46 protein-coding genes (2 of these 46 cut by a window edge) are annotated in these 57671 nt (G+C 62.0%); 25 read left to right on the top strand and 21 right to left on the bottom strand.

Translation table 11 applies throughout. The features are described 5' to 3' along the window. The 4 genes in view from AC1DVV_RS14965 to AC1DVV_RS14950 are tightly spaced (at most 33 nt apart) and all read left to right on the top strand, a layout consistent with a single transcriptional unit that may run on beyond the window. Positions 1 to 949, top strand: the 3' portion of a protein-coding gene (locus tag AC1DVV_RS14965; protein ID WP_457281295.1) for a carbohydrate ABC transporter permease. The gene continues 41 nt to the left of window position 1, outside the view; 949 of the gene's 990 nt are visible here — the last part of the coding sequence; the start codon falls outside the window, past its left edge; it ends in the stop codon at positions 947 to 949. Positions 950 to 958: 9 nt separating this feature from the next. After that, on the top strand, positions 959 to 2014 hold the full coding sequence (locus AC1DVV_RS14960) for a carbohydrate ABC transporter permease (RefSeq protein WP_457281294.1): 1056 nt from the start codon (positions 959 to 961) through the stop codon (positions 2012 to 2014). 14 nt (positions 2015 to 2028) lie between these two features. Next, positions 2029 to 3030 carry an ABC transporter ATP-binding protein gene (locus tag AC1DVV_RS14955; protein WP_457281293.1) on the top strand — a complete coding sequence of 334 codons (1002 nt, stop codon included), beginning with the start codon at positions 2029 to 2031 and terminating at the stop codon, positions 3028 to 3030. 33 nt (positions 3031 to 3063) lie between these two features. Then, the gene (locus tag AC1DVV_RS14950; protein ID WP_457281292.1) at positions 3064 to 5478 is read left to right on the top strand and encodes a glycoside hydrolase family 31 protein; all 2415 of its coding nucleotides are present in this window, start codon (positions 3064 to 3066) and stop codon (positions 5476 to 5478) included. A 556-nt stretch (positions 5479 to 6034) separates the two neighbouring features. On the opposite strand, the gene AC1DVV_RS14945 is transcribed toward AC1DVV_RS14950, so the two are convergent. Further along, positions 6035 to 6940 carry a LysR substrate-binding domain-containing protein gene (locus tag AC1DVV_RS14945; RefSeq protein ID WP_457281291.1) on the bottom strand — a complete coding sequence of 302 codons (906 nt, stop codon included), beginning with the start codon at positions 6938 to 6940 and terminating at the stop codon, positions 6035 to 6037. Positions 6941 to 7116: 176 nt separating this feature from the next. On the opposite strand from AC1DVV_RS14945, the gene AC1DVV_RS14940 reads away from it, so the two are divergent. The 3 genes from AC1DVV_RS14940 to AC1DVV_RS14930 all read left to right on the top strand — a co-directional run bounded on the left by AC1DVV_RS14940 (position 7117) and on the right by AC1DVV_RS14930 (position 10945). After that, a complete protein-coding gene (locus tag AC1DVV_RS14940) occupies positions 7117 to 8091 on the top strand; it encodes a Bug family tripartite tricarboxylate transporter substrate binding protein (RefSeq protein WP_457281290.1) in 975 nt (324 codons plus the stop codon). A 110-nt stretch (positions 8092 to 8201) separates the two neighbouring features. Beyond that, positions 8202 to 9602, top strand: a complete 1401-nt coding sequence (locus AC1DVV_RS14935) for an MmgE/PrpD family protein (protein ID WP_457281289.1) — start codon at positions 8202 to 8204, stop codon at positions 9600 to 9602. 194 nt (positions 9603 to 9796) lie between these two features. Beyond that, positions 9797 to 10945, top strand: a complete 1149-nt coding sequence (locus tag AC1DVV_RS14930; protein ID WP_457281288.1) for an ABC transporter substrate-binding protein — start codon at positions 9797 to 9799, stop codon at positions 10943 to 10945. Positions 10946 to 10983: 38 nt separating this feature from the next. Here the strand turns inward: AC1DVV_RS14930 and AC1DVV_RS14925 are convergent, their stop codons facing one another. Further along, positions 10984 to 11133: a hypothetical protein gene (locus tag AC1DVV_RS14925; protein WP_457281664.1), complete on the bottom strand. Its 150-nt coding sequence runs from the start codon at positions 11131 to 11133 to the stop codon at positions 10984 to 10986. Between AC1DVV_RS14925 and AC1DVV_RS14920 the strand changes: the two genes are divergently transcribed. Then, positions 11117 to 11311: a hypothetical protein gene (locus AC1DVV_RS14920; RefSeq protein WP_457281287.1), complete on the top strand. Its 195-nt coding sequence runs from the start codon at positions 11117 to 11119 to the stop codon at positions 11309 to 11311. The genes AC1DVV_RS14925 and AC1DVV_RS14920 overlap by 17 nt on opposite strands. 18 nt (positions 11312 to 11329) lie before the next feature. On the opposite strand, the gene AC1DVV_RS14915 is transcribed toward AC1DVV_RS14920, so the two are convergent. Both AC1DVV_RS14915 and AC1DVV_RS14910 read right to left on the bottom strand, forming a co-directional pair. Continuing rightward, positions 11330 to 11683, bottom strand: coding sequence for a hypothetical protein (locus tag AC1DVV_RS14915; protein WP_457281286.1), 354 nt, complete (start codon positions 11681 to 11683; stop codon positions 11330 to 11332). Between the two features lie 27 nt (positions 11684 to 11710). Continuing rightward, positions 11711 to 12505, bottom strand: a complete 795-nt coding sequence (locus AC1DVV_RS14910; protein ID WP_477666512.1) for an IclR family transcriptional regulator — start codon at positions 12503 to 12505, stop codon at positions 11711 to 11713. 95 nt (positions 12506 to 12600) lie between these two features. Here AC1DVV_RS14910 and AC1DVV_RS14905 point away from each other — a divergent pair, with 95 nt between their 5' ends. The 7 genes from AC1DVV_RS14905 to AC1DVV_RS14875 all read left to right on the top strand — a co-directional run bounded on the left by AC1DVV_RS14905 (position 12601) and on the right by AC1DVV_RS14875 (position 26817). Beyond that, entirely contained in the window at positions 12601 to 13047 is a 447-nt protein-coding gene (locus AC1DVV_RS14905) for a type II 3-dehydroquinate dehydratase (protein ID WP_477666513.1), read from the top strand. Between the two features lie 80 nt (positions 13048 to 13127). Beyond that, positions 13128 to 14129 (top strand): TRAP transporter substrate-binding protein DctP, encoded by a 1002-nt coding sequence (dctP, locus tag AC1DVV_RS14900; protein ID WP_477666514.1) that lies wholly within the window; start codon positions 13128 to 13130, stop codon positions 14127 to 14129. Between the two features lie 10 nt (positions 14130 to 14139). Next, on the top strand, positions 14140 to 14640 hold the full coding sequence (locus tag AC1DVV_RS14895; RefSeq protein ID WP_477666515.1) for a TRAP transporter small permease: 501 nt from the start codon (positions 14140 to 14142) through the stop codon (positions 14638 to 14640). Further along, entirely contained in the window at positions 14637 to 15938 is a 1302-nt protein-coding gene (locus AC1DVV_RS14890) for a TRAP transporter large permease (protein WP_477666516.1), read from the top strand. The genes AC1DVV_RS14895 and AC1DVV_RS14890 overlap by 4 nt, the downstream gene beginning before the upstream one ends. A gap of 604 nt (positions 15939 to 16542) precedes the next feature. Further along, positions 16543 to 18213: a ShlB/FhaC/HecB family hemolysin secretion/activation protein gene (locus tag AC1DVV_RS14885; RefSeq protein ID WP_477707219.1), complete on the top strand. Its 1671-nt coding sequence runs from the start codon at positions 16543 to 16545 to the stop codon at positions 18211 to 18213. Positions 18214 to 18250: 37 nt separating this feature from the next. Beyond that, the gene (locus tag AC1DVV_RS14880) at positions 18251 to 26002 is read left to right on the top strand and encodes a hemagglutinin repeat-containing protein (RefSeq protein WP_477666517.1); all 7752 of its coding nucleotides are present in this window, start codon (positions 18251 to 18253) and stop codon (positions 26000 to 26002) included. An 8-nt stretch (positions 26003 to 26010) separates the two neighbouring features. Then, positions 26011 to 26817, top strand: coding sequence for an immunity 49 family protein (locus AC1DVV_RS14875; protein WP_477701672.1), 807 nt, complete (start codon positions 26011 to 26013; stop codon positions 26815 to 26817). 440 nt (positions 26818 to 27257) lie between these two features. On the opposite strand, the gene icmF is transcribed toward AC1DVV_RS14875, so the two are convergent. The 5 genes from icmF to AC1DVV_RS14850 form a co-directional block, all read right to left on the bottom strand. Further along, on the bottom strand, positions 27258 to 30581 hold the full coding sequence (gene icmF, locus AC1DVV_RS14870; protein ID WP_477666519.1) for a fused isobutyryl-CoA mutase/GTPase IcmF: 3324 nt from the start codon (positions 30579 to 30581) through the stop codon (positions 27258 to 27260). A gap of 187 nt (positions 30582 to 30768) precedes the next feature. Then, on the bottom strand, positions 30769 to 32700 hold the full coding sequence (locus AC1DVV_RS14865) for a TRAP transporter large permease (RefSeq protein ID WP_477689579.1): 1932 nt from the start codon (positions 32698 to 32700) through the stop codon (positions 30769 to 30771). Between the two features lie 64 nt (positions 32701 to 32764). Beyond that, the gene (locus AC1DVV_RS14860) at positions 32765 to 33391 is read right to left on the bottom strand and encodes a TRAP transporter small permease subunit (RefSeq protein ID WP_457281277.1); all 627 of its coding nucleotides are present in this window, start codon (positions 33389 to 33391) and stop codon (positions 32765 to 32767) included. A 77-nt stretch (positions 33392 to 33468) separates the two neighbouring features. Beyond that, positions 33469 to 34578: a TRAP transporter substrate-binding protein gene (locus AC1DVV_RS14855; RefSeq protein WP_477666521.1), complete on the bottom strand. Its 1110-nt coding sequence runs from the start codon at positions 34576 to 34578 to the stop codon at positions 33469 to 33471. Between the two features lie 152 nt (positions 34579 to 34730). Further along, the gene (locus AC1DVV_RS14850; RefSeq protein ID WP_477666522.1) at positions 34731 to 35618 is read right to left on the bottom strand and encodes a PPK2 family polyphosphate kinase; all 888 of its coding nucleotides are present in this window, start codon (positions 35616 to 35618) and stop codon (positions 34731 to 34733) included. Positions 35619 to 35818: 200 nt separating this feature from the next. Here AC1DVV_RS14850 and AC1DVV_RS14845 point away from each other — a divergent pair, with 200 nt between their 5' ends. Both AC1DVV_RS14845 and cqsA read left to right on the top strand, forming a co-directional pair. Then, on the top strand, positions 35819 to 36262 hold the full coding sequence (locus AC1DVV_RS14845; RefSeq protein ID WP_477666523.1) for a rhodanese-like domain-containing protein: 444 nt from the start codon (positions 35819 to 35821) through the stop codon (positions 36260 to 36262). Between the two features lie 224 nt (positions 36263 to 36486). Then, the gene (gene cqsA / locus AC1DVV_RS14840; protein WP_457281273.1) at positions 36487 to 37737 is read left to right on the top strand and encodes an alpha-hydroxyketone-type quorum-sensing autoinducer synthase; all 1251 of its coding nucleotides are present in this window, start codon (positions 36487 to 36489) and stop codon (positions 37735 to 37737) included. 8 nt (positions 37738 to 37745) lie between these two features. Here cqsA and AC1DVV_RS14835 read toward each other — a convergent pair whose 3' ends face one another. Next, positions 37746 to 38732, bottom strand: a complete 987-nt coding sequence (locus AC1DVV_RS14835) for a response regulator (protein WP_457281272.1) — start codon at positions 38730 to 38732, stop codon at positions 37746 to 37748. A 47-nt stretch (positions 38733 to 38779) separates the two neighbouring features. Further along, positions 38780 to 39988, bottom strand: a complete 1209-nt coding sequence (locus tag AC1DVV_RS14830) for a sensor histidine kinase (RefSeq protein ID WP_457281271.1) — start codon at positions 39986 to 39988, stop codon at positions 38780 to 38782. 183 nt (positions 39989 to 40171) lie between these two features. On the opposite strand from AC1DVV_RS14830, the gene AC1DVV_RS14825 reads away from it, so the two are divergent. Together AC1DVV_RS14825 and AC1DVV_RS14820 are read left to right on the top strand one after the other, a co-directional pair. Further along, positions 40172 to 40840 (top strand): helix-turn-helix transcriptional regulator, encoded by a 669-nt coding sequence (locus tag AC1DVV_RS14825; RefSeq protein WP_477666524.1) that lies wholly within the window; start codon positions 40172 to 40174, stop codon positions 40838 to 40840. Positions 40841 to 40919: 79 nt separating this feature from the next. Further along, positions 40920 to 41687 carry a type III pantothenate kinase gene (locus AC1DVV_RS14820; RefSeq protein ID WP_457281269.1) on the top strand — a complete coding sequence of 256 codons (768 nt, stop codon included), beginning with the start codon at positions 40920 to 40922 and terminating at the stop codon, positions 41685 to 41687. Positions 41688 to 41828: 141 nt separating this feature from the next. Here the strand turns inward: AC1DVV_RS14820 and AC1DVV_RS14815 are convergent, their stop codons facing one another. Continuing rightward, the gene (locus tag AC1DVV_RS14815) at positions 41829 to 43361 is read right to left on the bottom strand and encodes a wax ester/triacylglycerol synthase family O-acyltransferase (protein WP_477666525.1); all 1533 of its coding nucleotides are present in this window, start codon (positions 43359 to 43361) and stop codon (positions 41829 to 41831) included. A 144-nt stretch (positions 43362 to 43505) separates the two neighbouring features. Between AC1DVV_RS14815 and AC1DVV_RS14810 the strand changes: the two genes are divergently transcribed. Beyond that, positions 43506 to 43760, top strand: a complete 255-nt coding sequence (locus AC1DVV_RS14810) for an acyl-CoA-binding protein (RefSeq protein WP_457281267.1) — start codon at positions 43506 to 43508, stop codon at positions 43758 to 43760. A gap of 82 nt (positions 43761 to 43842) precedes the next feature. On the opposite strand, the gene AC1DVV_RS14805 is transcribed toward AC1DVV_RS14810, so the two are convergent. From AC1DVV_RS14805 to AC1DVV_RS14775, 7 genes are all read right to left on the bottom strand, one after another. Then, positions 43843 to 44817 (bottom strand): Bug family tripartite tricarboxylate transporter substrate binding protein, encoded by a 975-nt coding sequence (locus tag AC1DVV_RS14805; protein ID WP_457281266.1) that lies wholly within the window; start codon positions 44815 to 44817, stop codon positions 43843 to 43845. An 84-nt stretch (positions 44818 to 44901) separates the two neighbouring features. Further along, a complete protein-coding gene (locus tag AC1DVV_RS14800; RefSeq protein WP_477701668.1) occupies positions 44902 to 45885 on the bottom strand; it encodes a Bug family tripartite tricarboxylate transporter substrate binding protein in 984 nt (327 codons plus the stop codon). 35 nt (positions 45886 to 45920) lie between these two features. Beyond that, entirely contained in the window at positions 45921 to 46313 is a 393-nt protein-coding gene (locus tag AC1DVV_RS14795; protein ID WP_457281264.1) for a VOC family protein, read from the bottom strand. Further along, positions 46310 to 47260, bottom strand: coding sequence for a hydroxymethylglutaryl-CoA lyase (locus AC1DVV_RS14790; protein ID WP_457281650.1), 951 nt, complete (start codon positions 47258 to 47260; stop codon positions 46310 to 46312). Before AC1DVV_RS14790 ends, AC1DVV_RS14795 begins: the two co-directional genes overlap by 4 nt. A gap of 89 nt (positions 47261 to 47349) precedes the next feature. Then, entirely contained in the window at positions 47350 to 48603 is a 1254-nt protein-coding gene (locus tag AC1DVV_RS14785) for a CaiB/BaiF CoA transferase family protein (protein ID WP_457281263.1), read from the bottom strand. Positions 48604 to 48636: 33 nt separating this feature from the next. Then, the gene (locus AC1DVV_RS14780) at positions 48637 to 49569 is read right to left on the bottom strand and encodes a LysR family transcriptional regulator (protein ID WP_477701667.1); all 933 of its coding nucleotides are present in this window, start codon (positions 49567 to 49569) and stop codon (positions 48637 to 48639) included. A gap of 20 nt (positions 49570 to 49589) precedes the next feature. After that, positions 49590 to 49922, bottom strand: coding sequence for a polyhydroxyalkanoic acid system family protein (locus AC1DVV_RS14775; protein ID WP_457281261.1), 333 nt, complete (start codon positions 49920 to 49922; stop codon positions 49590 to 49592). A 394-nt stretch (positions 49923 to 50316) separates the two neighbouring features. Here AC1DVV_RS14775 and AC1DVV_RS14770 point away from each other — a divergent pair, with 394 nt between their 5' ends. The 3 genes from AC1DVV_RS14770 to AC1DVV_RS14760 all read left to right on the top strand — a co-directional run bounded on the left by AC1DVV_RS14770 (position 50317) and on the right by AC1DVV_RS14760 (position 52740). Further along, positions 50317 to 51231 (top strand): alpha/beta fold hydrolase, encoded by a 915-nt coding sequence (locus AC1DVV_RS14770; RefSeq protein ID WP_477701666.1) that lies wholly within the window; start codon positions 50317 to 50319, stop codon positions 51229 to 51231. Between the two features lie 235 nt (positions 51232 to 51466). Next, positions 51467 to 52273: a class I SAM-dependent methyltransferase gene (locus tag AC1DVV_RS14765; RefSeq protein WP_457281260.1), complete on the top strand. Its 807-nt coding sequence runs from the start codon at positions 51467 to 51469 to the stop codon at positions 52271 to 52273. Then, positions 52270 to 52740, top strand: coding sequence for a GNAT family N-acetyltransferase (locus AC1DVV_RS14760; protein WP_457281259.1), 471 nt, complete (start codon positions 52270 to 52272; stop codon positions 52738 to 52740). The genes AC1DVV_RS14765 and AC1DVV_RS14760 overlap by 4 nt, the downstream gene beginning before the upstream one ends. A gap of 51 nt (positions 52741 to 52791) precedes the next feature. On the opposite strand, the gene AC1DVV_RS14755 is transcribed toward AC1DVV_RS14760, so the two are convergent. Further along, entirely contained in the window at positions 52792 to 53931 is a 1140-nt protein-coding gene (locus AC1DVV_RS14755; protein WP_457281258.1) for an aminopeptidase, read from the bottom strand. A 6-nt stretch (positions 53932 to 53937) separates the two neighbouring features. Beyond that, positions 53938 to 56067: a molybdopterin-containing oxidoreductase family protein gene (locus AC1DVV_RS14750; protein ID WP_477707210.1), complete on the bottom strand. Its 2130-nt coding sequence runs from the start codon at positions 56065 to 56067 to the stop codon at positions 53938 to 53940. A 52-nt stretch (positions 56068 to 56119) separates the two neighbouring features. Here AC1DVV_RS14750 and AC1DVV_RS14745 point away from each other — a divergent pair, with 52 nt between their 5' ends. Both AC1DVV_RS14745 and AC1DVV_RS14740 read left to right on the top strand, forming a co-directional pair. Then, positions 56120 to 57271, top strand: coding sequence for an ABC transporter substrate-binding protein (locus AC1DVV_RS14745; protein ID WP_457281256.1), 1152 nt, complete (start codon positions 56120 to 56122; stop codon positions 57269 to 57271). Positions 57272 to 57445: 174 nt separating this feature from the next. Next, a protein-coding gene (locus AC1DVV_RS14740) for an ABC transporter substrate-binding protein (protein ID WP_477701664.1) crosses the window boundary here: on the top strand, positions 57446 to 57671 show its start. 905 nt of this gene lie beyond the right edge of the window; 226 of the gene's 1131 nt are visible here — the first part of the coding sequence; the start codon lies at positions 57446 to 57448; its stop codon lies off the right edge, out of view.

The raw sequence follows: 57671 nt of genomic DNA, 5'->3' as shown, positions 1-57671 counted from the left end.
GTTCGAGCCGGTCTTCCGGCTGGGCCAGAAATGGCTGGGCGCCTCGCGCATAGGCTGGCTCTTTGTCGGCCCCAACCTGGTGGTGATCAGCATCTTCACCTTTTTACCTATCGTGGTGAACCTGGTGTATGCGGTGACCGGCGGGGTAAATCTACTGCCCATGCAGCGGCCTTTCACGGGGCTGGAAAATTTCGCCATCCTGCTTGAATGCCGCGACTACACCGACCTGCAGACCTGCCGCACCGACATCTTCTGGCGTTCCATCGCCAACACGGTGAAGTTCAGCCTGATCCAGGTGGCCTTGATGGTGTTCTTCTCGCTGGTGACGGCCCTGGTGCTGAACCGCAAGATCATAGGCCGCGGCTTCTGGCGCGGTGTGTTCTTCTACCCGGTGCTGCTGTCGCCGGTGGTGGTGGCGCTGATCTGGAAATGGCTGTTGCAAAGCCAGGGCGTGTTCAATGCCGGCCTGGTGGCCATGGGCGGCTCGCCGATGGACTGGCTGCTTGACCGGCACTGGGCATTCTTCTGGGTGGTGGTGGTGTCGATCTGGGCTCACATGGGTTTTTACACACTCATTCTGCTGGCCGGCCTGCAGGCCATTCCGAAAGACGTCTACGAAGCCGCCGAGATGGACGCTGCACCGCCGTTTCGCGTGCTGAGGCGCATCACGCTGCCCCTGCTCATGCCCAACCTGATCGTGGTGCTGGTGTTGGTGATGATCCGCGCGGTGCAGAGCTTTGACGAAGTGTTTGTGCTCACCGGCGGCGGCCCGGGCTCGGCCACTACCTTCATCGTGCAATACATCTACCAGACCGGTTTCGCCGAACAGATCCACCTCTACGGCCTGGCCGCCGCGGCCTCGCTGATCCTGGCCGCCGGCCTGATGGCCCTGACGCTCGCGCAACTGCGGCTGTCCAAAGCCGGTGAGGCCGGAAAAATCAAGAAGTAAGGAAAAGCCATGGCCAATTTCCTCACCCGCACCAAGGGCTACAAATACGGTGGCACCAGCCTGCATTGGACCGACTGGGTCTCCTATGCCTACCTGCTGGCCGGCCTCATCGTGATGTTCGGCCCGGTGCTGTGGCTCGTGATGTCGTCCTTCAAGACCGAAAGCGCGCTGAGCCAGTTCCCGCCGACCTTTCTGCCCTACAGCCAGAAGGAAGCGGTGGTGGCCGGATACGACAAACCCCTGCCGCTGTTCCGTGCCAAGGACGAACAGGGCAATATCCGCGAACTGGCCCAGGTGCGCCGCATCGGCCTGGTCGCCACCATGGTCGATCCCGCGGCGCCGCAGACCGAACTGCGCGTGAACATCAATGACCGCAAACCGGTGAATGAACTCAAATTCGCCGGCGGCAACTACACCGAGCTGTTCGGCAAGTTCGCCTTCGGCACCTATCTATGGAACAGCGTGTTCATCACCGTGGTGGCGACCATCCTCACGCTGCTGTTCAATTCGATGGCGGCCTTCGCGCTGTCCAAGTACCAGTTCACCGGGCAGAAGACGGTGTTTGTGCTGATCATCGCCACGCTGATGATTCCGCCCACCATCATCCTGGTGCCGGCTTTCCTGGTGATCTCGGAGCTGAACCTCTTGAACAACCTCTGGGGCGTGATCCTGCCCGCGGTGGCCACGCCGACGGGCGTGTTCCTGCTGCGCCAGTACATGCTGACCATTCCCGACGAATTGCTGGAGGCCGCGCGCATGGACAACGCCAGCGAGTGGCGCATCTACTGGAAGATCATCCTGCCGCTGGCCGCTCCGGCGATGGCGGTGCTGGCCATTTTCTCGTTCATGTGGCGCTGGAACGACTTTCTCTGGCCGTTGATCGTGCTGTCCAAGTCGGAGCACTTCACCTTGCAGCTCGCGCTCAATGCCTTCCAGGGTGAACTCAACACGCAGTGGCACTACCTGCTGGCGATGACCGTGATCACCTTGATTCCGATCACCCTGGTCTTTGCCTTCCTGCAGAAATACATCGCCACTGGCATCGCCAGTGCCGGCGTCAAATAACCAAGGACTTTCCCGTGGCCACTCTTGAACTCGCCAACGTCGTCAAAACCTTCGACAAAGCCACCATCATCCATGGCGTGGACCTGACCGTTTCCGATGGTGAATTTGTGGTCTTCGTCGGTCCCTCAGGCTGCGGAAAATCCACGCTGCTACGCATCATCTCGGGGCTGGAGCCCGCCAGCAGCGGCGACATCCGCATCGACGGCCAGCGTGTCAATGACGTGAGCGCCGCGCACCGCGGCTGCTCGATGGTGTTCCAGTCATACGCGCTCTACCCGCACATGAGCGTCTACGACAACATGGCTTTCGGCCTGGAAAACCTGGGCGTGGCCAAAGCCGTGATCGAGAGCAAGGTCAATGCCGCCGCCACCATGCTGCAGCTCGCGCCGCTGCTGCAGCGCAGGCCCACCCAGCTCTCCGGCGGCCAGCGTCAGCGCGTAGCCATAGGCCGCTCCATCGTGCGCGAACCCAAGCTCTTCCTGTTCGACGAACCGCTGTCTAACCTCGATGCCGAGCTGCGCGTTTCGATGCGCGCCGAGATCCGCGACCTGCATGCCCGGCTTGGCGCGACCATGATTTACGTGACACACGACCAGGTCGAGGCCATGACCATGGCCGACAAGATCGTGGTGCTGCGCGCCGGCCGCATCGAGCAGGTCGGCTCGCCGCTGGAGCTGTATAACCGGCCCTGCAACCAGTTCGTGGCCGGCTTCATCGGCAGCCCGCGCATGAACTTCGTGCCGGTGGCTCAGATGCCTGGCGCCAAGCCTGGAACAAGCACGGTGGGCATCCGGCCCGAGCATGCGCAGCTCACCAACGACGGTCCGCTGGAGATGAAGGTGTCGCAGGTCGAGCAACTCGGCAGCACCAGCATCTTGCATGGCAACGTGGTGCCCGATGCGCCTTTTGAAATCATCCTGAGCGGGCAGACCAACATCCAGCGCGGCGACACCGTCAAGGTGACCGCACCCGCAGAGCACCTGCATTTCTTCGACCAGAACGGCTTGCGTCTTTGAACCTGCGCCACCCGAAACATTGACCAGCCGACCATGCGCCTTGACCAAGCTCCCACTTTCGCCCTGCAATCGCGCAGCGGCAACCACCTCGTCCTGAACAGCACCAGTGGTGCCACGGCCCACATCTGGGTGCTCGAAGAAGACATCGTTCGTGTGCTGGTGCTGCCGCAAGGACGGCTGCAGATGCCGCGCAGCTGGACCGTGGCGCCTGGACTTGAAAACTTGCCCGTTGAAGGCCGCGACCGCTTCGACGTGAGCGGCTTTTCGCTGCCCGCATTCGAACTCAAGGAAGAGGGCTCGCAACTACAGATCACCACAGGCGCCGTGCGCCTGACCATCGCGCTCGAAGGCTTCTTTTGCCGCTGGGAAAGCCGGCAACAGGGCCGCTGGCAGGCCACAGCCTCCGACCGCACCACGCAGAGCTACAACTTTGGATGGTGGGACGAAAAGGTCTACCACTACCTGCAGCGCGAACGCGGCGAAGCCTACTTCGGCCTGGGCGAGCGCGCCGGCGACGCCAACCGTGCCGGCCAGCGCTACCGCATGTGCAACCTCGACCCCATGGGCTACAACGCACGCAGCACCGACCCGCTGTACAAGCACATCCCGTTCTACATCACGCGCAAAGGTGGTGAAAAAGACGCCGGCCTGTGTTTCGGTTTGTTCTACGACACCTTGTCCGATTGCAGCTTCGACATGGGCCGCGAGATGGACAACTACCACGGCCACTACCGTTACTTCGTAGCCGATCACGGCGACCTCGACCTGTATTACATCGCCGGCGCCGACCAGGCCGCCATCACGCGCCGCTACACCTGGCTCACGGGCAGGCCCATCTTCCCGCCGCGCTACGCGCTGGGCTATTCCGGCTCGACCATGAGCTACACAGACGCACCGAATGCGCAAGAGCGCATGGGCGAGTTCCTCGAACGCTGTGAAGAGCACGACATTCCCTGCGACTCGTTCCACCTGTCGTCGGGCTACACCTCCATTGGCCCGGGCCGTTACGTCTTCAACTGGAACCGCGAGAAGTTTCCCGACCCCGCAGCGTTTGTGCAGAGTTACCTGGAATGCGGCGTACGCCTGGTGCCCAACATCAAGCCCGCGCTGCTCAGCAACCACCCGCGCTTCGAAGAGGTCAGGCAGGTCGGCTTGCTGGTGCAAGACCCGGACGGCCAACCCACGGCCATACAGTTCTGGGACGGCACCGGTGCGTACCTCGACTTCACCAACCCCAAGACCATCGCTTGGTGGAAGAGGCAGGTGACTGAGCAGCTGCTCGAATACGGCATCCCCGCCACCTGGAATGACAACAACGAATACGAGATCTGGAGCGACAAGGCGCTGGCCCACGGCTTCGGCGCGCCCCGTCCCGCGCGCGAGGTGCGCCCGCTGCAGACCTTGCTGATGATGCAGGCGTCGCATGCCGCGCAGACCGAGTTCGCGCCCGCGGAGCGGCCCTACCTGGTGTCGCGCTCAGGCGCCGCGGGCATGCAGCGCTATGTGCAGACCTGGTCGGGCGACAACTACACGGCCTGGGAAACGCTGCGCTACAACATCCGCATGGGCCTGGGCCTGGCGATGTCGGGCGTGTCCAACACCGGGCACGATATAGGCGGTTTTTCCGGTCCTGCGCCGGGGCCCGAGTTGCTGCTGCGCTGGGTGCAGCACGGCATCTTCCTGCCGCGCTTCAGCATCCATTCGTGGAACGACGACAAAACCGTCAATGAACCCTGGATGTACCCCGAGGTGACGCCCCAGGTGCGCGAGCTGATCCGCCTGCGCTACCGGCTCATGCCTTACCTGTACGACCTGGTATGGCGTTACCACAGCGCCTACGAACCCATCATCCGGCCGACGTACCACGACTTCCCGGAAGACACGCACTGCCTGGAAGAAAACGACGACATGCTGCTGGGCGCCCATTTGCTGGTGGCCTCGGTGGTCGAGCCCGGTCAGACCGAGCGCCGCGTGTGGCTGCCCGGCACCGGCGGTTGGTACGAGGCGCACACCGCGCGGTACGTGAAAGCCGGCCAGTGGATCACGCTGGATGCGCCGCTGGATGGCCCGCCCCCATTGCTGGCACGCGAAGGCTGTGCCGTACCGCTGAACCTCGGAGAGATCCATTTCGCAAAGGTCCAAGACCTGCGCGGCTTCCAGGTATTTCCCTTCAAGGGGGATGGCAGTTTCGAAGCCAGCTGTTTTGAAGACGACGGCCATAGCCAGGCCTGGCGCAGCGGCGCTTATGGGCAGTGGCGCCTGCGCGTTGATTGCACCGCGCGAGGCCTGCACATCGCGGTGTTCCGTGAGGGCGCACAGCCACCTGTGCAAGACAACCTGGTCTTGCTGTTGCCGGCAACAGAGCAACGCCCGCTTAGCTTTGACGGCGGGGCGCTGGTGCAGGATCAGCTCGAAGGCGCCTGGAGGCGGCTGACGCTGAAGCTTTGACCCTATATGAGGGAAATGTGTCCTGGGCCGCTGCGATCCCGGGCAGCGGATCACCAGCCTTGGCGGTAAGCCGTGACGGTGCAACACGATGGCTGGAGTTCTGGCACGTCCTTTGCATGCTGTCCTGCGGTGACGACAATTCACTACGGGAGGCTTCAAATGTTGGTCCTGATCTTGCGACCCCTTGCATCTGTCGGCCTGGCGGCCGCTTTCACCACAACCGGCCTACACGCCTCAGACGTTGCCGCCGGCCGCCCGGTCAGCCCAGCCAGCCAAACGCAAACCCTGAGTGTGCCGGACCACAGTGTCAAACCGGTCAACGCGGCCAAAACCAGGGCCGCGGCAAAACGCACGCTGGGTACGAACCCGGCGATGCCGCTTTGGGAAGGCCCCTGGGGTCCTCACCATTGAGGTGGACTTCGACGGAAGTTGTGACTTGGCCCATTGCACTCTCCGGCGTCTCTGGTGTGATTGGCCTGGAGCGGCAACTTCGCGCGTTGATCAGTCTCCTGGACCACGCCGCCTCTGCCTCATTCAGCTGGCCACCGCCGGAGCCTCAAGGGGCAGGCGGCGACTGGCTCGTCAACCACTGGCGCAGTGATTGGATTACGGGCGCCTTGGCGCGCTCGTTCGTCGTCACCAGAAAGTAACTGCGCGGCGAAATAAAGGGCTTGTCATTCAGCTTGACCAGGCGCCCGGTCTGCAGCGCCGATGCGCTCACATAGTCCGGCGCCAGTGCGATGCCAAGTCCGGCCTCCGCTGCCGTCAATGCAAGCGACAGCAGACCGTAGTGGGCGCCCGGCATCGGGACTTCTACAGACGCGCCCAGCTGCCGCAGGTAGGCCGGCCATGAGTTGGGCACCATGCTCTGGTGCAGCAAGGGCAGCGCTGCCATTTGCGTGCCCGTCAGCGGCGCCGCCAGCCGGCTCAGCGTGGGCGCCGCAAGAGGAAAGGAGTGCAGGGGGTGTAGCAGGTCGGCCACGCAGCCGGGCTCCGGCCCTTCGCAGTAGACGATAGCCGCGTCCAGCCCCGAGTCGCGCATGCTGATGGGCCCGGTATGCGTGGCCACGTCCAGCTGGATTTGCCGGTGCGCGATGGCGAAGGCGCACAGCCGAGGCATGGCCCACAGCGTGCCAAAGGTGGTGGGCACAGACAGCCGCAGTATCTTGCCTGGCATGGAGCCCATGGACGCGGCGATGGTCGCTGACTCCAACTCGTCCAGCAGGGTGCGCACCCGTCGCAGGTAGCTGGCACCGTCAACCGTCAGCTCCATCCCGCTAGTTGTGCGCCGGCACAGTGCAACGCCGACAAAGCCCTCCAGGTCCGACAGCTGGCGGCTCACCGCGCTTTGCGTCAGACCCAGTTCATCGGCTGCGGCAGTGATGCTCAGGCGCCGTGCAATCACCTCGAAGGTGTTGAGGTTGACGATGGAGGGCAGGTGGCGCTGCGTCGGATATTTCATGGCGGTTACGGCCATTATTGGCATGGCATCCGTTCGCCCGCAATGAAAAAGGCTATGCGGGCATGAAATAAATGCAGGGGGGTATGCGTTTATTCCGTTGGACAGGCCGGCGCGCATGTCAGATATTCGGGGCGCCGCAGTGGGCGGCCCCTCAAGAACAGAAGTTGGAGTCACAGATGTCGAAATTTCAAGCGCGCCTTGTACTGCTGCTGGTGGCGGCCACGCTGGCTGGCACCGCCCTGGCGGCGGATTGGCCCGCCACCCAGCCTATCAAACTGATCGTGCCCTCGGCCGCCGGCGGCACGCCCGACCAGACCAGCCGAAAACTGGCCTACTACCTTCAGGACAAGCTCAAACAAGCGGTGATCGTCGAGAACCGCCCCGGCGCGGCAGGCACCATTGCCATGCAGGCGGTGGCCACCGCCAAACCCGACGGCTATACGCTGGGCTTCGGCAATATCGTGACCATGGCCATCAACCGCAGCCTGATTTCCAAGATGCCCTACAACCCCGATAAAGACCTGGCGCCGGTGGCCGTGCTCTCGCAGGTGCCCAATGTGCTGGTGGTCCGCCATGGCCTGCCCATCGCCTCGGTTCGCGAATTGGTCATCTATGCCAAGAGCCACCCGGGCAATCTGACCATGGGTTCCGGCGGCAACGGCACCACCAGTCACCTCAGCGGCGAAATCCTCAAGGAAAAAGCCGGCATCAGCTTCAGCCACATTCCCTACCGCGGGGCTCCGCAGGCGCAGACCGACCTGATCGGCGGGCAGATCGACTTCATGTTTGACAACCTGCCGTCCATGGTGGGCGCGATCCAGTCGGGCAAGGTGCGTCCGCTCGCGGTTACCAGTAAACGTCGCTCGGCGCTGCTGCCCAACGTGCCGACCATGGAAGAGGCGGGCATTGCAGGCTTCGAGGTGGTGGCCTGGGGCGGCATTGTGGCACCGACGGGCACGCCTCGGTCGGTGATCCTGCGCCTGAACCGTGAGATCAACAACTGGCTGCAGGCACCTGCGACCAAAGCCGAATTCGCACAAGTGGGGCAGGTCGCGCTTGGGGGAACGCCCGAGTTTTTCAAGACACATATTGACAGCGAGGCGAAAAAATGGGGTGACGTGATCCGCAACGCCGGAGTAAAGCTTGACTGAATGTGCCTGGCCTTTCGCGTAGGCCTGCTGTTGCGTTTCGGCTATTCGCTTCACACAAGGATGCGCTGACAGGCGCAACCACATACCAAAAACAGACCCCAAGGACAAGCATGTTCAGTTCCCCCGTCCCCGCTACCCAGGTTCTCGCGCACTGGGCTGCCACGGTCCCCAGTCAATGGGGTGAATCCACCCTGCGCACGGCGGAGCACTCCCTGGAGGACACCATCGTCGCCATGGTGGCGGGTGCTGGGGATCCGGTTTGCGCCTCGGTACGTGCGGGATTGCGTGTCGCGGGACCGGTCCCGGTGGTGGGTAGCAACACCGGGACTTGTGCCGCCTTCAGTGCATTGGCCAACGGCACGGCCGCCCATGCGCGGGAGTTGGATGAGATGTTTTTCGTCGCCGGTGGCCATTTTGGCTGCGCTGTGATCCCAGCCATCCTGGCGCAAGCGCACGAGATTGATGCCACGCTCGATGCGGTGCTGGATGCACTGATCGTCGGAAGCGAGGTGATGGCCCGCGTCGGGATGGCGATGGACCGGTCCCATGCCGAAAAAGGCTGGCATGGTACTCAAACCATTGGTGTAATTGCTGCCGCAGCCGCTTGCGCCAGACTGCTTGGGCTGGGCGTCGGCGGTATGACACACGCCCTCAGCCTGGCTGTTTCCATGGCAGCTGGACCCAAGGTCCAGTTCGGCACCGACACGAAACCCGTGCATGCCGGACTGGCGGCTCAAGGCGGTGTGCTGGCCGCATCGCTTGCGGCCTCAGGCGTCACCGGCAGCGATAAAGCCCTGGAAGGCCCGCATGGGTTTGGCGCACTCTATGCTGGGGGCTTGGCGGCCGACTGGCGGTCCATGACTGCAGTCAACGATGGCCCGCTGGCGATCGACAGCCACGGCCTGGGATTCAAGCTGTATCCCAACTGTGCGTCCACACACCGCTGTCTGGACGCGTTGCAAGCCCTGGCCACGGAACACCGATTCGGCATGGAGGACGTGGAGCGTGTCGAAACATTGGTCGGGCGCGTCAACCTGGTGAATCTCAAATACCCGGAGCCGAGGGATCCCCGCGAGGCCATGTTTTCCATGCCCTACGCGGTGGCAACGATGCTCCGTTATGGCACGGTCACGTTGGCCGACTTCACGCCGCAAGCGGTGCAAGACGACGTGACCCGGCGCCTCATGCCACGCGTCGAAATGCGCCTGGATTCGACACGCGTGGAAACCGCAACGCAGCTGCTCCCCCACACCACAGTCGTAACCTTGAAGGACGGACGACGCCTGGAGCGTGTGGTTCACCACGCCAAAGGGTCATTCCTGAATCCGTTTTCGCCGTTGGAGCGGCAAATCAAATTCGAACAATGCACCATGGGCATCCTTCCGGAAGAGCGTTTGGCACCGCTTCGCGACAACCTGGCTCGACCGCAAGGCGTCAAGGTCCGCCAAGTGCTCGCTCTGCTGCAGTTCGAAGCCCGGGTTGATGATGGCGCGCGTTTCGGCCGTCCATGAGGAGGCGGGTCGGGCCCCCTTCCTTGATCCATGGAATCCAGCTTGCTCAGGCGGGCCCGAACCCGACGGTTCCCCCGCGCGGATCACAGCCGAAGCGGCGCTGGCAACGGAGAGTCCGCGACCGTGTTGCAGCAGGTTGACCACTGATCGATATCCAAGTCCGTCAGATTCGCGGCACAAAGGAAACTCTCATCATGCACAACCGTTGTTTATCGTCGGCTTTCGCCGAGGCCCTGATGGCACTGGCCGTGGGGGCCCTTGTGACGGGAGCCGGTCCGGTACTCGCCGCAGAGATCATAGTAGGCCAAGTCGCCCCCATGTCAGGGCCGGAGGCCGGTCAGGGCCGCGCTTACGCCGCCGGCATGCAATTGCATTTCAACGCCATGAACAAGGCCGGTGGCATTAACGGTCATAAGTTCACACTCTTGCGCAAGGATGATGGCGGGAGGCCCGACGACACGGTCACGTTGACCAAGCAGATGATTGCTGAAGATAAGCCACTGGTTCTGGCCGGTTACTTTGGCGGCAAGAATGTTGCAGACTTGGTGTCTGCGGGAATTTTGGCAAAAGAAAAGATCGCTCTGGTGGGCTACCGTACTTCGGAGATTCAGCCGGACACCCCCTACCTGTATAGCGTGCGGGCAGGCCTGCGCGACGAGATTTCCAAACTCATTGAGCATTTGGCCACCATCGGGATTAAGCGCCTGGGGCTTTTCCATGAGGCTGGGCCGGGCTCAACTGCGGTAATCGCCGCGGCCGAGGAGTCAGCTAGGAAAGTCAGAGCGACGATCGAAGGACGCGCCTCCTACGTCGCCAACACGGTCAACGTCACCGACGCCGTGGACACTTTCATGAACATGCAGCCGCAAGCGATCATCATGGTTTCCAGCGGGTCTGCTGCGGCTGGCTTCATTGAGAAGTACCGTATCGCAGGTGGCGCGGCTCAACTGCTTTCGCATTCGGGCGCCGACATCGAGCAACTCTCGAAACGACTGTCTCCGGAGCAGATGCAAGGTGTGGCTATCGCCCAAGTGACGCCAAGTCCGTACAAGGTCTCCAGTCAGCTAGTCAAGGAATTTACTGAGACCGCTGCCAAGACACCCAACCTGGAAGTGCCTGTGAGCTACGCCATGATGGAGGGCTATATTGCCGCTCGCGTCATTTCTGAAGCGATACGCCGCCAAGGCAGCAGGCCCAGCCGCGAGGGGACCGTTCTAGCCTTGGACGGCATGAGTAATTTTGACCTGGGTGGTTACTTGATCAGCTTTAAACCGGGACAGCACTCTGGCTCCAGCTTCGTCGAGTTATCCATCGTCACCAGTGCTGGCAGGATTCGTCAATAGTGCCATTGATCAGTTGGGTAATAGCAGCCCCCGGCGATTTACATATTCCTCCGGTACTGCCCACCCACCTCGAGCAGCGCATTGGTGATCTGCCCCAACGAACAGACGCGCACCGCCTCCATCAACACCTCGAACACATTGAGGTTTTCGATCACGGCCTGCTCCAGGCGCTTGAGCGTCGAATCCACCGCGCAAGGCCTGCACATCGCGGTTCACCGTGAGGGCGCGCAGCCGCTTGTGCAAGACAGTCTCATCCTGCTGATGCCGGCGGCTGAGCGGCGAACGCTGGATTTTACTGGTGCAACGTTGGTGCAGGACCAACTGGAAGAGGCAGGCGCCTGGAGGCGGCTGACCCTGAAGCTCTAGCGAGGCAAGGACGAAGTCCTAGCCCGCATGGCTCTGGGCCTTGTAGACCAGCCAGGAGCCCGACTTCTGCTTGCGCAGGTAGAAGCGAACCGAACAATCAAAAAAATCCACGCTGACCTCCACCGGGTCAGGGTCTTGGTTGCCGGCCAGCCGGCGAAGGCGGTTGCCGTTGGTCTGGAACGGTGTAAACCCGGTCGGTTTGACGCAGCGGCGCAGGCGGGCTTTCCAGCCGGCGTCAGTGTCCACCCCTTCGATGTACGCGTGGGTCGCTGCGATGGCCTCCGCCGGCCTGTGTTCGCACTTGATCCAGAAGGCGAACAGAGCCGCGCCGGCGAAAGGCGCGGCGAGAATGGAAATCAGGATCTTTCGCATCAGGCTGAGTCGCTCATGTTCGCCTGCTCAGCCCTTGCCCAGCGGCGGCTTGCCGAACAGAGTCGATGCGTTGCTGATAGGCCCCAGCTCCGCGCTCGCCGCTTGCAGCGCCGGCGCCAGTTCATGCGTGCGCTCGCCGGTGAGGCGCGTGCGCGGCCCCGCGATGCTGATGACGCCGATGGCCGCCTTGCGGTGGAACACCGGCACGGCCATGGCCGACATGCCCGGTGCAAACACTTCGTCGATCATCGCGTAGCCGCGTACCCGCGCCGCGTGCAGGAAGCCGAGCAGCGCCTTGATGGTGGTGGGCGCCTTGGGCCCGTATTGCGCCGGTGTGCCGAAGCCCTGTTTGCTGACGAGTTCCAGCGCGCGCTCATCGCTCAGCGTCATCAGCCACGCATGCCCGGACGAGGTGCATGACAGGCGCACGTCCATGCCCATGTCCGGGTCGTAGCGCAAGCCCGACTGCCGCTGGCCCTGCGCCTTGGCCACAAAGGTGAGGCGGTCTTCGTCGACGATGGACAGGCGCACCAGCTCGCCTGATGTTTGCGCCAGCCGTTCCAGCAGCGGCTCAGCGATGTTGACGATGCCGGCGCTGCTAAGGAAGCCCAATCCCAGCGACACCACTTTGGTCGTGAGCACGTACTCGCCCTGCTTGCGGGCCTGGCGCACATAGCCCAGGCGCTGCAGGTCCGCCAGCACGCGGTGGCAAGCGCTCAGCGGTAGGTTCAGCTCCGTCGCGATCAGCGACAGCGGCGAGCCTTGCGGGTAGTGCGCAAGGTGCTCCAGCACGGTGAAGCCGCGGTCCAGGGCATTGCTCATATCGTCATATGAAAAAAGTTTCCAGTTTGGAAAGATTGTGGCACGACGGGGCAAGAATCGGTTCGCGTCCATGAAAGGTCTCCGTGAGGAATCCCATGCAATCGAAAGTGATTTACGTCCTGAACGGGCCCAACCTCAACCTGCTAGGCGTGCGTGAGCCGCATCTCTACGGCTCCACGACGCTGGCGCAGGTAGAACAACTATGCCGCCGTGTCGCGGACGAGCTGGGTTTTACGTGCGAGTTCCGCCAGACCAACCATGAGGGCATGATGGTCGACTGGGTGCAGGAAGCCCGCGAGAAGGCCGCCGCCCTTGTCATTAACCCGGCCGGGCTGTCGTTCCGTTCCATCCCGGTGCTGGACGCTCTCAAGACGCTGGACCAGCCGATTGCCGAAGTGCATGTCACCAACATCCACCGGCGCGATGCGCTGTACCAGAACTCGCTTGTGTCGCTGGTGGCCACGGGCGTCATCTGCGGCTTTGGCCCGTTCGGCTACGAGTTGGCGCTGCGGGCGCTCGCGCAGCGCCTGACCTTTGCATAGAGCCACGTAGAGCCCGATTGCCCCACCCGGAATTTCCACGCAATTTTCATTTCATCCAAATACATCAAAGGAGACAAGCCATGAACCATTCCATCCAACTTCCGATAGCCCGGCGTACGCTGCTTGGCGCGGGCGCCACCCTGGCCGCCACCGCCGCACTGCGGGCCTGGGCCCAGACTCCCGCCACCATTCGCTTCGCTGCCGTGTTCTCCGACAAAGACATTCGCGCCGAGATGATGAACCAGTTCGCCAAGGATGTCGCCGCCGACTTCAAGGTCGAAATGCACCTGAACTCCACGCTTTTCCGCCAAGGCACCGAGCTGGTCGCGCTGCAGCGCGACAACCTGGAGGTGGGCAACATCGCGCCGCAGGACATCTCAAAGCAGGTGCCGGCCTGGTCCATCCTGACCTCGGCCTACCTGTTCCGCGACGCCAACCACCTCAACACCTTTTTCGCCAGCGAGCAGGGTGCACAGATGAAGAAGATGGTGGAAGACCAGCTGAAGGTGAAAATCCTCGGCCCGACCTTTTTCGGCACGCGACACGTCGGCCTGAAGGGCAAGAAGAAGATCAACACGCCCGCCGACCTGGCCGGTGTGAAGCTGCGCATGCCTCCCGGCGACGCCTGGCAACTGCTGGGCCGCTCGCTCGGCGCCAACCCCACGCCCATGGCCTACGCGGAGACCTACACCGGCTTGCAAACCGGCGCCATCGACGGCCAGGACAATCCCTTGCCCAACGTGCAGAACATGAAGTTCAACGAAGTGCTGGGCCAGCTGGTGCTGACCTCGCACCTGGTGGGCTTTGACGTGCTCACCGTCAACCTCAAGACCTGGGCCGGCATGTCGCCGGCAAAGCAGCGCGCCTTCCAGGCCGCGGCCGACAAGGCCATCGCCTGGAGCACGGCCGAGCACCAGAAGCGCGAGGCCGAGCTGGCGGAGAGCTTCCGCAAGGGCGGGCTCGACGTCTACGTTCCCAACATCGCCGCCTTCCGCGAGTATGCGCAGAAGGTCTACCTGGCGTCCGACGAAGCCAAGGCCTGGCCTGCCGGCATGTTGGCGCAGATCAACGCCATGAAGTGACCCGCGGCCCATGCTGACCCGAGTGTTGAAAACGCTGCACCGCTTCGCCGAAGCGGTGGCCGCCGGCCTGCTGGCCGTGATCTTCGTCGCCTTCCTGGTGCAGATCGTCATGCGCTACCTGTTCAATTGGCCGGTGGGCTGGACCGCCGAGCTGTCGCTGGTGTGCTGGCTGTGGCTGGTGCTGTGGGGCGCGGCCTTTGTGCTGAAGGACGACGAGGAGATCCGCATCGACATGATCAGCTCGCGCGGGAGTTATCGCACGCGCCGGGTGGTCGGCGGTGTCGTGGCCATCGCCATCATCGTGCTGTTCGGCATGTCGCTGCCCGGCGCGTGGAGCTATGTCACCTTCATGAAGGTCGAGAAGAGTTCCTACCTCGGCGTCCGCATGGACGTCACCTATTCCATCTACATTGTCTTCGTCGTGGCGGTCATCCTCCGCGCGGTGCGCCAGCTGATACACGGGCCCGACAAAACCACTCGCGACATGCCGTCCTCAGCGTCCGCCCTATGAACCTCACAAGTCCCTTTTCGCTGGCGATCATCGCCATCGTCGGCCTGAGCCTGCTCGGCGCGCCCATCGGCCTGGCCATGATTGCCGGCTCTGTGCTCTACCTCTACATGAAAGGCATGGACGTGGGCGCCGCCGCCGAGCAACTGCTCAACGGCACCTATTCCAGCTTCCTGCTGCTGGCTATTCCGCTGTTCATCCTGGCTGCTACGTTCATGAGTACGGGCAGCGTGATGGACAGGTTGCTGCGCTTTTGTAACGCCATCGTCGGCCGCTTCCCGGGCGGCCTGGCGCAGGTCAACGTGCTGCAGAGCGTGGTCTTCGCCAGCATGTCGGGTTCGGCCCTGGCGGACGCCGCCGGCTCGGGCAAGGTCATGCAGGTGATGATGACGCGCGAGGGCAAGTACACGCCGGGCTTCGCCGCGGCGCTGAGCGCCGTGTCGTCGGTGATAGGGCCGATACTGCCGCCATCCATCCCCATGGTGCTGTATGCGCTGGTGTCAGGCACCTCCATCGGTTACCTGTTCATCGGCGGCGTGCTGCCCGGCCTGCTGCTGGGCGTGGTGCAAATGGTGCTGATCTGGTTCCAGGCCAAGCGGCGCGGTTTCCCGGTGGAAGAGAGGGTGCCGCTGTCCGAGATGCCGCGCATCACCAAGGAGGCCTTTCCCGCGCTGATGCTGCCGGTGATCCTGCTGGGTTGCCTGTACAGCGGCATCACCACGCCGACCGAGGCGGCGGGTGTCGCGGCCGCCTACGCGCTGCTGATCTCCGCCGGCCTGTACCGCAGCATGGGCTGGCCTGACATCTACGATTCGCTGCTGTCCAGCGCGAAGATGAGCATCTCCATCGGCATGCTGATCGCCGGCGCGCTGGTGTTCAACTACGTCATCACCTCGGAGAACATCCCCACCCACCTGAGCGGCATGCTCAAAGGCATGGAAATGACACCTCTCACCTTCCTGCTACTTGTCAATGTCATCCTGCTGTTGCTGGGGGCCTTTCTGGAAGGCTCGACCATCATTCTGATCATCCTGCCGGTGCTGCTGCCCACCGCGGTGGCACTGGGCATTGACCCGGTGCACTTCGGCGTCATGGCCGTGCTCAACATCATGATCGGGCTGGTAACGCCACCGTATGGGCTGCTGCTGTTCATGATGATGAAGATCGCCGACGTCTCCTTCTCCGAACTGATGGCGGAGGTCTGGCCCTACCTGCTCGTCATGCTCGGCGCATTGGCGCTGGTGACCTTCTGGCCGGGCATGGTGCTGTGGTTGCCGCGTATGGCGGGCTATACGGGGTGAGTCGGCGCCCAAATTGAGGCTTCAGCGCGGCTCAACACGTTTGGCCTCACGCCACGCCAGAGAAAACCAGGAACTTATCCACACCGTGAGCACCTTCTGCTCACAAAGAGTGTGAGTCCATATTCGATGGAAAACTCGGGTCAGACTTCAGTGCAATTCAACAGTGGCATCTATTGTCCGTCGCTTGTTTTCGACGATTCGGCTTCCTCAGAAACCGTTTTTGGGTAAAGCCGCCCTTAAGGTGTCTCTTCGACGACACGTTTGGGCAGAGCTTCCAAAATCTCGCTTGGCGCCACGTTTCCGCCGATCTCCCCCGTAAAGCCGATCTTTATATTAATAAGTACTCTTATTTTGTTTTTTAAGATGTGAAAGGATACAAGTAACAATCGGCAGAAGTTACAGTTTTCTTACTTCCGAGCCCCTAAGATCGCTCTCCATGCAGGGTTGCTACTCACTTTTGAGTGGAAATAGTTATTAAAAACAAGTACTTGGGAGTGGGAGCATTTTTAGCGCAGCTTCGTCAGACCGGTCGACTTCGTCGCTGGTGCTGCATCCAATCATCCGTTCGGGGTTTTCCCTGGACCGACTCGCTGTCGCGGTTGGCTTGTGGGCGCTTACCGCCGGTATTCATGCCCAACCCGACCCGCGCATTGACGTTCAGGAGCAGCGCCGCGCGCAGGAGCGGGAGAAGGTCTTGCGGGAACAGCTTGAAACCGCGCCCGATGTGCGCCTGCGCGCCGGGCCCGAACCCGGGCAAGCCCGGCTGCCTGTTTCAGAATCGCCATGTTTTGAGATCCGCACGATCACCCTGCGTGGCGAAGATGACGCTGCGCAACGCTTTGACTGGTTGCTTGCCGCCACCTCCGGCGCCGATGCCAGCGACTCACCTTTGGGACGCTGTCTGGGCGCGCAAAGCATTGCTTTGCTCATCAAGCGTGCGCAAAACGCTTTGACGGCCCGCGGCTTTGTCACCTCACGCATCCTGGCCGAGCCGCAAGACCTCAAAAGCGGCAGCCTCACGCTGACCGTGCTTCCGGGCAGCATTCGTGCCATACGTTTTGCCCAAGGGACCAAACCCGGCACCCGGCCGCACAGCACCGCACCGGCGGAGCCCGGTGCTGTTCTGAACCTGCGCGATGTCGAGCAGGCGCTGGAAAATCTCAAGCGCGTTCCAACCGCCGAGGCCGATATCCAGATCGAGCCAGCCGAGCTGCCGGGTCAGAGCGATCTGGTGGTCAGTTACAAGCAGGCCTTTCCACTGCGGCTTTCACTGTCGGCGGACGACAGCGGCGCCAAAAGCACCGGCAGGTACCAGGGCGGCCTGGCCCTATCCTGGGACAATCCTTTGAGCCTGAACGATCTGCTGTACCTGTCGTTCAACGGTGACCAGGGCGGCGGCGAGGAAGGCGAGCGCGGCACCTGGGGGCGCACGGTGCATTACTCGGTACCCGTGGGCTACTGGCTGCTTGGCGCCACCGCCAGCAAGAACCGCTATTGGCAATCTGTTGCCGGCTTGAACCAGAGTTATGTCTACCGCGGCACCAGCAGCAATGCCGAGCTCAAACTCTCGCGGCTGGTCTACCGGGACGCGGCGCGCAAGACCACGCTGTCCCTCGGCGCCTTCTACCGCAGTTCAAACAACTACATCGACGACACCGAAATTGAAGTTCAGCGACGCAGGGTCGGCGGCTGGCACGCCGCAATGAACCATCGCGAATTCATTGGCCAGTCCACGCTGGACACCACCCTCGCCTATAAGCGCGGCACTGGCGCCTTCAATTCTCTACCTGCGCCGGAAGAAGCGTTTGGTGAAGGCACATCGCGCTTCAGACTGGTTACGCTGGACGTCAACCTGAGCTTGCCGTTTAAAGCAGCAGGCCAAAAGCTCCGGTACAACGCCGGCGTCCGCGCTCAAGCCAACCGCAGCCCCTTGAGCCCGCAAGACCGCTTTGCCATAGGCGGGCGTTACACCGTGCGCGGCTTTGACGGTGAATCCAGCTTGATGGCCGAACGCGGCTGGTTGCTGCGCAACGATCTGGGCGTGGCATTGGGCAACAGCGGACAGGAACTGTATGCCGGCCTGGACCACGGCGAGGTCAGCGGCCCGTCGGCCGAGTTCCTGGCCGGCCGGCGCCTGACCGGTGTCGTGCTGGGTCTGCGCGGAAGCTACAAGGCCATGAGTTACGACGTCTTTATCGGTCGCCCGCTTGAGAAGCCCGAGGGTTTCGTCACAGCCAAGGCTACTGCTGGCATCAGCCTGAACTACAGCTTTTGATTTTGATTAAGTGATCTTTCAGAAGAACCGCACCACCATGAACAAGAACCTGTACCGCATCGTCTTCAACCACGCACGCGGCTTGCGCATGGCTGTACAGGAGACTGCCAGCAGCTGCGGCAAGGCCACGGGGTCCACGCAGTCGCCTGCGGTGCAGCGGCCCGCCTCGTTGAGCGGAGCAACTTGCTTCAACTTCAGGGCGCTCAGTGTCGCCGTGTTCTGCGCCCTGGGCGGCTTCTCGCAGTGGCTCCCGGTCGCGCAGGCCCAGGTGGCCGCAGACCCCAGCGCCCCCGGCAGCCAGCGCCCGACCATCCTCGTGGCCCCCAATGGTGTGCCGGTGCAGAACATCACCACGCCTTCGGCTGCCGGTGTGTCAATCAACCAATTGATTTTGTTCAACGTCGGGCCCAACGGCGTCATTCTTAACAACAGCCGCACCAACGTGCAGAGCCAACTGGGCGGCTGGGTACAGGGCAACCCGTGGCTGGCCACCGGCTCTGCCACCAAAATCGTCAACCAGATCAATTCCAGCCACCCCAGCTACATCAACGGCTATATCGAGGTGGCCGGCCAGCGCGCGGAAGTGATCATTGCCAACCCGTCGGGCATCAATGTCAATGGCGGCGGTTTCATCAACGCCAGCCGCGCTACGCTCACCACCGGAACGCCCATCATCAATGGCGGCAACCTCGAAGGTTATGTGGTCCAGAAAGGCCTGGTCAACATTAGCGGGGCCGGTCTGGACGCCAGCCGGACGGACTTCACCGGCATCATCGCGCGCGCGGTTGAGGTCAACGCCGGCATCTGGGCCAACGAGCTCAAGGTCACCACTGGCGCCAGTACGGTGGACGAGGTTCAGACCACCGCCACACCGATCGCAGGTAGCGGTGCTGCGCCTGCATTTGCACTGGACGTCGCGCTGCTGGGCGGCATGTATGCGGGCAAGATCACGCTGGTGGGCACCGAAGCAGGTGTGGGCGTGCGCAACGCCGGCAACATTGGTGCGACTGCCGGCAACGTAGTGGTAACAGTTGACGGCATACTACAAAACACGGGCCGTATCGCCGGCTCGGCTGCCACCCGACTGGACGCCAGTGGCGGCATCAGCAACACGGCCAGCGGCGCCATCTATTCCACCGGCGACACCAGCCTGAGCACGCGTGGCAACATCAGCAATGCTGGCCTGGTTGCGGCACAGGGCAACACTACCCTGGCAGCCACAGGCGCGGCCAGTGAAGTCAGCAGCACGGCGGGTTCGGTACTGGCAGCGGGCTTGCGGGAAGACGGTACCCTGGTTGCTGCTACCGGCGGCACCGGCGCGTTGAGCGTCAGCGCCACACAAACGATTGCGGCCCTCGGTCAAAACCTTTCTACGGGCGCGCAGAGCCTGAACGCCGGAAGCATCAATCTGGCGGACAGCCAGAACAGCGCAGACAGCCTGAACCTGGCAGCCGGTGCTGGCGGTATTGACGCCAGCTCGGCCGTCATGGCCGTCACCCAGGGCTTGACCATCAGCACCCCTGGCCTGCTGCGCACCGACGCAGCCAAGGTGTCTGCAGGTCAGCTTACTGTGGGCGCCAGTGCCCTCAGCAATGTCGCCGGCGAAATCGTGCAGAACGATGGCAACGGCACAGGTACCGCCAACTTCACCATCGCCGGTCAGTTGAACAACACGCTGGGCCTCATCTCTGCAACCGGCACCTTGAACATCAAAGACCCGAATGCAGGCAACGACCCTGCCGTCAACGCCCCCGGCAAGACACTGGCCATCACCAACACCGGCGGCACCCTGATCGCCGGCCAAGCGCTGGTCATTGATGCCGCCAGCCTGAGCAGCGACGGCAAGGTTTTAAGCCAGGGCAGCCTCAACACCAAGCTGCTGGGCAACCATACCCACACCGCCGCAGCGCAATTTCAGGCTACCGGCAATGCGTCGCTGGAGACCACAGGCACGCTGACCAACCAGGGGCAACTGCTCGCGGGCCAGGGGCTGACGCTGAAGGCCGCCAGCCTGGACAACCAGGCCGGTGCAGAAATCCGCGGAACCGCAGTCAAGCTCGTCGCCACCGATGCCAACACATTGACCAACCGCGGCCTGATTGATGGCGTGGAAACGGTGATTGAAACCGTAACCCTCAACAACCTGGGCACCGGCCGCATTTACGGCGACCACGTCGCCATTGGTGCAACCACGCTCAACAACATCGCCGAAGGCGGGGTTGCCCCGGTAATCGCTGCTAGAAACCGCCTCGACATAGGTGCCACCACCATCAACAACGCAGAGCACGCCCTGCTGTTCAGCGGCGGAGATATGGCCATAGGCGACAGCCTGGATGGCGCCAAGCAGGCAACAGGGCAAGCCACCACCCTCAATAACGGCAGTGCCACCATTGAAGCGCTGGGCAACCTGACGATCAACGCCGCCCAGATCAACAACACCAACAATCACTTCAGCACACAGGTGGTGCCGGTGTCCAGTTCGGTGATCACCGAGTTTCAGGGCAGCGGCTCCGGCACCCGTTTCCTGGCGGGCACCCCCGGATTGACGACTTACGACGACGAGTCACTGCACCTGGCCACGCCCGATGGCGGTCGCTATGAAGCCTGGTCGATGTACCAGTACAACCGAAGCATCTCGGAGACCGTGGTCGCAGCGTCGGACCCGGGGCAGATCCTCTCGGGAGGCAGCATGACGATCAACGCCGCCAACGTCTTCAACGACAAAAGCCGCATCATCGCCGGCGGCACATTGACTGGCAACATAGGCACGCTGACCAACACTGAGGTGGCCGGTCAGCGCGTCATCACCGACGCTGGAATGGTCTATCACTACTGGAGAAACCACCGAAGTGGCCGCGACGACACCGGCACCGCCTCCGCCGGCTACAACCCGGGGAGTGCCGTGCAAGGCATCAACCTGACCCCCACGGTCTACCTGCAAAACACCGCGCCCGCTGGAACAGGCACCAGCATCAATGCCCGCACACTGGTCTCGCTTGGGCAAGGCGCCAGCGTGGCCACCAACAATCCCAACACCGCCGTACCCAACAACAGCCTGTTTCGCATCAACCCCAACGCCGCGGGCAACTTCCTGATCGAGACCGACCCACGCTTTGCCAACTACCGCCTGTGGCTCAGCAGCGACTACATGCTGCAGCAACTGGGCCTGGATCCCACCCTTACCCAAAAGCGCCTGGGCGACGGCTTTTATGAACAAAAGCTCATCCGCGAGCAGGTGGCTGAACTCACAGGCCGGCGTTTCCTCGACGGCTACCAGAGCGACGAAGCCCAATACCAGGCGTTGATGAACAACAGTGTGACCTTTGCCCAGCAGTACAGCCTGCGCCCCGGCATTGCCCTGAGTGCCGCGCAGATGGCGCAACTGACCAGCGACATCGTCTGGCTGGTCGAACGAGAAGTCACCCTGGCCGATGGCACTAAAGTCAAAGCTCTGGTGCCCCAGCTGTATGTCAAGGTCAAAGACGGCGACCTCACCGGCGACGGCGCCCTGATCTCGGCCGGCGCCACCAACCTCAACCTGAGTGGCGATGTGCTGAACAGCGGCACCATCGCAGGCCGAACCGCTGTCGTCCTCAACGCCCAGAACGTACAAAATCTTGCCGGCCGCATCCGCGGCGCCAATGTGGCGGTAGCGGCCACCAACGACCTGAACAACATCGGCGGGCAAATCATCGCCGCAGATACGCTGACGGCAACGGCAGGGCGCGACCTCAATGTGGCCAGCACCACCAGCACCCAGACCGGCGGCACCGGCAACCGCACCAACATAGACCGCGTGGCCGGCCTGTACGTGACCAACCCCGGCGGCACCCTGGTTGCCAGCGCCGGGCGCGACATCAACCTCATCGCCGCCGAGCTGATCAACAACGCCCCCACCGCAGCCGGCCAGCCCGCAGGCAGCACCCTGATCGCCGCCGGGCGCGACCTCAACCTGGGCACAGTGACAGAGGCCAGCAACAACACCATCATCTGGAACTCCAACAACAACCGCAAGGACAGCCAGAGCGCCGAAGTGGGCACCGTCATTCAAGGCAATGGCAGCGTCAGGCTTGCCGCGGGGACAGACCTCAACGCCCGGGCTGCAACGGTGCAAGCAGGTGCGGCCCTGGTGGCCACCGCAGGCAATAACATTAATATCACGGCCGGGCAGAGCAGCCAGAGCGTGGACGAGAACCACCAGTACACCAGCAAGGGGCTCTTCTCCAAAAAGACCACCACGACGGGCCAGACGTTGGACCGCACCGATATGCAGGCCAGCAACTTCTCCGGTGGCAGCGTCACGATAGGCGCGGGCGTGGATGTGAACGTGCAAGCGAGCAACCTGAACGCAGCCAACGCCCTGACGATTGCAGCGGGCAGAGACGTCAACCTCACCGAGGGGCACAACACCCTGGCTGTGAGCCAGTTCAGCGAGACCCGAAAAAACTCCACCGGGCTGGGCAAGGTCGTTGGCGGAACACTCATGGCCACCGGTGCCGTGACGTTTGGCGCCGCCGTGCTTACCAAGAGCAGCAGCGAGCAACAAGCAAAAATGACCAGCAGCACAGCAGTGGGCAGTACGCTCAGCGCCGGCAGCATCGCCAGCAGCAGCGGGCGCGACACCACGCTGCGCGCCGCCACGCTGGTGGCCGATGGCGACATTGCCATCGCAGCTGCGCGAGACCTGAGCATCGTCAGCGCGCAAAACAATCAGACCTTTGAAACCGCGTCTTCCACAAAAAAATCCGGCATGGTCGGCACCATCCTTCAGCCGGCGCTGGGCACCCTCCAGAAAAGCCAGGACGAAACCGGCAAGAGCACCAGCCAGGTGGGCTCCACCGTCGCCAGCCTGGGCGGCAACGTCGATCTGCGCGCCGGGCAAACCTACACCCAAACCGCCAGCCAGGTTCTGGCCCTCGCCCAGCCCGGCACAGGCGGGGCTGGCAACGTCGGCAACATCGACATTGAGGCCAGGAACGTCCTGATCAAAGAGGCCTACAACACCGGCAGCTCTGTTGCCACCGAAAAAACCAGCCAGCAATCGATCGGCGGTAGCGTCTCCATCCCCATCGTGGATGCCATCAAAAGCCTGAATAGCGTCGCCAAGTCTTCCAGCCAGACAGAAGACCCCCGCATGAAAGCCCTGGCCGCAGCAACGATGGCCATGCAGGCAAAAGCCGCAGCAGACATGGCGACGGCAGCCGCAGCGGGCAACCTGGGTGGCTTCAAAGTTAGTGTCAGCATCTCCAGCACCAAAACCCAGAGCACCAGCGAGCAAAGCTACAGCCAGGCCCAGGGCAGCACCGTGGGCGCCGGCGGCAATGTCACCATCAACGCCAGCGGCCAGCCCAGCCAGGGCCAGGGCAACATCACCATCATCGGCAGCGACATCAGCGCAGGCCAAAACGTCGACATCAACGCCGAAGGCCAGCTGGACATACTTGCCGCCAAAAGCGCAAGCGCCCAGCACAGCACCAACAGCTCCCAGGGCACCAGCGTAGGCATAGGCTTTGCCGTGGGCGGTGCACAAAACGGCTTCACCCTGGAGCTGGCCGCCAGCAAAGCCCGCGGCAATGCCGATGGCAATGACACCGGCTACACCAACAGCCACATCACCGGCGGCAGCAGTGCCGGCGACACCGTCACCCTCAAAAGCGGGAGCGACACCATCCTCAAAGGCGCAGTGATTGCCGCTGACACCGTCAAAGCCGAGGTAGGCGGCAACCTGAACATCGAAAGCCTGCAGGACAGCGCCACCTTCGACGCCAAACAAAACAACTCCGGCTTTAGTTTGAGCCTGTGCATACCGCCCTTCTGCTACGGCACCAGCACAGGCAGCGTCAGCGCCGGCAAAAGCAAGATCGGCAGCGACTTCCAAAGCGTTGCCGAGCAAAGCGGCATCAAGGCAGGAGACGGAGGCTTCCAGGTCGACGTAGCAGGCAACACCGCCTTGAAAGGCAGCGTGATTGCCAGTACAGACTACGCCGTCGATACCGGCGCCAACAGCTTCACCACCGGTGGCGCCTTGAGCATCAGCGACATCCAGAACCAGGCCGCCTACAAAGGCAGCGCCTACAGCGTGACCGTGGGCAGCAGCGCCGGCACCAGCAGCGCCGGCATCGGCAAAGACAAGGCGGATGTCAGCAGCACCAGCAGCAGCGGTATCTCGGGCATTGCAGGTAATACCGCTGTCAGAAGTACCGATGCCGAGACGGGTATCAAACCCATCTTTGATGCGGCCAAAGTCCAAAACGAAATCAATGCGCAGGTGGCAATAACGCAGGCCTTCAGCAGGGAAGCGCCCAAGGCGGTGGCCGACTTTGCAGCCAAGCAGGGCAAAGACCTCAAAGAGCAAGCCAAAGCAGAGCAGGATGCAGGAAAGAAAGCCGCACTGCTGGCCGAAGCATCCAAGTGGGAAGAAGGTGGTATCTACCGCATTGCCCTGCACACGGCGGCAGGCGCGCTGAGCGGTGGCCTGAGCGGGGCGGCAGGCGCGGCAGCCAGCGCCAGCGCGGCCAACCTGATGAACGACTTCCAGGACGGCGTTCAGCAGGGCTTGCAGAACGCAGGTTTGAGTGAAGGGGCAGCGAAGACCATTGCGCAAGGGGTTGCTGGTTTGACAGCTGCGGGGGTGGGTGCGGCCTTCGGTAGTGCGCAGGGGGTCGCTACTGCTTTTACTGTGGATGCCAATAATCGGCAGTTGCATCCCAATGAGCGAAGCCTGATCGAAAAGTTGGCTAAAGATAAGGCGAAGCAGGAGTGTCGTGGCAACTCAGCATGCGAAATATCCAGTGCCGTCAAGTGGACTGATTTGATGGAGCGTGCGGCCGAAGGTCAAACCGATTCCCGCGAATACGACAAAAACCTTCACTACCTCACTGCGTTGGCTCAAACTGCAGCGCAGCCTGGCAGCGAAGGAGCTTTGGGAGGTGTTGAAAAATATCTGAACGACCTTAAAACAGCACAGCTTTTGCTTGCGCCCTACACAGGGCAGCCCATAAGCGTGAACGGCCAAATCATGACCGCAAACGGGGCGCAACAAACCTACTTCAGCGCAACGGCCGAGCAGCGTGCTAACCCTTACGCCAACACATTCTTGGGCCAGTTACCCAGCTCTATAGCTGCGGGCATGGATCAACGCGACCAGACGCGACTGGAGCAACTGATTGCGCTGAACGGCGCGGCGACACCCAGCTACCCTGTCGAAGAATTCGTACTCGGCGGGGCGATCGGTAGCCGCGCGCTAACCACGCTCGGTCGGGCTTTGGGTGAAGTAGATGTATTTCTAGCTGGCCGTGCGACCGCATCCAGTGGGGGTAACATCAGCACAAAACAAATCACAGAAGAAGCATTGCCCGTGCGCTTGAGCGCAGTGGAGCAAGCCACTCTGCGCCAGCTTGACAGCTTACCTAACACCAACGCACAAGGTCTATTGCGCGAGTACATTGCGGACAGCTACTTCGCTCGAAACGGCTTTACGCAGTTAGAAGGAAAGTGCGGCAGTGGCAATTGCTTTGACGGGGTATATGTCAAAGGCGACAAGGTCTACATCAATGAGGTTAAGCCGCTCAATGCGAATGGGTCGATTAAATTGAGTGGACCGTCGGGAAGTATGGATACGCAGATGACGGACGACTGGATTAAGAGCGCGATAGCAAGACTAGAAAACGGAACCGCTCAACAGAAGGTAGTCGCAGCCAAAATTCAAACTTCTTTCAACGATCAAACCTTGGTAAAGGTTGTTACCGGCGTCAATGCCAATGGCATGACCATCGTGAAGCTAAGGTGAAATTCCTCATGCCCAAAAATGCCAACGAAAATGCACAAAATCTTGCCGAGATCTCTAAAGAAAGAATGCCGGGGTTAATCAACAAAATCAGGTTTCGCATCAAACCGATCGACTTGCGCGCTTGTTATAGCTCGCTAAGTCACGATCATCTAAGAATTGGCATCTTCGATTACTTTGTGGAGGGCAATTTGCAAAGTTTCAAGCAGCATATGCATGTCGCTTGCAAGCTAGAGTTGGCTGCGATTGCCTTGGATAGCTATCAAAAATTTTCGATTGGCAAAGAAATCTACTATGCGCTCTTGTCCGACAATCCGAAAATCATCGATGCCATGGCAAGCCTGGAACCTCCGGACTTCATGAGGAATCGAAGCAATCCACTTAATTCACACTTCAAAGTACACATGTGGCAGCTAGCCATTTTGGGTGACTACGAAGCCTTGCAAGCCAAAGTAGAGAAACTTGTCAAGCATGGTCGCAAAATTGATCGGCAGTTCGCTACCGACGGCGGGGATTTCTTTTCGTTGTTGATGCGGCGCGATAAAAATGGGCTTGAAAACCTAATTTTGCGAGACGCAGTTAAGCAAACAGGTGATCCTTTGGTAGAGGACTTGATAGCTGAGATGAGCACCTACTGCGCCAAACTCTGCTGGCTCAAAGGAATTCCCGTGCAGATCGACTGCCCGCTCGTACCTATGGAACTCATGCCCAACCAGCCACTGGAGCACTACGACGATGTGTACGACTTTCTCCAGCCCGGGTGGATTCCGCCACCACAGGGGGTGATGGCAAAGATTTCACATTGGATTCATAAATAAACCAACCGACACTCAAGCGGAGCGCATCCTCTGCATGCAGTGAATACGAAGGAGAATAAAGCGGCGAACGACACCGAAATCTACGGTTCAGCTGTCTTCGTAGCCGTTGTCCTGAGTGCTCTTGGTGAAGGTATTGCACGATGGGGGCTGTGAGTCTCTCTGGCAGCAAAAGTGCCGCCAGCAGGAACTAGTCCGCCGCCCTGTCTTACAGGCCCCTTAGTGCATTTCCGTACACAAAATCTGGTCCTGGCCCTTATGCTACTTGCGTAAGCAGCTATGAATTTAATAGCGAATCACAGGCCACATCTTCCGCCTCGTTGTGCCTGCAACAAAGTCATCGCCCCAGCTCCGCAGGACAGCCAGCGAGACATTCCCGTCGCCAAAAACTCCACGCGCAGCACGGCAACAACGGCTTCCCGCGGAGCCATGCCGAGCAATATTCACATATTGCGCCGGTACTGCCCGCCCACCTCAAACAGCGCGTGGGTGATCTGCCCCAACGAGCAGACCCGCACGGCTTCCATCAGCACCTCGAAGACGTTGAGGTTTTCGATCACGGCCTGCTGCAGGCGTTTGAGCATGGCGGGTGATTCGGTCGCGTGGCGGCGGTGGAAGTCGTCCAGGCGCTTGAGCTGGCTTTGTTTTTCTTCTTCGGTGGAGCGCGCGAGTTCCAGCTTGTCCTGCACCGCATCGCCGTGCGGGTTGCGGAAGGTGTTCACACCGATGATGGGCAGCTCGCCGGTGTGTTTGAGCATCTCGTAGTGCATGGACTCGTCCTGGATGCGGCCGCGCTGGTAACCGGTTTCCATCGCGCCCAGCACGCCGCCGCGTTCGGCGATGCGTTCGAACTCCAGCAGCACGGCTTCTTCGAGCAGCTCGGTGAGCTCCTCGATGATGAAAGCGCCCTGTGAAGGATTTTCATTCTTGGCCAGGCCCCATTCGCGGTTGATGATGAGCTGGATGGCCATGGCGCGGCGCACCGATTCTTCGGTGGGCGTGGTGATGGCTTCGTCAAACGCGTTGGTGTGCAGCGAGTTGCAGTTGTCGTAGATGGCGATCAGCGCCTGCAGCGTGGTGCGTATGTCGTTGAACTGGATTTCCTGCGCGTGCAGGCTGCGGCCCGAGGTCTGGATATGGTATTTCAGCTTCTGGCTGCGTTCGTTGGCGCCGTATTTTTCTTTCATGGCCACGGCCCAGATTCGGCGCGCGACGCGGCCCATCACGGTGTATTCCGGGTCCATGCCGTTGCTGAAGAAGAAGCTGAGGTTGGGCGCAAAGTCGTCGATGTGCATGCCGCGCGCGAGGTAGGCTTCAACAAAGGTGAAACCGTTGGACAGCGTGAAGGCCAGCTGGCTGATCGGGTTGGCGCCAGCTTCGGCGATGTGGTAACCGCTGATGGAGACGCTGTAGAAGTTGCGCACCCGGTTGTGCACAAAGTACTGGGCGATGTCGCCCATGACTTTCAGGCTGAATTCGGTCGAGAAGATGCAGGTATTCTGGCCCTGGTCTTCTTTCAGGATGTCTGCCTGCACCGTGCCGCGCACGTTTTCTTGCACCCATTCGCGAATCTTGGCAGCCTCGGTCGCCGTCGGGTCGCGGCCGTTGTCTTTTTTGAACTTGTCGAGGTTCTGGTCGATGGCCGTGTTCATGAACATGGCCAGAATCGTCGGCGCCGGGCCGTTGATGGTCATCGAGACCGAGGTCGAGGGGTTGCACAAGTCAAAGCCGTCGTACAGCACCTTCATGTCGTCCAGCGTGGCGATGGAGACGCCTGAGTTGCCGACCTTGCCGTAGATGTCGGGCCGCAGCGCCGGGTCGTTGCCGTAGAGCGTGACCGAATCAAACGCAGTGGACAGGCGCTTGGCGGCCATGCCTTCGCTGAGCAGCTTGAAGCGGGTGTTGGTGCGGAAAGGATCTCCTTCGCCGGCGAACATGCGGGTCGGGTCCTCGCCCTCGCGCTTGAAAGCAAAGGTGCCGGCGGTGTAGGGGTAGCTGCCGGGTACGTTGTCCAGCATCAGCCATTTGAGGATTTCGCCGTGGTCTTCGTACTGCGGCAAGGCCACCTTGCGAATGGTGGTTCCTGAGAGGGATTTGGTGGTCAGCGCGGTACGGATTTCCTTGTCGCGAATTTTCACCACGTATTCGTCGCCGGCGTAAGCAGTCTGCATGTCGGGCCATTGGGCGAGCAGGGCGCGCGCGTCGGCATCAATGCGGGCCTTGCGGTGGCCGGCCAGGTCCAGCGCGGCTTCGGCGGCGGGCGCGCGGTCGGGCTTGTCGATCTTGAGCATGGCGGCGGCGGCTTTGAGTTGCTGCACCTCGCGCGCCAGCTGAGCCTGCGCGCGGGCGCGCTTTTTGTAGCCGCGCACCGTGTCGCTGATCTCGGCCAGGTAGCGCGTACGCGCGGCCGGCACCACAGGCGTCTGATTGGTGCTGTGGCGGACCTCTGCGGCGGGCAGCATGCCAGCCTCAAGCGCCAGGCCCAGCGCGGCCAGGCGTGGTTTGAGCGCCTGGTAGAGCGCGGTCACGCCGTCGTCGTTGAAGCGCGCGGCCATGGTGCCGAACACCGGCATCTTGTCGGCCGGCGTGCCCCAGGCTTCCCTGTTGCGCTGCACCTGTTTGGAGACGTCGCGCAAGGCATCGAGTGAGCCCTTGCGGTCGAACTTGTTGATGGCGACGAACTCGGCGAAGTCCAGCATGTCGATTTTTTCGAGCTGGCTGGCTGCGCCGAACTCGGGCGTCATCACGTACATGGGCACGTCCACATGCGGCACGATGGCGGCGTCGCCCTGGCCTATGCCGGAAGTTTCGACCACGATCAGGTCAAAGCCTGCACATTTGCAGGCGGCGATCACGTCGGGCAGCGCTTGGCTGATTTCAGAGCCGAAGTCGCGTGTGGCCAGCGAGCGCATGAACACGCGTTGTCCGCTGTCGGCGTTCTTCTGACCAGCCAGGGGAACAGTCCAGGGATTGATGGCGTTCATGCGGATGCGGTCACCCAGCAGCGCGCCACCACTCTTGCGGCGTGATGGATCAATGCTGATGACTGCCACGCGCAATTTGTCGTTCTGGTCCAGGCGCAGGCGGCGTATCAACTCGTCGGTCAATGAAGACTTGCCGGCGCCGCCAGTGCCCGTAATCCCCAGCACAGGGATCTTGCAGGTGGAGGCCTGCGTGCGGACTTTGTCCACCAGTGCCGCGTCGGCCTTGCCATTCTCCAGCGCCGTGATCAACTGCGCCAGCGCCCGCCAGTTCATCTCTCCGTGGCCTTCAATGGCCGTGACGTTCTTGGGCGCGAAACTGGTCAGGTCTTTGTCGCAGCGCATGACCATCTCGCCGATCATGCCGGCCAGGCCCATCTTCTGGCCGTCTTCGGGGCTGTAGATGCGGGTGACGCCGTAAGCATGCAGCTCGCGGATTTCGGGCGGCACGATGACGCCGCCGCCCCCGCCGAACACCTGGATGTGTTCGCCGCCGCGGCTTTTGAGCAGGTCGACCATGTACTTGAAGTACTCGACATGCCCGCCCTGGTAGGAGCTGATGGCGATGCCTTGCGCGTCCTCCTGCAGGGCGGCTGTGACCACTTCGTCCACGCTGCGGTTGTGGCCCAGGTGGATGACCTCCGCGCCCATGCTCTGCAGGATGCGCCGCATGATGTTGATGGCGGCATCATGACCGTCAAAGAGGCTGGCCGCCGTGATGAAGCGCACTTTGTGAGTGGGGCGGTAGCTGGCGAGCGCTTTGTATTCAGCGGACATGTCGGTCATGGTTGTCTCCGGGCGGCGGTTGGACCGTCGATCTGTGATCTGTTTGATTGACGTTTACGTAAACGTCAATCTTAGCCGGTAAGCCGGCGCCGATCAAGTGTGCGCCGTGTAGCGGTGCGAGCAAAAAAAAAGGGACGCGGAGCGCCCCTCTTTGCCAAAGCCTGGTACCCAATGGCTTCCGGCCTGTTTACCCGTACAGGTATTTAGGCAGCCAGAGCGTCAACCCGGGCCAGATGTACATGAACACCATGCACAGGATCACGATCAGCATGTAGGGCATCATGCCGGCGAAGATCTGGTTGATGGTCACATGCGGTGGCGACACCCCCTTCAGGTAGAAAGCCGACATCGCCACGGGCGGCGACAGGAAGGCCGCTTGCAGGTTCACGAAAACCAGCACGCCCCAAAGAATCGGATCGATCTGGAAATGCTGCAGCAGCGGCAGGAAGATGGGCACGAAGATCACGATGATCTCGGTCCACTCCAGTGGCCATCCCAGGACGAAGATGATGGCCTGCGACAGCAGCAGGAACTGCAGTGGTGTCAGATTCATCGACATCACCCATTCCTCGACGACGCGCTGGCCGCCCAGCAGAGCGAAAACCGCGGAGAAGAGTGCTGAACCCACAAACAGCCAGCACACCATGGAGGTCGTCTTGCAGGTCAGGAACACCGCCTCCTTGATTTTCTGAAAGTCCAGCGTGCCGGCATGCCAAGCCATAAGAAAGGCGCCGGCCGCGCCAACGGCCGCCGATTCGGTTGCGGTTGTGATGCCGAACAGGATGACCCCCAGCACGACGATGGTCAGCAGCGCGAGCGGCATGACCGAGCTCACCAGCATCCGCAGGATCTCGAACTGCTCGGCGTCGAAGCGCCGGTAGTACCACAGCAGCAGTCCCGCCATCAGCACGCAGGCGATGGCAAAGCCCGTGTAGAAGGACTCGGGCACGGGTGCGGTCTGTGGCCCCGAACCCGAGGGCTCGCCGATTTCCTGCAGTGGTGCGTCGGCGGTGGTTGCTGCTGTCGATGGCTTCGCATCTTCCGATCCCGGCGGCGCCTGCAAGCCGCCGGCTTCGGCCGGCTCCTTGGCCGTGTCGCCGGGTTCTTTCAGCCCTTCTTCCGCAGGTGGTTCCTGGACTCCGCCGGTGACTGCGGGCCCCTGCAGGCCTCCGCCTGTCGGCGCTGCGGCCTTGGCGGCGCGTGCCGCCGCCACCTGGGCGATGTTGTCGGCCTGCGAATGGATGACCACATACCACCAGGTGCCGCCCAGAGTCGCCAGCGCGAACACCACCGGCACCAGGGCAGTGCCCAAGCTGCGCAACAGGAAGCCGCGGCTGACTTGGGCGCCCGCCTGCAGCGCCTTGCCCGGAGCCGCGATGGCCATGGCCAGCGCCTGCAGCGCCCTGCGTGAATAGGCGGCGGTCACCTGCTGCAGCCAGAGTGGCACCGGCGCGCGGTTCTGCTCCGGCGGCAGCTTGGGCGCGATCTTGGGGTTGAGCATGACCCAGCCGACGATGTAGACCAGGTAGAGCAGGGCCAGGAAGAAGCCGGGGAACATGGCCGCCGCGTAGAGCTTGACCACGGACTGGCCGGCGACGGCGGCGTAGACGATGATCATCACCGAGGGCGGGATCAGGATGCCCAGCGTGCCGCCGGCGGTGATCACGCCGGCCGCCAGTCGCGTGTCGTAGCCGGCGTTGAGCATGGGCCGCATGGCGATCACGCCCATCAGCACCACCACAGCGCCCACCAGGCCACTGGCGATGCCCCAGAACGTGCAGATGATCAGGGTGGTGACCGCCAGTGAGCCGGGCACGCTGCGGAACGCCAGCTGCACACTATGGAACATCTTGTCCACCAGCGCGCCGCGCTCCATCACATAGCCCATCAGCACAAACAGCGGAATCGATAACAGGGTCTCGTTAGTCATCGCTCCAAAAGCGCGCTGGACCATCAGGTCGAAGATCCTGTTTTCCCAAAAATGGGTGGACGGATCGTAGAAGGCCACGAAGCCGAACGCCATGCCCAGGCCCATCAGTGTGAATGCGGTGGGAAAGCCCATCATGATGACGACCACGATCAGACCGAGCATGGTCATGCCGAGTACTGCGTTGCTCACTTGGAGACCTCCGCCCTGTGGGCTGCGGTGCCAAGAATCTTCGGAACGGCCGGGCGATTCATGTTCAACCTTTCAGGCCGGCGGATTTTTCGATGGCCAGCCGCTTGGCTTCTTCATCGACAAACTCGCTGCCGGCCAGCTGCTGCGCGACCACATCGGATTCCTGGGCGTCCTTGAGCCGAGGTGTCCAGATGCCGGTGCGGATGCAAACGACGCAGCGCAGGATCTCGGACAGCCCCTGCATCAGCACAATGGTGCCAGCCACCGGGATCACAAACTTGAACGGATACAGCGGGATTGGGGTGGCGTTGAAGGTTTGTTCGCGCATCGCCAGTGACTCATTGAAGTATGTCCAGCCGGCCCAGGTCAGCGCCATAATCCCGGGCAGGAAGAAGACGATGTACAGGACCAGGTCCAGCCAGGCCTGCGTGCGGGGCTTCAAGTTGCCGTAGAAGAAGTCGCCGCGCACATGGCCGTCATGCGCCAGCGTGTAGGCGCCCCCCAGCATGAACAGCGTGCCATACAGCATGTTATTGACGTCGAAGATCCATGCGGTGGGCGCGTTGAGCGCGTAACGCTTGAAAACTTCAGCGCAAACGACCACCATGAGGATCACGATGAGCCAGGCGGCGGCCTTCCCGACCCAGGTGCTGATGTGGTCAGCCGTGTGAAGGATTTTTTGTGTATTCATTTTGAACCGGTGTTCCCATCAAAAAGGCCAGCCATCCAGGGTTGGACGGCTGGCCGGCTTCGCCGGGGCTCGCAGGCTCAGGCTTTCTTCTTGCCGAAGGAGTGGTTGTAGGCCATCTTGAAATCGACCATGTAGTCGTTCTGCCAGGGGATTGTGCGTGCGGCGTAGGCTTTCTGCGAGTCGATCACCTTCTTGAACAGCGGGTTGGCCTTGGCTTTGTCCTCGATGATCTTGTCCCAGGCTTCCAGCTGTGCCTTGAGCACGGCGTCGGGCGTCTTGTAGAACTTGATGCCCTGCTTTTTCATCTCGGCGTAGTCGGTGGAGTTACGGTCGATGGCCTTCCAGCTCATGTCGGCGCTGGCCGCCTGCACGCCATAGTCGATGATCGCCTTGAGTTCGGCCGGCAGCGCGTTGTACTTGCCTTTGTTGAACAGGATCTCGAATTGCTCCCCGCTCTGGTGAAAGCTCTGCAGCATGCAGTTTTTGACCACGTCTGGGAAACCCAGAACGCGGTCGGAGCTGGCGTTGTTGAACTCGGCCGCGTCGATCAGGCCGCGGTCCAGTGCCGGCACGATCTCACCACCGGGCAACGGGTTCACGGAGGTGCCCATCGCGGTGAAGATGTCGACCGACAGGCCGACCGTGCGGAACTTCAGACCCTTCATGTCACCCACCTTGGCGATCGGCTTCTTGAACCAGCCCAGCGGCTGCGTAGGCATGGGGCCGTAGAGGTATGACACCACATCCATGTTGATCGACTTGTAGATTTCTTCCAGCAGCGCTTTGCCGCCGCCATAGTTGTGCCAGGACAGGACCATGTTCGGGTCCATGCCGAAGGCCGGGCCGGAGCCCCACAGGGCCAGGGCGTTGTTCTTGCCATAGTGATAAGCCACCACGCCGTGTCCACCGTCAAGGGTTCCCTTATTCACAGCTTCCAGTAGCTGAAAAGCCGGCACCACGGCGCCGGATGGAAGCACCTCGATCTTCAGTCGGCCCCCGGCCATGTCATTGACCTTCTTCGCGAAATCGTTGGCGTATTCATGGAAGATGTCCTTGGCCGGCCAGGTGCTCTGGAAGCGAAAGGACGTTGTCTGCGCCATGGCGACCATGGGGGCGGACAGGGCGCCGGCGGCAATCGCGGCGCCTTTCAGCAGGCCGCGCCTGCGGGGGCTTTTGCTCTCGGTCATGACTTGTCTCCTGTTGTTTCGAAAAATATAAGAGGACTCATCATTCCGTCTTGCCCATTCCTTACAAAGAGGGTTTCCACCAACGCTACAGGTTGTTGCCCCTTCTCAGGGTGAAACTGTTTGTGCGTGACCGACAGGAGCCCGCGAGGAGCTCAGGTGACTTTCAGCCCCCTGAGGGCCGGATCGCCCGGCGGAAAGCGTAGCTTCAGTTCCAGCAACCGGGCCCGGACGAGGGTGGCGATCATCAGGTTGCGATGCGTCTTGGAGTCAGCCGGCACCACGGTCCAGGGTGCCCAAGGAGTGCTGGTGGCCTGAAGCAGTGCTTCGTAAGCCTTTTGGTACTGCTTCCACTGTTTGCGAACCTCCAGGTCGCCCGCGCTGAATTTCCAGTGTTTGGCGGGGTCATCCAGTCGCTCCTGCAGCCGTTGCTTTTGCTCATCGGGACTGATATGCAACATGAACTTGAGGATCACCGTACCGGTTTCCGAGAGCATGCGTTCGAAGTCGTTGATGTGCCGGAACCGCTGTGCTGTTTGTGCCGGTGTGATCCATCCGTTGACGGGCGGCAGCAACACATCTTCGTAATGGCTGCGGTTGAAAATCGCGATCTCCCCCGTGCCCGGCATCTGTTGATGGATTCGCCACAGGTAGTCATGCGCCCGCTCGTCTTCCGTCGGCGCCTTCCAGCTGACCGTCCGTACGCCCAGCGGGCTGATGCGCCCAAAGACACCGCGCAATGTTCCGTCCTTGCCTGAGGTGTCCGTTCCCTGCAGGACCACAAGAAGTTTGTAGCGTTTGTCCGCGTAAAACAGGTTTTGCAATCCGTCAATCTCCGTGGCCAGTGCTTCGACGGCAGCTTTATCGCGTAGCTTGTCGCCCGTCGAGAACGGCTTGGCGGCCGGGTCAAGGCTGGCAAGAGAAAACCCCTTGGGCTTCGACGGAGAGGGTTGCCAGGGGGCTACGGTTTTGGCCAGAGCCTTGAAGCTTGCCTTGCCAGGCTGTACCTTTTGTGGAGAAGGTGTGTCGGCGTTGCGGGGCATCGGGGTCTCCTGCAGTTCATGGGTAGGGTGATTGTGCATGTCACACCTGCGCCAGGGATGCGCGGCCTGCCTATGCCCTCACTGTCTGGCGTGTGGTTGCAGGGGGATAAACTTGATCTGCTGGTTTCGGGTCGCTGTCATGCGGTGCATGCATGCCCGATATGCCTGTTGATCAACACCCCGAACTGAGAGGCCCTGTGATGAAAAAAAACACTTCTGCAAATGGTTCCGCGCAACCTGGTGTCCAGACTGCTTCCGGCTATGCCGGCGATATTTCTGCACAGCTGGCTTTTGAGTGGATGCAGTCGGGCGAAGCCGTGCTGGTGGATGTACGAACTGACGCCGAACGTGAATGGGTGGGTTATGTACCCGGCTCTGTCCCCCTGGCCTGGAAGCAATGGCCGGGCATGGCAATGAACGCAGGATTCGATGAGGGGCTGAAAGCTGCCGTGCCCGCCGGCAAGAAGGCAGTGCTGTTGTGCCGCAGCGGCGTGCGTTCGGTCGCGGCGGCCAAACGCGCGACCGAGCTGGGCGTCGAGGCTTACAACATTCTCGAAGGTTTTGAAGGCGATGCTGATGACCAGGGGCAGCGCGGCCGCAAGGGAGGCTGGCGTTTTCGGGGCTTGCCCTGGAAGCAGGGCTGAAATTCCGGTAAAACCCTGAATTGAAGCAGTCCTGTGCGTACCTTTGGTAACTTGTATATGTAAGTGAATGGCGCATTTATTTCACAAAAATGAAGTGAATAGTTCGCATGACTTTGTCTGAAGTTTGATGTATGGGGGTGCCCCCTGTTAGTTCTGACAGGGGGTAAGGCGTATCAATTTGTTTGAGCGCTTTCAATGGGGTTCCTCTTTTTAACGGAGTCCCCATGCAAGTACTCGAACGCAAACTTTCCCCTGACACCGCACACTTTTCCAACCCTGCCCTTGGGGCCCAGCTGTGCCAGCGAATATCCCGCGACTTCACGCCGCGCTGGAACCACCAGTGGAGCGGAAAGTTCATGCTTCATGGCAAAACACCGGACTCCAATGCCATCCGGCTGGACGGCAACGACTACCTCAGCGTCACGGGCCATCCGCACATCGTTCACGCGCAGGTGGAAGCCTTGCGCAAGGAGCAGGAGTTTGTGGTGCAGTCCGGTGTCTTCCACCTGAATCAGCATCCCACACACACGCTGGAGCTGGCACTGGCATCCTGGGTGGGCAAGGACGACGGCTTCATTTGCCAATCGGGTTATGCGGCCAATGTCGGCCTGCTGCAGGCGATTGCCGATGCGCAGACCCCTGTATACCTTGATACGCTGGCCCATGCATCGTTGTGGGAAGGCGCCCATGCGGCGCGCGCCCCGGCTTTCGCTTTTCGCCACAATGATCCGGTTCATCTCGCCCGGATGATCGCCAGGAACGGCCCGGGCATCGTGGTGGTCGATTCCGTGTACAGCACCACGGGTGCCATCTGCCCCCTGGGGGAAATTGTCGATGTGGCCGAGCAGCACGGCTGCATGATCCTGGTGGATGAATCGCACTCGCTGGGCACACACGGCCCGGAAGGTGCGGGGCTGTGCGCCGAGTTGGGCCTCACCAGCCGCGTGCACTTCATCACCGCCAGCCTTGCCAAGGCTTTTGCGGGCCGGGCCGGCTTTTTTACCGCGCCGGCGCACATGCGCTATTACATTCTCTGTTCAAGCTTTCCCAATATCTTCAGCTCCAGCCTGCTGCCGCACGAGATTGCCGGCCTTGCAGCCACGCTGGAGGTGATCCGCAACAGCGACGATGCGCGCGCAAGGCTTCACGCCCACACGCGCAGGTTGCGGTCTGCCTTGAGCGAGCTGGGCTATCCCATCCACCAGGGCAGCCAGCAGATCATTGCGCTGGAGGTTGGACTGGAATCCGACACCATGGTGTTGCGGGACCGGCTGGAGGAGCGCAACGTGTTTTCGTCGATGTTCTGCGCGCCGGCCACCAGCAGCAAACGCGCGATGATGAGGTTAACCCTGAATGCCGGGCTGATGGATTCCGAACTGGACCATGTGGAAGCGGTCGCACGCGAGATCGCGCCGATCGTGAAGCCATGGGACTGGCCGATTGCACGGCGCGCCCGGGCCGGCCAGGAGGCATGATGCCGGCGTCAGTCCTGAAGGTGTCTCTCACCCGAGGTGGCAATAAATCGCTCGTGGCTGCTCATGAAGCCGGGGTTAAAAGGCTCGCCGACGGTAAAAAGCGCCGCATGAAGCACGGTCGGACCGGAGGCGATGGCGAAGGCCTGGCGCGGCTGGGGTTTGTGGCCGGCGCCCAGCGCCAGCTGCAGTTCCAGGTCGATGAGTTTCCTGCCTGCCGCCACGTCCTTCACGGTCGCGGCATCCCAGCCTTGCGATGCCGCCATTTCGGCAAGCTCTGGCAGGTTCCCGGCGGGTTCCAGCTGCAACCAGCTGACGCTGCCTTTACGGTCAAGGGCCAGCACACCGAAGGGTGCACCTATCACCACATGCTCGATCCAGCCTTGCCGCAGTGCCAGGTTTTCCAGCTCCTGCGCGACGGATGGTTCGCACAGCAGCGCATGCTGCGTGCGGGACAGCGTCGCCCGCCAGGTCTGCTGGTGCCGGGGATCGGGCTGTCGCAGCAGCGCCTGCACCGCATCGGTCAGGCGCAGCCGGATCTCCGGAGATTGCTTGGGAATGAATTGTTCGATCAGCCCGCGGTTGAAGGCCGACACGGCAAGTTGCTCGTCGGCCCGGCCTGTCAGCAAAACGCGCGAACCCGACCAGCCGGTCAGCTCGCTCAACACCCTCAGTCCGCTCATGGCCGGCATGGAATAGTCCACCACACAGACCTGCGTGAGCGCAAATCGCGCCGTGCCGTCTTCCCGCCAGTACTGCAGGATTTGCGGGATCAGGGCCGTCCCCTCGCGCCATCGATTGATGATTTCCTGCTGGCGCCAGGCATCCGCTTCCCAGCGCACCGGCTCCTGGAGCAGCAGGTCTATACACGCCACCGGGCGCAGGAACAGGCGTACACACCAGTCCAGCGGCATGACTTCCGCGAGCATTTCGAGATAATCCGGGTCGTCGTCCAGGAAAACCACGCCTCCGGGACGGCGGTAAAGTGCAAAGGACATGTTGTCAGTCTAGCGCGGGTTGTCAAAAGCAAATCATGTGCAAGGTATCAGGCCGTAATCGGCAGCTCGATGGTAAAAGCAGCTCCCACGGCGAACTCTGATTTCACATGAATGGTGCCACCTGCGCTTTGTACCACTTGCTGGCAAAAGGCCAGGCCCAGGCCATGCCCCGTGCCGCGGTTGCTCGAGAAGAACGGCTTGAAAATCTGCGGCAGCAAGGCAGCGTCGATACCCATGCCCTCATCGGCCACCATGATGCGGCCGCGCGCCTGCGTCCTGCCGACTTCAATGCGCAGGGCGCCGTGCGGGTATTTCGAGTCAGCCGCCATCAGGGAATGCAGCGCGTTCTTGATGAGGTTGTCCAGCACCTGGGAAAACTGTGTGGCGGAAGAACGGAAGGTGAAGTCATCGTGAACAAGCACCCGCACGCATTCCCTCTGGCGACTCGACTGGTAGGGATACGCCGCCACGACATCCTGGACCAATTTGCCGGCCGCGACCTGTTGGGTATGCCGTGGCAGCTGCAGCAGCTTGGCATTCGCGATCTGTGTGTCGATCTGGTGGTTCATGTTTCGAACCAGTGCGTGAAGGCGCAGCGCCAGTTTGTCCAGCTGCAGCGCGCGCGGGTTGTCGGGCTGGCGCTGTACCTCCAGCTGGATCGCATCGCCCAGCAGGGCTGCCGTCGACAGCGGCGTGCGCAGCTCGTGCGCCATGATGCCGATGGTAGTGAGCGTGCTGGAAAGCTGTTCCCGCCGCAGGTTGGCCGAGGAAAGGTTCAGCACCAGCGCGATCGACCAGGCAAACGCAAATACCACGGCATGCACGGTGCGCTGGTCTTCCGGCAGGGAGGGAACCGCCGGCCCCACGTACAGGAACATGACCCAGGCCAGCCCCCCACCGGTGATGGTGCCCAGGGTCGCCAGGCGCCAGTCAGTGACATGGTAGTAGATCAGCACCATGGCCGCCAGGGTGGCCAGCCACACGGTATTGCTGCCGTTGCACAGGTACATCCAGCTGAACAGGACCGGCAGTTCGAGCCAGAACACCACGCCAAACACCCGTTGCGCCAGCCTGCTTCCCGGGTCATGGTTGACGCGTTTGGTCATCAGGCTGTAGCCCAGTACGCTGGCCACGACGCGCAGCGGCAGGTTTTCATAGGGCTGCGGCAGCCAGACCGACCAGATCCAGGCGAACAGGGCGTTGCCCGAAAAAAAAGAAAGACCCAGCCACCACAGCCGTCGCGGGGATGGATGCAAAATGGGCTCCAGGGGCGCAAGGATCAGTTCCTCGCGCAGCCACTGAAGCAGGGGACGCCGCGCAAGCCACGCGTGAAAGCGAGCGCTCCTCACGTTAAGAACTTCTCCAGCACAACCGGGAACCTGACTGATGATGCATTTGACATTTGACTGTATTGTCCCGGTTCTCATCTCGTCAAGCTAATGCTGTTACCTGCCAACTTTGACAGCGTCAGCCTGGATGGCGTCATCAGCGACTGGCTGTGCGCCCTTCGCGAGTTCTCGGTCGAAGCGCTCATGGTGCTCGGCCCCGACCCGTTCGGGGGGCAGGAAGACCGGCTGGTGCTGGCCATTCACCCTCCGCGCCTGCTGGATGCCGCCGAGGCCCTGGCAGAGAGCCGGGACTTCGGCGCCCCGTGGCGCGATTCCGACGCACCTCTTGTCGCCTGGCAGGATATTTCCAAAACCGCTTTCGAAAGCCTGGGCCGCTGGCGCCGGCTGTGGCTGGCTCACGGTTACCAAAGCGTGGTGCGCATCGCCTTTCCATTGACGGTGGGGCGGGCCTTTGAATGCTACCTCTTCAGCCCGCGCCAGTGGCATGACCGCAGCGAGGCGGCCTTGCTGGCCTGGTCGGCCCTCAACATCTGGCCGCTGCTCAAGCGCGCGCTGGCCGAAGCGCGCAGTCCGCTGAGCCCGCGCGAACTCGAATGCCTGAGCCTTGCCTTCCAGGGGATGACGGCACGCGAGACCGGCGAGTTGCTGGCCTGCAGCGAACGCACGGTGAACTTTCACCTCTCAAATGCCATGACCAAACTCAAGGTCGACAACAAGCTGGCCGCCATCCAGCGCGCGTGCTGGTTCGGATTGATCTGAGCGTTCTTTGCCGCGTCTACTGGAAAACCTGTAGGCCTGCGCCTGCAGGTGCGCTTCAAACCTGTTCATAATCCGCCAAATGACCTTTCTAGCGCTTGACGTGGGTAACACCCGCCTGAAATGGGCCCAGTACGAAGCCCCTGTGCCCAGGGCCAAGCTGCTGGCGCAGGGTGCGGTGTTTCTGGAAAACATCGACAAGCTGTCCGAAGAAGAGTGGGGCGGCATGCAACCTCCGTCGCGTATCCTCGGCTGCATCGTTGCCGGCGACGCCATCAAGCGGCGTGTGGTCGAGCAAATGGAACTCTGGGACGTGGCGCCGCACTGGGTCGTTTCCAGCCCGCATGAGGCTGGTGTCACCAATGGCTATGACCATCCGGCCAGGTTGGGCGCTGACCGTTGGGTGGCCATGATCGGTGCGCGCCACCGGCTGCTGGCGCGCGGCATCAACAAGCCTTGCGTGGTTGTCATGGTGGGTACCGCCGTGACGGTCGAGGCGATCGACGCTTCCGGAAAATTCCTGGGCGGCTTCATTCTTCCAGGCCACGGCATCATGTTGCGCGCGCTCGAGTCCGGCACGGCCGGTCTGCACGTTCCCACCGGCGAGGTGCGCGACTTTCCCACCAATACCAGCGATGCGCTGACCAGCGGCGGCACTTTCGCCATTGCCGGTGCGATACACCGCATGGTGGAAAACGTCGCCCGCCACTGCGGCGAAACACCCGAATGCATCATGACCGGCGGCGCTGGCTGGAAGATGGCGCCCAGCATGTCGGTGAAGTTTGAGCTGGTGGACAGCCTCATCTTCGACGGACTGTTGGCCATCGCCTCACAGCGTTTTGCAGCCTGACGTCCTTTCCGCGCGGTGGAGTTGCCGCGGGATGTGCTATCAAAAAAGTAGCTGCTTGCGCCCGTCCTTATTGGGCTAAGGCCATAAAAACCTCAAAAAATTAACCGGAACTTCCTGGCAGCTGCGACGCACAGCGAGGGCTCACTCTCCCCAGGGCAGCATCAGCGTCACGATGGACAGCTTGGCGAACTCCGGCACAAACTCGTCGATGATGTGCTGCGGCTCCGGGCACAGGGTGCTGTCGGTGATCACGCCGAACTGCACGCCGCCGCCGTAGCTCAAGATCGACACGCCCAGCCCCACGTCGCCCGACTGCGGTACCCAGAACATGCTTTGCTCCAGTGTCGAGCCGCAGAACTTGAGCTTTTCGCGCGGGCCAGGCACGTTGGTCATCACCGCCGTGGTTTTCTTGGCAAAGAGGTTGAGCATCACGTCCTGCGCCGGCTTGATCAAAAGGCCCGCCACCGCCAGCAGGCTGAAAGCCAGCAACGGCTGGTAGCTGCCCTTGAGCGCAGCCATGCGCCGGCGCACCTCGTAGACGCGCTCGATCGGATTCTCCACCCCGATGGGCAGCACCAGCGGCACCAGGCCGAACCGGTTGCCCAGCTTGTGCGCCTGGTCCAGCGGCCGCAGGTTGACCGGCACCATGGCGCGAATCTCCTGGCCTGCCACGTCGTCACCGAAGGTTTTCAAATATTCGCCCAGGGCGCCGGCCACGCAGCTGAGCAGCACGTCGTTGATCGAGCAGTTGAGTGCCTTGCCCACGGCTTTGACTTCATCCAGCGGAATCGGCTGGCACCAGGCCACTTTTTTTGCGCCGCCTGGCTTGCCTTTGAGCCGGGTCTTGGAGTCGTCGGGCATCAGGGCCAGCGCGGCGCCGTCCTTGAGCACCTGCATCAGGACCTTGGCCATGTCCATGGAGCCGTGCATGCCGTCTTCCATGCCCTTTTTGGGGTCACCCAGCATGCCCAGCGAGCGCGCTGCGCCTTCACCGACGGCGCCCAGTGCCTTGACGGTGATGTCGGTGAAGGGCTTGAGCAGGGTGTCGGCAATCCAGTCTTCCGTGCCGGTAGCCGCCGCAGCCTTCGTGCGCCGCTCAGGCGGCGGCGTGCCGCCATCGACCAGCGACATGGTCACGGAGATCAGCGCAATGCCGTCGGCGATGCAATGATGGATGCGCACGATCATCGCGCTGCCCTTGACGCCATCGGGCCCGGTGTAATCCTCGATCAGGTGGATTTGCCACAGCGGGCGTCTCGGATCCAGGCGCTGGGTGGCAAGCACGGCCACGCGGTCCTGCAGGGCCTGCTCCTGGTTGGCTGATTTGGCCAACTTCTCCTGCACGACATGGTTGGCCAGGTCGAAGTTGCGGTCCATCACCCAGGTGGCGCCGGCGGCGTCTTCCATCACGCGCTGCCTGAAACGGTCGTACTTCAGCAGGCTGTTTTCGATGCGTTCGCAGACGGCAGCGTACTTGACGCCCGGCGCCAGCTGCCAGACGCCCACGATCATCATGAGGTTGGCATCGTTGTCCATGCGCAGCCAGGCCGTGTCGACCTTGCTCATGCGCTCCCCTGAAATGCCCAGGGTTCCCGAGACGGCCCGCTTGACGTTCTTCTGGACGTTTTTTGCCACTTTGCGGCCTGCGGCCTGAGCGGTAACGCGTGTAACCATGAGCACTCCCGAATGCAAAACTGATGCGAACTCACCCCGGATGGGGTAAGTTCCCTATTTTGCAAGGAACGGCCTGGCTAAGATACCGGGCAGTTACCCCAAGCCACCTCATTGGTGACCCACTTCTAAAAACGGAGATTCTTCATGTCAGACCTGAAAGCCGCCTTCGACAAAGCCATGGCCGATTCGAAAAACCTCAGCGAGCGCCCTGACAACGCCACGCTGCTGAAGATTTATGCGCTCTACAAGCAGGGCAGCATCGGCGACAACGCCGAGAAAAAGCCCGGCTTCGGCGACATGGTCGCACGTGCCAAGTGGGACGCCTGGAACAACCTCAAGGGCACCTCGCAGGATGACGCGATGCAGCAGTACATCGATTTGATCGCCGATCTGAGCTAAGACTCTCTTCCACAAAAAAGCGGCACAGCCCTGGCGCAATTTGCACCGGGGCTGTGCCGCTTTTTGCTGGCTGTTAAAGACTTCAGTCGGCTTTAATGTTCGCCAGTTTCACGATCCGGTCCCACATCTTGCGCTCGTTGTCACCCAGGGTAGCCAGCTCGGCGCCGCTCATCACAACCGCTTTCGCGCCTTGCTCTTCGGCGCGCTTCCTGAAGCCTTCCGATTCCACCACCTGCTTGATGGCCAGCGAGAGTCGGCCTTGCAGGTCGGCGGACAGTCCCGTCGGCCCGTAGACCGCGAACCACGACGATGCCACCAGCGGCACACCCGTCTCGATAGCGGTCGGCACATTGGGTTGCGCGGCCAGGCGCGTGCGGCCGGTCACCATCAGCGCCTTGAGCTTGCCTGCGCGGATGTGCGGCAGCAGCGGCGGCGGTGTGGTGATGGTGAAGTCCACCGTGCCGGCCAGCAGGTCGTTAAGCGCCGGGCCCGTACCGCGGTAGGGGATGTGCACCATGAAAGTCTTGGTCAGGTCCTTGAGCAGCTCGGTCGTCACATGCTGCAGCGAGCCGTTGCCGCTGGATGCATAGTTGACCTTGCCTGGGTTGGCCTTGACGTACTTGATGAAGTCCACAAAGTTGTCGGCGGGAAAGTTGCCGCGTACCACCAGCAGCTGCGGCGCGTCAATCAAATGGCCTAGCGGCTTGAGGTTGGTCGCCGGGTCAAAGCCAGGCACCGGCTGGATCAGCGGCGTGATGCATTGGTAGCCCGAGTACTGCACCAGCAGGCTGGTGCCATCGGCCGGGCCTCGCGCGACCATCTGGCCGGCGATGTTGCCGTTGCCGCCGCCGCGGTTGTCCACGACCACCGAGGTTTGCAGAATCCTGCCCAAGGGCTCGGCCAGCATGCGTGCCGCAATGTCGGTGGTGCCACCGGCCGCTGTGGGCACAATGAGTGTGATGGGTTTGCCGGCGAGCTGCGCACGCACCGGGTTGAGCCATGCGGCCGTGCTCAGGCTGGCGACGGTCATGAGGGTTCTGCGGGAAATAAGGGTCATGGTTGTCTCCGGATAGTATTTTTTCGGGGAAGGGTGGCTCAGGCCGGGCAATGTCCGACCAGGTTTTGGCTGAAGGGCGGTGGATCAGTCGATGCGGGCGCCAGAGTCCTTGACGATCTTGTTCCAGCGCGGCAGGTCGCCCTGGATCAACGCAGCAAACTGCGCTGGGCTGGCGGTCATCACGTCGCAGCCTTGTGCCGCGAGCTTGTCCGCCACGTCCTTGCTGGCCAGGGTCTTTTCAAGGGCGGCCTGCAGCTTGACGATGACTTCCCTGGGCGTACCGGCGGGCGCCAACAGCCCATACCATGGTGTCGAGCCGAAGCCTGGCAGGGTTTCGCCAATCGTCGGCGCATTGGGCAAGGAGGCCAGACGCTTTTCGTTCACCACGCCAAGCACCTTGATTTTTCCGGACTGCAGGAAGGGCAGCGCCGACGGCAGGCTCTGCACCGACACCGGAATCTGTCCGCCGGCAACATCGGTGGCTGCGGCAGCCGAAGCCTTGTAGGGAACGTGCAGCATGTCCACGCCGGCCGCCCGCTTGAACATTTCGCCGATCAGGTGGTTCAGCGTGCCGTTGCCGGCCGAGGCATAGCTGATCTGGCCGGGGCTGGCTTTTGCCTGGGCAATCAGCTCGACCACCGAATTGGCGGGAAAGGCCGAGTTGGCAACCAGCACATAGCCGGCGTTGGCCACCAGGCCGACCGGCTCGAAATCCTTCACGGGGTCGAAACCGGTGCTTTTGTAGATGGCGGGATTGATGACGTGCGCGCTGTTGGTCGTCAGCAGCAGGGTGTAGCCGTCGGGCCTGGCTTTGGCCACCTGGGCGGTACCGACATTACCGCCCGCGCCGGGCCGGTTATCAACCAGAAAGGTCTGGCCCATGATTTCGCCGAGCTTTTGGAACACGATGCGCGCAATGGCATCGTTGGCGCCGCCCGCCGCCTGCGGAACGATGACGGTGACCGGGCGGCCGGGATAGGCCTGCTGCGCCGCGGCAGGCAGTATTGCCAGACCGGTCATCGCCCCTGCCAGGATGGCGAGATGGTGGAAGAAATTACGTTGTCTCATGTCGTTGTCTCCGGTTGTAGTTTTGGGATGCTGTTTCAGGCGGGTTCGGAAATCTCTATCAAATTCAGGTCGGGGTCGCGCACATAGACCGAGCGGATCTTTTGTGTGGCGCCGGTACGCAGCACGGGGCCTTCAATGATTGGACAGCGCTCCCGCTCGAGATGGGTGATCACGTCAGCAAGCGGGACACCGGCCAGAAAGCACAGGTCCAGAGCGCCGGGCACCGGCAGGTGGGCTCTGGGTTCAAACTCGCGCCCTTTGACATGCAGGTTGATCTTCTGCTTGCCGAACTTGAAGGCCTTGCGCTCTACAGGTGGTGTGCCGCCGGTGAAGGTTTCCAGCGTCATGCCCAGCACGCGGGTGTAGAAGTCCACGCAGGGGGCTTCGTCCGAGGTGGTCAGCACCAGGTGATCCAGTTGCCGAATCATGCCGAGGCGGCCCTTAGCTCGGCCACATAAGGCGGTGGCTCATGCAAATCGGTAATCCGGCCGGCCTTGGCCACCTGCCCAGGCACGTCATGGCCGACGATGCCGGGCATTTGCCGCGCCACCGCAAGCAGCTTTTCAAGGTCCATACCGGTGTCGTAACCCATCGCATGCAGCATGTGTACCGCGTCTTCGCTGCTGATGTTGCCGCTGGCACCGGGCGCGTAGGGGCAGCCACCCAGGCCACCCAGCGAGCCGTCAAAGCGCGTGATGCCGCCCTGCACGGCCGCCAGCACATTGGCCAGGCCCATGCCGCGCGTGTTGTGAAAGTGCAAGGTCAGCTGCAGGCCTTCAAAGCGTTGTTGCAGCGCTTCCACCATGCGGCCGACTTGAGCCGGGTGGGCCATGCCGGTGGTGTCGCAGATCGTGAGGCCGCGCACGCGGTCTGCGCCGAAGGCGGCGAAGCGATCGCTCCAGCGCAGCACTTCGTCCTCGACCACTTCGCCTTCCATCGGGCAGCCGAAGCAGCACGACAGCGAAATGTTGATGGGCGTGCGGCCGTCAACATGGCGAATGACATCAGAGAGCGCGGCAAAGCTTTTCTCGCGGGGCATGCGCAGGTTGGCCAGGTTGTGGGTTTCCGATACCGACATCACCAGGTTGAGTTCGTCGGCCCGCGACTCCAGCGCTCGCTCCGCCCCGCGCAGGTTGGGCACCAGCACGGTGTACTCCACGCCGGGCACACGGCGTATGCGGCCCATCACCTCTTCGGCATCGCGCAGCATGGGGATGGCCTTGGGCGAGGTAAACGATGTCACTTCGATCTTGGCGTAGCCGCATACGCTGAGGGCATCGACCAGCGCGACCTTGTCATCGGTTGGGATGAAGTTCGGCTCGATCTGGAAGCCGTCACGCGTGGCGACCTCGTTGAAATGGATCTTGACCCCCACGCTTTTCACTTCGTGTAATACGCTGCCCCCCGAGGGGGCTATGCTTGCTTGGGGCGGCCCGGCGCGGCGCACTTCACGTTTCAGGGTGTTCACGATTTGACATCCTTTCCAGCCACGATGCCTTTGTCCTTGAGCGCCTGAATCTGTTCGATTGAAAGCCCGATCTCGCGCAGCACCGCATCGGTGTCTTGCCCCACCTGCGGCGCATTTCGGCGGTGCCCGCCCGGCGTGCGCGAAAGCTTGGGCACGATGCCGGGAACGGCCAGCAGGCTTCCGTCGTCCATCTTTACTTCATCGAGCATGCCGCGCGCCTGGTAGTGCGGGTCAGCAACGATATCGGCCACGGTGTAGATGCGGCCGGCGGGCACCGAGACCTTGTCGAGCGCCGCCAGCACCTCGTCTACTGTGAGATTCAACGTCCATTGGCCGATGGCCGCATCGATCTCGGCCACGCGCGCCACGCGGCCCGCGTTATCGGCCAGCGCCGGGTCGTTGCCGAGATCGCTGCGGCCTATGGTGGTCATCAGCCGTTTAAAGATGCTGTCGCCGTTGCCGGCCACCAGCGCATAGCCGCCGTCCTTGCACAGATAAGCGTTGCTGGGCGCAATGCCGGGCAGGGCGCTGCCGGCCGCGCCGCGCACCGCGCCAAAGGCGCTGTATTCAGGCAGCAGGCTTTCCATGCAGTTGAACACAGCTTCATAAAGCGCCACGTCAATCACCTGGCCTTTGCCGGAGCGCTGGCGTTCCTGCATCGCCAGCAGGATGCCGATCACGCCGTGCAGCGCGGCCAGCGTGTCACCAATGCTCACGCCGACGCGCACCGGCACACGGCCCGGCTCGGCCGTCAGGTGGCGCAGGCCGCTCATGGCCTCGGCCACCACGCCGAAGCCCGGCTTGTCGCGGTAAGGGCCGGTCTGGCCGTAGCCGCTGATGCGAAGCATGATGAGTCGTGGGTTCAGCGCCAGCAATTCGTCGGGTCCCAGGCCCCAGCCTTCCATGGCGCCCGGGCGGAAGTTCTCGATCAGCACGTCGGCGTCAAGCGCGAGCTGGCGCACGATGGCCTGCGCTTCAGGACTCTTCAAATCCAGCGCCACCGAGCGCTTGTTGCGCGACTGCACCTGCCACCACACGGAAGTGCCGTCTTTCAGCAGGCGCCATTTGCGCAGCGGGTCGCCCGTGCCCGGCGTTTCGACCTTGATGATGTCGGCGCCGAAGTCCGCCAGCGTCTTGGCGGCAAAAGGCCCGGCAATCAGCTGGCCGAGTTCCAGCACTTTGAGCCCGGTGAGCGGGCCCTGGCCGGGAGCGTGGGTAGAAGCCGCGAGGGATTTTTCAGGGGAGGGCATGGGCGGCAGTGTGCCGCCGCGGTCCGGCTCCGTCTATTTCCGTTTTAGGGCTTTAGGTTTCGCGTTTTGCGAAAGCGGGGTAAGAAAATCCACCAGCGATGCAATCCCCGCATCTGACTGGCCCGCCATGGTGGCCGTCAGCAGGCGGCGCTGGGCCCAGGCGTCGGCCAGCGGCCGCCAGCTGAGCTTCATGCTTTTGACCATGGGTAGCGTCGCGGCCTTGGGCAGGATGGCGACGCCCAGGCCGGAGGCCACCATGTGGCAGACGGCGTCAAAGCTGCGCACCTGCATGCGCAGCTTCAGCGGTCGGTTGGCGGCCAGCGCGGCTTGCTGCTGCTTTTGCAGCATGGCGGCGCCGGCGGTCAGGCTGATCCATTCTTCGTCGAGCGCATCGACAAAGGCCAGCGGCGTTTTGCCTGCCAGCGTGTGGCCGGCCGGCAGGATCAGCACCAGCTCGTCTTCGCGAAAGAGACGCGTGTCCAGCCCTGTGGTGTCGGGCCCTTCCACAAATACCGCCACATCGGCCCGGCCTTCGCGCAGAGTGGCCGCCACGGCTTCCGACACCTGCTCTTCCAGGTCGATATGCACCTGCGGATGCAGCTCGCCATAGCGCGCCAGCAAGGGCGGCAAAAACTGGCTGATGGCGGCGCTACTCGCGCACAGGCGGATGTGGCGCGCGATGCCGCGCCGCAGGTCGGCCAGTTCGCCGCCCAACTGTTCCATGGTCTGCAGCAGCGTGAGCCCGTGTTTGACGAAGACGCGGCCCGCCGCCGTGGGGAGTAGCCCGCGTGGATGGCGTTCGAACAGCGCGTCGCCCAGGGCGTCCTCAAGCTCCCGGATGCGCCGGCTGGCGGCAGCCAGCGCCAGGTGCGAATCGCGTGCAGCGGCCGTCAGGCTGCCTGTCTGGGCGCAGGCCACCGCCAGGCGCACCGACACCAGGTCAAACCGGGCGAGGTTGTAGCTCACGGGGAAATGAGCCTGAAAACTCAGGCCGCTTTCTTTTTGGCGGTGGCTTTTTTGGCCGCAGGCTTTTTCGCGATCAGGGTGTCCAGGTTTTTCACGATTTCGTCCTCGATCCTGTCCTTGAAGGCGCCGAGCAGGAAACCCAGCTTGGCCTGGAGATCGAAGCGGTCCTTGGTGACGGTCAGCGTGCCGCTGACACCCGAGCGGGTAAAGCTGACCAGGTCTTCGTCCTTGCCCTCTTCGTAGGTGCATTCCATGTCGAATTTTTCTTCGGCCTGCTCGGCCCATTTGAAGGCGATCTTGCGCGCCTCCGCAAGGCCCAGGGTGTGTTCGCGCTGGATCTGGATGTCAGCCATTGGTGGTCTCCGTGTTGTTGATTTGAAGCGCCTTGTGCCGTTCGTCTTTGGCAGCCGGGCCAGCCGTTTGACTGCATCATAAAACGCTTACCGGTGCCGACGTTTCGTTCAGGCAGTATTTCAAAGCGGGCTACGCTTTCGGCCCTGTTCAAGACACTGCGTTGTGATGTGATACTGAGCACTGTTGACGCACCCCCATCTACCCGTGCGTTGTCAGACAAATTTGCAACAGCCCCCTCTTTTGAAGAATCCAAATTCCATTCATTTTTGCAAAAGCGCCGATGGAACGGCCATCGCTTTCACTGCAACTGGCTGCGGGCCACCAGTCGTATGGGTCACCCTGCAGTACACCGACAACGACCTGACATCGCCTGGACCCGCGAGCAGGCACTGGATGGACGCGCTGGCCGCCCGCCACACCGTGATCAGGCTCGATATGCGGGGCTGTGGGCTTTCGGAGCGAAAACCTGAGCGCATGTCCCTGGATGCCTGGGTGGAAGACATTGAGGCGGTCGTCAATGCAGCGGGTCTGACGCGCTTTGCCATTGTGGCGGTGTGTACGGGGGCGTATGCGGCAATCGAGTATGCCGCCCGCCATCCTGCCCGGTTGACGCGCCTGGTTATCTATGGAGGGGCCGTTCGCGGGCGTTTGCGGCGTGAACTGACTCCCGCGCAACGGGACGATGCCATGGCGGCGTTGCAGGTGTATGAATCCGGACTGGATGGGCGAAGCGAGTTTGCGGTGTCTTTCCGGCGCATATTCACGGCACAATTTCTCCCGGACGCCTCGGCCGGGCAACTTGAGGCCCATGATCGAATCGTCAGCCAGCGCATGAACGGCGCCATCGCTGCGCAGAGCGTCCGGGCGTTCTATGACCTTGATCTCAGCGAAAGTGCGAAGCGGATTGACACTGCATGCCTGGTTCTACACGCCCGCCGAGACATTTTGTATCCGATAGACGAAGGGCAAAGACTGGCCACACTCATTCCTGCCGCACGCTTCGTTCCGATTGACTCGCACAACAACATCCCTTTGGTGGAGGAGCCGGCATGGCCCGGGGTGCGCGATACCGTGCTTGAATTTCTCGCCGGCAACGAGGGCGCTGTGGCACCTGCTTTCCGGCTGACAGTGCGCCAAGCCGAGGTGCTGAGGCAGGTAGCGCAAGGACAGACCGACAAACAGATCGCACGCACACTATCCCTGAGTCCTCGTACGGTTGAAATGCATGTGAGCGCTGCCTTGAAAGCCCTGGGTAGCAAGACGCGGGCTGAAGCTGCGCACCGGGCCGCGCAATACGGGATTTTCTAGCCCGGTCGTGGTCAGAGAGTCGGCTTGGCTACGGTATTGCCTACCGGGCCGAGATCTCTGGATACCGTAGTTCACACACTGTGCAGAGCCTTGCAGGGGCTGGATACTGCTCTTTCGAGAATCACGTTGCTGGCGTCACATCGACGATGTATGCCTGACCGATTGGGGCATCCCGTGCGGGCACTTTGCCGCAGCTCTGGAACGACATGACAACCAAAAAAAGGATCCATGAAGGATGAAAAGCTACCCGCTGCACAGCAGTGAAAAAGAGCGCGACAGGTTGAAAATGCAGGGGCTGGCGATACTGCCGCTTACCGAGAACCTGTTGACAGGGGCCGGCGTACAGCCTGGGTCCCAGGTCCTGGAACTGGGCTGTGGAAGCGGTGATATGACCTTGTTGCTGGCAAGCCGTGTGGGGCCCGGCGGCGAAGTGACGGCGGTGGACCGGGACCCGGCCCAGCTTGATGCCGCTGCGTTGCGCATCGCTGATTCGGGTTTTCAGAATGTGAAGTTTGTTTTGGCTGATCTGGACGATTTTGAGCCACCCCGGATGTTTGACGCTGTGGTTGGGCGGTACTTCCTGCTGTACATCGCAAGTCCCGAGGCTGCTGTTGCACGCGTGGCCAATTGGGTCCGGCCGGGAGGCGCGATGGCGTTTCTGGAAATGGATTTTTTCCGCGGCGTACACAGCAGCATCTGGCCGCCTGCATCGCCAGAAACACATGAGGCGATTGTGTTCATAGGCGATGTCATGCTGGACGCAGGCATCAATCCGTACATGGCAGCAAGGCTCCCAAGTATTTTGACGCGCTACGGCAGTGTGCAGGTGCAGACATCAGCACCTCTTCAGTATGGTGCACGTTCAATCGAACTGCCTCTGGAGGCGGTCAGGTCGGTCACACCCATGGCTCGAAAGCTCGGGCGTGCTGATGCGGATCATCACGATGTCGACGCGTTGCTGGCCCGGGAATTGGCGGGCCGCGACGAGCACACTGTGACCGTGCCGCCCATGTCTGTTGCTGCCTGGGTTCAACTGGCATGAGGCACGCAGCATCTCCTGTGTGCATTGGCCATCTTGCCGACCACCCGCAGCATCTCGCGGCGCTGGCCGTGTGGCACCAGGCGCAATTCGGCTATCTCAATACATCGGTTACGGTTGAGCAGCGCACGCAGAGGCTGAAGGCATCCGCGCAGAAGGGCGCGTTGCCGATGACCTTTGTGGCGGTCTGCGAAGGCCGGCTTCTGGGGTCGGCAAGTCTGCTGCCGCAAACGATTACCCATTCCCACTTATCGCCTTGGTTGTCCAGCGTTTATGTCGCGTCCGAGCACAGGAACAAGGGGATTGGGTCGGCGCTGGTCCGGCATGTGGTTCGGGAGGCCGCCGGCATGGGCAAAGACAAGGTCTACCTGTTTACGCCGAACAGCGAAGCCTTGTATGCCCGGCTCGGCTGGAAAGTCGTCGAACATACGGAACATCAGGGACACCGCCTCACGATCATGTGCGTGTAAGCCTATAGATACGCCCCTCGCCGCATGTGCTGGGACGCTGCCCAGGCTGAACTACTCTTTGGGCTGTCCGGCCTTGCGTTGGTGACTGTGTGCCTGCGCAAGGTTCACCATGTTGTGTTCAAGTGCCTTGCGCCGTTCGTCCTTGGGTAGCCGGGACAGCTTTTTGACCGCATCATAAAACCGTTGCCAGTCGCGGCCCTCGCGTTCGAACAGCGCTTCAAAGCCCGGTACCAGTTCGTCGTACGCGGCCTGTGCGCCAAACGAGGCATTGTTGGCGTTCGCCACCCACTGGTCGTAGCCGGCAAAGCCGCCCCATGATGCCTTGAGTTCAGCATAGGCGTCGCGAAAGCGCTGGTGCGCTATCATTTTGCTAGCTATTTGCGCAGGTTCTGATTGGGCTGCGGCATCTTTTTGATCATAAATTGCGGCCAATTCGCGGCGCGTGGCCAGTGCCAGCGCGCGGAACTGCCGGCGCCGGCCGTCAAATACGGCGTAGGCCTTGCGTGCGTCGTCACCGGCTTGCGTGGCCAGCCAGCGCTCGCTGCCCAGGCGCTCGACGGCAGTGGCAAACGATTCATTGAACATCATGTCACCCGGCGCATACACCACCTGATGGGACAGTTCATGAAAGATCAGCCGGGCGAGTTCCCCCTCAGGGTAGCCGATGAAGGTGTTGAGCAAGGGGTCGCCGCCGGCCCAGTTCATCCAGCCCAGTGTGGAATACGCGGGCACGCCGTAAACGCTGGCTTCCAGGCCTTCGGCCTTGAGCCGCGCCGCTTCGGCGCGCGCGTCGGCCTCGTTGAAGTAGCCGCGGTAGCCGACACAGCCTGTGACCGGGAAGCACCAGGTTTTGAGCGTGAGTGAAAACGCCGGCGCCGCCACCACGTTCCAGACCACGGCGCTGCGGCGCAGGTCGGCATAGCGGCGGTAGCTGGCGTTGTCCGGCAGTTTCAGCTCGGTCACCGCAAAGCTGCGGATGCGCTGCGACAGTTCCAGCCGGCTTTTTAATGAGGCCGATGTTTGCGCTTCGCCGAGCCAGTCGTCCACCGGCCGGGCGGCGTTGAGCATCTGCATGTGGCCGCTGACGGACTGCCAGTAGTAACCCAGGTCAGCACACCCCGTGAGGCATAACGCGGCTGCGGCCAGCGCAGCAGCCAGGCCGGTCAGTGTCTTGGCGCGCGTTCGGCTCACCGTGCCTCAGGCTGTTTCAGCGTCGCGCTGCACCTGCACCAGGCAATCGTAAAAGACGGGGCCGCGGCCCATGTCGGTCAGGTGCTGGCTGGTGAGCTGGTTCACGTTGGTGCCGTCCAGGCCCAGCTTGCGCCACCAGATACCCAGGCCGTTGACCACGCCGGGGCGTGCCCGCGTGGAGACTTCAGCCTTGACCCGGTACTCGCCGCGCTGGTTGAACACCTTGACGACCGCGCCCGTGGTGATGCCGCGTGCAGCGGCATCGTCCGCATGAATCTCCAGCACCGGTTCGGTTTCCATATCGCGCAGGCTTTTCACGTTGACGAAGGTGGAGTTGAGGAAGTTGCGCGCGGGCGGTGAGATCATGGCCAGCGGGAACTGGTCGGATGTGTTGGCTGCTTCGTAATTGGGCACGTGGCCGGGCAGGCCGTCGGCGCCGGTGGCCGCGAGGCGCGCACTGAAGAACTCGCAGCGCCCGGAGGCGGTGGGGAAGTTGCCGGTGGCAAACGGCGCATCGGGCAGCGCCAGCGTGGCAAAGCCCGTGTCCAGCAATTGCCCAAAGTCCACCTTGTCGCCAAACGTGGCGCGGCACAGCTGCTCATCGTTGTCGGCAAAGCAGGGGTCGGTAAAGCCCATGTGGGCGGCCAGCTCGCGAAAGATCTGCGTATTGGGTTTGGCCTGGCCCATGGGCGCGATAGCGGGGCGATTCAGCAGCACGTCGGTGTGGCCATAGGAGGCATGCATATCCCAATGCTCCAGCTGTGTGGTGGCCGGCAGGATGTAGTCGGCGTAGTCGGCCGTGTCGGTCTGGAAGTGCTCAAGCACGACAGTGAAGAGGTCTTCACGCGCGAAGCCCCGAACCACTTTTCCGGATTCCGGCGCCACTGCCACCGGGTTGCTGTTGTAGACGATCAGCGCCTCGATCTTCGGGCCAAATTGAGGCGATGCAGCTTCGAGCAAGGCGTTGCCGATGGTGCTCATGTTGATGGTGCGCGGCTGGCGGCCCTGCAGCAGGTCGGGCCGCTGCAGGGCGGCTTTGTCGACGGGAAAGAGCCCCGAGCTGCTGAGCAGCACGCCACCGGCGCGATGCCGCCACGCGCCCGTCAGCGCGGGCAGGCAGGCAATGGCACGCGCCGCATTGCCGCCGCCGTGAACGCGCTGCATGCCGTAGTTCAGGCGGATCGCTGCGGGCTGTTTTTTGACAAAGCATTCGCCATAATCGCGCGCCAGCGAGCGGATCTGTTCCGCCGGCACGCCGCAGACCGCGGCTGCACGTTCGGGGGGCCACTGCAGCGCGCGCTCGCGCAGCCCGCCGTCCGGGCTTTGCCAGCCCAGCGTGTGCTGCGCGATGTAGTCGTGGTCGAGCCAGTCGTGGGTGATCAGCTCGTGCATCAGGGCCAGCGCCAGCGCGGCGTCGGTACCCGGCAGCAGCGAGATGTGCTCATGGCATTTCTCGGCGGTTTCGCTTTTTCGCGGATCGATGCAGACAAGTTTTGCGCCGTCGCGCTTGGCTTGTTGTGCGTAACGCCAGAAGTGCAGGTTGCTGCCGATGGAGTTGCTGCCCCAGATGATGATGAGCTTCGATTCGGCAAAAAACTCCACCCGCATGCCGACCTTGCCGCCCAGTGTTTGCGTCAGGGCCTCGCCGCCGGCTGATGAGCAGATGGTGCGGTCCAGGAATGACGCACCGAGTTGGTTGAAAAACCGGCCCGCCATGCTTTCGCCCTGCACCTGGCCCATGGTGCCGGCATAGCTGTAAGGAACGATCGCTTCGGGATTGCGTGCGGCGATGGGCTTGAGGCGGGCCGCAATGTCGGCCAGCGCCGCTTCCCAGCTCACCGGCTCGAACTGTCCGCTGCCTTTCGGGCCGCTGCGCTTGAGCGGGCTCAGCAGGCGCTCCGGATGGTAGGTGCGTTCGGTGTAACGCGACACCTTGTTGCACAGCACGCCGCCGGTATGCGGATGGTCCGGGTTGCCCTGCACGCGGATGGCCACGCCGTCCTCCACTGTGGTCAGCAGCGAGCAGGTGTCGGGGCAGTCGTGCGGGCAGGCACCCAGCACCTGTACGGCCGCAGGCTTCAGCCCGGTGTCAGGTTTCGCCTCGGTCCTAGGGGAGATGCTGATGGTATTGCTCATGGTTCAACTTTATATTGACAGCCATACCGGCCCCCGGGGATGAGGAGACAACATGACAACAAAAACAGGAATGCAGTCATTCCGCGCGCTGGTCAGGATCACCATGGTAGCGGCACTGGTCGCCCTGATGGCGCCGTGGGTGTATGCCGAGGACGGCATCAGCAAAACCGCTGTAACGCTGGGGCAGTCACTGGCCATGACGGGGCCCGGCAGCACACTGGCTGTGCCGTTTGCCCAGGGCGCGCGCCTTTACTTCGACCACGTCAATGCCGGCGGCGGCGTCAACGGCCGCAAGATCGAACTGACGACGCTGGACGATGCGGGCAACCCCGATACCGCCGCGGCCAACACCCGCAAGCTGCTGGACCAGAAGGTGTTTTCGCTCTTCGGCTACTACGGCTCGCCGCAGGTCACGGCCGTCAACCCGCTGCTGAAAGACACCGACATTTTGCTGTTCGCCCCCATGGCCGGCGCCGACGAGTTGCGCGGCTCGCTGTACCCCAATGTGTATTCCGTGCGCCCCGGCTATTCGGAAGAAGCCGCCATGATCACGCGGCACGCCGAAACCCTGGGCATGCGCAAGCTGGCCATACTGCACGGCAAGGATGCCGAATCGCTGGCGGCACTGGATTCAGCCGAGCGCACCATGGGCGGGCTGGGCGCCAACCTGGTGGCCAAGTCGGCCCTCTCGGGCGGCAGTGTGGCCGCGAGCGTTGAACAGATTCTGGGCAAGAAGCCTGAATCCGTACTGGTCATCAGCGACGCTGCCGGCGCCGCCAGCGCGATACGCGATTTGCGCGCCAAGGGATTTCGCGGGCCCATCTACGGCTTTTCCAGCACTGGCGAAAGCCTGTTGGCCGAGCAGCTGGGTGCGGCCGGTGCCGGTGTGGTGGTGGTGCGCGTCACACCCAAGTCGGACAACGCCAAGAGCGTCCTGGTCCGTGAACTGCAGGCCGACGCTACAGCGGCCAAACTGGGCAAACCCAATGTGTACATGCTCGAAGGCTACATCGCTGCCTGGACGTATGTCGAAGCCCTGCGCAAGGCCGGAAAGGACCCGACCCGCGTCAAACTGCGCAAGGCACTGGACACCATGCAGGAGTTGAACCTGGGCGGTTTTCGGGTGCACTTTGACGGGGACCGCGTGGGCTCCAAACTGGTAGAGCTCAGCCTGATTGATGCCACCGGACGGGTGCGGGAATAGGAAGAGTGAGATAGCGAAAATTGGCGAGTGTTGTGGGTTGGATGATGCAAAAGGTGACAAATTACCGGCTGTTGCGTTGCTGGCTTCCGCTAAAGTAGTGACCTATCTCACGTATTTGTAACTTAGTTTTTACAAATTAAGCTGTTTGTAAACTTTTGTTGCGAAGATTGCGTCATGAACATTACTCGCAGAACCTTTTCCACCGCTGCCGGCGCTTCCGTGCTGGCGGGTTTCAACATCGCGCATGCCCAGACCGACAAGATCATCCTGGGCCAGTCGGCGCCTTTCACCGGCCCGGCTGCGCAGCTGGGCATCCAGTTCTACCAGGGCGCGAAGGTGTACTTCGACCAGGTCAACGAACAGGGCGGCGTCAACAAGCGCCTGATTGAAATCCGCAACC

It is taken from the genome of Polaromonas sp. P3_B4 (genome assembly GCF_056402835.1).
This window is presented reverse-complemented; position numbering and strand designations above follow the sequence as displayed.

Excerpts from the sequence above, each read along its gene's own strand:
- AC1DVV_RS14905 (WP_477666513.1), top strand. The coding sequence starts at position 12,601 with ATGCAATCGAAAGTGATTTACGTCCTGAACGGGCCCAACCTCAACCTG.
- AC1DVV_RS14910 (WP_477666512.1), bottom strand. The coding sequence starts at position 12,505 with ATGAGCAATGCCCTGGACCGCGGCTTCACCGTGCTGGAGCACCTTGCG.
- AC1DVV_RS14835 (WP_457281272.1), bottom strand. The coding sequence starts at position 38,732 with ATGTCCTTTGCACTTTACCGCCGTCCCGGAGGCGTGGTTTTCCTGGAC.
- AC1DVV_RS14940 (WP_457281290.1), top strand. The coding sequence starts at position 7,117 with ATGTCGAAATTTCAAGCGCGCCTTGTACTGCTGCTGGTGGCGGCCACG.
- AC1DVV_RS14760 (WP_457281259.1), top strand. The coding sequence starts at position 52,270 with ATGAGGCACGCAGCATCTCCTGTGTGCATTGGCCATCTTGCCGACCAC.
- AC1DVV_RS14815 (WP_477666525.1), bottom strand. The coding sequence starts at position 43,361 with ATGGTTACACGCGTTACCGCTCAGGCCGCAGGCCGCAAAGTGGCAAAA.
- AC1DVV_RS14795 (WP_457281264.1), bottom strand. The coding sequence starts at position 46,313 with ATGATTCGGCAACTGGATCACCTGGTGCTGACCACCTCGGACGAAGCC.
- AC1DVV_RS14765 (WP_457281260.1), top strand. The coding sequence starts at position 51,467 with ATGAAAAGCTACCCGCTGCACAGCAGTGAAAAAGAGCGCGACAGGTTG.
- dctP (WP_477666514.1), top strand. The coding sequence starts at position 13,128 with ATGAACCATTCCATCCAACTTCCGATAGCCCGGCGTACGCTGCTTGGC.
- AC1DVV_RS14895 (WP_477666515.1), top strand. The coding sequence starts at position 14,140 with ATGCTGACCCGAGTGTTGAAAACGCTGCACCGCTTCGCCGAAGCGGTG.
- cqsA (WP_457281273.1), top strand. The coding sequence starts at position 36,487 with ATGCAAGTACTCGAACGCAAACTTTCCCCTGACACCGCACACTTTTCC.
- AC1DVV_RS14745 (WP_457281256.1), top strand. The coding sequence starts at position 56,120 with ATGACAACAAAAACAGGAATGCAGTCATTCCGCGCGCTGGTCAGGATC.
- AC1DVV_RS14875 (WP_477701672.1), top strand. The coding sequence starts at position 26,011 with ATGCCCAAAAATGCCAACGAAAATGCACAAAATCTTGCCGAGATCTCT.
- AC1DVV_RS14770 (WP_477701666.1), top strand. The coding sequence starts at position 50,317 with ATGGACGCGCTGGCCGCCCGCCACACCGTGATCAGGCTCGATATGCGG.
- AC1DVV_RS14890 (WP_477666516.1), top strand. The coding sequence starts at position 14,637 with ATGAACCTCACAAGTCCCTTTTCGCTGGCGATCATCGCCATCGTCGGC.
- AC1DVV_RS14860 (WP_457281277.1), bottom strand. The coding sequence starts at position 33,391 with ATGAATACACAAAAAATCCTTCACACGGCTGACCACATCAGCACCTGG.
- AC1DVV_RS14805 (WP_457281266.1), bottom strand. The coding sequence starts at position 44,817 with ATGACCCTTATTTCCCGCAGAACCCTCATGACCGTCGCCAGCCTGAGC.
- AC1DVV_RS14950 (WP_457281292.1), top strand. The coding sequence starts at position 3,064 with ATGCGCCTTGACCAAGCTCCCACTTTCGCCCTGCAATCGCGCAGCGGC.
- icmF (WP_477666519.1), bottom strand. The coding sequence starts at position 30,581 with ATGACCGACATGTCCGCTGAATACAAAGCGCTCGCCAGCTACCGCCCC.
- AC1DVV_RS14845 (WP_477666523.1), top strand. The coding sequence starts at position 35,819 with ATGAAAAAAAACACTTCTGCAAATGGTTCCGCGCAACCTGGTGTCCAG.
- AC1DVV_RS14825 (WP_477666524.1), top strand. The coding sequence starts at position 40,172 with ATGCTGTTACCTGCCAACTTTGACAGCGTCAGCCTGGATGGCGTCATC.
- AC1DVV_RS14960 (WP_457281294.1), top strand. The coding sequence starts at position 959 with ATGGCCAATTTCCTCACCCGCACCAAGGGCTACAAATACGGTGGCACC.
- AC1DVV_RS14880 (WP_477666517.1), top strand. The coding sequence starts at position 18,251 with ATGAACAAGAACCTGTACCGCATCGTCTTCAACCACGCACGCGGCTTG.
- AC1DVV_RS14750 (WP_477707210.1), bottom strand. The coding sequence starts at position 56,067 with ATGAGCAATACCATCAGCATCTCCCCTAGGACCGAGGCGAAACCTGAC.
- AC1DVV_RS14820 (WP_457281269.1), top strand. The coding sequence starts at position 40,920 with ATGACCTTTCTAGCGCTTGACGTGGGTAACACCCGCCTGAAATGGGCC.
- AC1DVV_RS14850 (WP_477666522.1), bottom strand. The coding sequence starts at position 35,618 with ATGCCCCGCAACGCCGACACACCTTCTCCACAAAAGGTACAGCCTGGC.
- AC1DVV_RS14935 (WP_457281289.1), top strand. The coding sequence starts at position 8,202 with ATGTTCAGTTCCCCCGTCCCCGCTACCCAGGTTCTCGCGCACTGGGCT.
- AC1DVV_RS14785 (WP_457281263.1), bottom strand. The coding sequence starts at position 48,603 with ATGCCCTCCCCTGAAAAATCCCTCGCGGCTTCTACCCACGCTCCCGGC.
- AC1DVV_RS14930 (WP_457281288.1), top strand. The coding sequence starts at position 9,797 with ATGCACAACCGTTGTTTATCGTCGGCTTTCGCCGAGGCCCTGATGGCA.
- AC1DVV_RS14810 (WP_457281267.1), top strand. The coding sequence starts at position 43,506 with ATGTCAGACCTGAAAGCCGCCTTCGACAAAGCCATGGCCGATTCGAAA.
- AC1DVV_RS14800 (WP_477701668.1), bottom strand. The coding sequence starts at position 45,885 with ATGAGACAACGTAATTTCTTCCACCATCTCGCCATCCTGGCAGGGGCG.
- AC1DVV_RS14775 (WP_457281261.1), bottom strand. The coding sequence starts at position 49,922 with ATGGCTGACATCCAGATCCAGCGCGAACACACCCTGGGCCTTGCGGAG.
- AC1DVV_RS14855 (WP_477666521.1), bottom strand. The coding sequence starts at position 34,578 with ATGACCGAGAGCAAAAGCCCCCGCAGGCGCGGCCTGCTGAAAGGCGCC.
- AC1DVV_RS14915 (WP_457281286.1), bottom strand. The coding sequence starts at position 11,683 with ATGCGAAAGATCCTGATTTCCATTCTCGCCGCGCCTTTCGCCGGCGCG.
- AC1DVV_RS14945 (WP_457281291.1), bottom strand. The coding sequence starts at position 6,940 with ATGAAATATCCGACGCAGCGCCACCTGCCCTCCATCGTCAACCTCAAC.